Here is a 52,620-nt window from a genome sequence, read left to right on the forward strand (position 1 = left end):
GTGATGAAATGCGACCCCAACCAATTTCGCGCCGCACCGCCATCACTTGCCGTGAAACCTCGCCTGATTCGCCAACTGTTCCTGCCGCCGTTGATCATCGCCCTGATGATCGGCCTGGGTTATATCGGCTTCTGGGTCAGTGAGTACTATGGCATCCGTACCCTCAGCGACAACGGCGAACGCCAGCTGGAGCTGCATGCCCGCACCGTCGAAAGCGAGCTGAGCAAATACACCTACCTGCCCAGCCTGCTGGAGCTGGAATCCAGCGTCTCCAGGCTGCTGGCCGACCCGAGCCAGGAAACCCGGCAAACGGTCAACGATTACCTCGAAGGCCTGAACCGACGCAGTCGCAGTCGGGCCATCTACGTGATGGACACCACCGGCCGCGTGCTGGCCACCAGTAACTGGCGCGATGCCGACAGTTACCAGGGTGAAGACCTGTCCTTCCGTGCCTATTTCCAAAATGCCGTACGCGGCCAGCCCGGCCGTTTCTATGGCATTGGCAGCACCAACGGCGAACCCGGTTACTACCTGGCCCACGGCCTGGAAGAACACGGCAAGATCATCGGCGTGGCCGTGGTCAAAGTGCGCCTTGAAGCCCTCGAAGAACGCTGGCAGCGCGCGCGTCTCGAAGCCTTTGTGAGCGACGAGAACGGCATCATCATTCTCTCCAGTGACCCGGCCCGGCGCCTCAAGGCCGTGCGCCCGCTGAGCGATGACACCAAGGAACGCCTGGCCCACAGCCTGCAATATTACTGGGCGACATTGAACGAGTTGGAGCCACTGGCCCGCGAGCGTCTCAACGAAGGCACCGAGAAGCTCACCTTCCCGGCCAACAGCGAAGTAATCAACGACGAGCGCGAAGTCAGCTACCTGGCCCAGACCCGCCCGCTCAGCGACACGCCGTGGAACTTCACCCTGCTGACCCCACTTAACGACCTGCGCCGCGCCGCGATCAATCAGGGCATTCTGGTGGCGGTCGCGTTTGGCCTGGTCGCGTTCTTGCTGATCGCCTGGAACGAGCGGCGCAAAGTCATCGCCACCCGCCTCGCCGCGCGCGAAGCCTTGCAGGAAGCCAACAGCCAGCTGGAACGCCGGATTGCCGAACGCACCGCCGACCTGCGCGCCAGTAACGAACGGCTCAAGGGCCAGATCCGCGAACGCCGCCAGGCCGAAGAAACCCTGCGCCGCGCCCAGGATGAACTGGTGCAGGCCGGCAAACTGGCGGCCATCGGCCAAATGTCGACCAGCATTGCCCATGAACTCAACCAACCGCTGGCGGCATTGCGCACGCTGTCGGGTAACACCGTGCGCTTCCTCGAACGTGGCGCCCTCGACACCGCCAGCGCCAACCTCAAGACCATCAACGAGCTGATCGACCGCATGGGCCGCATCACCGCCAGCCTGCGCTCGTTTGCCCGGCGCGGTGACGACCAGGGCGAAGCCAACCTGGGCAAAGCCGTGGACGCCGCTTTCCAGGTGCTGGGCGCGCGCCTGGACGGCCTGCCGTTGACCGTGCACCGTGACTTCGCCCCCGCGCAGCTGCAGATCGACCAGACCCGCCTGGAGCAGATCCTGGTCAACCTGATCGGCAACGCGCTCGATGCGATGCAAGCCCAACCAGCGCCCGAGCTCTGGTTGGACGGCCAGAGCGCCGACGGTAGATACCGTCTGCACGTGCGCGACAATGGCCACGGCATCGACCCCGAAGCGCGCAAACATTTATTCGAACCGTTCTTCACCACCAAACCCGGCGAACAAGGCCTGGGCCTGGGCCTGACCCTTTCCGCCAGCCTGGCGGCGGCCACCGGCGGCAACCTCGCCGTGGAACACCCGGCCAGTGGTGGTACTGCCTTTGTCTTGTGCCTGCCGTTGGTGGGCACCCAAAAAAAAGCTGAGTCGACATGATGAGTACCGATCCTAAAGACCTCACCGTTCTGATCGTCGAAGACGACCCCCATGTGCTGCTTGGCTGCCAGCAAGCGCTGGCGCTGGAAGACATTCACAGCGTGGGCGTGGGCAGTGCCGAAGAAGCCCTCAAGCGCATCGGCGAGAACTTTGCCGGCATCGTCATCAGCGATATCCGCCTGCCAGGCATCGACGGCCTGGAGCTGCTGACCCGCCTCAAGGCCCTGGATAAAAGCCTGCCGGTGGTGCTGATTACCGGCCATGGTGATATCTCGATGGCAGTGGGCGCCATGCGCAATGGCGCCTACGACTTCATGGAAAAACCCTTCTCTCCCGAACGCCTGGTCGATGTGGCGCGCCGCGCTCTTGAGCAACGCGGGCTGGCGCGGGAAGTCTGGTCGCTGCGCCGCCAATTGGCCGAGCGCGACTCGCTGGAAGGCCGCATCATCGGCCGCTCGCCCGCCATGCAAAACCTGCGCGAACTGATCGCCAACGTGGCCGACACCTCGGCCAACGTGCTGATCGAAGGCGAAACCGGTACCGGCAAGGAACTGGTCGCGCGTTGCCTGCACGATTTCAGCCGACGCCACGACCATCAGTTCGTTGCCCTGAACTGCGGCGGCCTGCCGGAGAACCTGTTCGAAAGCGAAATATTCGGCCACGAAGCCAATGCGTTTACCGGCGCGGGCAAGCGGCGTATCGGCAAGATCGAACACGCCCATGAGGGCACGCTGTTCCTCGATGAAGTGGAAAGCATGCCGATCAACCTGCAGATCAAACTGCTGCGTGTGTTGCAGGAACGCACCTTGGAACGCCTGGGCTCGAACCAGAGTGTGTCGGTGGATTGCCGGGTGATTGCCGCGACCAAATCCGACCTCGACGAACTGAGCCGCGCCAGCCAATTCCGCAGCGACCTTTACTACCGCCTCAACGTCGTGACTCTGGAGTTGCCACCGCTGCGCGAGCGCCGTGAAGACATCCTGCAATTGTTCGAACACTTCCTGCAGCAGTCGTCACTGCGTTTTGACCGCAGCGTACCGGAGCTGGACAACCAGACCGTCTCGACCCTGATGAGCCACGACTGGCCAGGCAACGTGCGTGAACTGCGCAACGTTGCCGAGCGTTTTGCCCTGGGCTTGCCGGCCTTCAAGAAAAGCGGCGCCGGCACCAGCAATCACGGCCTGGCCTTTACCGAAGCGGTGGAAGCCTTCGAGCGCAACCTGCTCAACGACGCCCTGCAACGCAGCGGCGGCAACCTCACCCAGGCCAGCCTGGAACTGGGAATGGCCAAGACCACGCTGTTCGACAAGGTCAAGAAATACGGGTTGAGCCACTGATGGACTTATTCTTGAAAGCCGCCTTGGGCGCGGCGGTGGTGTTGATCCTGGCGGCGCTGGCCAAGACCAAAAACTACTACATCGCAGGGCTGGTGCCGCTGTTCCCGACCTTCGCGCTGATCGCGCATTACATCGTCGGCAAGGGCCGTTCGCTGGACGACTTGAAGACCACGATCCTATTTGGGATGTGGTCGATCATTCCGTATTTTGTGTATCTGGCGACGCTGTATGTGATGGTCGACCGCATGCGCCTTGAAGCGTCACTCGCCGTGGCGGCGGTGGCATGGCTGATGGCGGCGACGGTGTTGGTGAGCGTGTGGGTGCGCGTCCACGCCTGACACACCTCGGTTAAACCTGTGGGAGCTGGCTTGCCTGCGATGGCGGTGTATCAGCCAACTTATCTGGCACAGACATACCGCTATCGCAGGCAAGCCAGCTCCCACAGAAAAGCAGCTCTTCAGTGACTGATCGTTCCCACGCAGAGCGCGGGAACGATCGGCATCAAACACTTTCAGCGGATGATCTTCTCGACCTGAATCCCCAGCTTCTTCAGCCGATACCAGAAACTTCTCTCGGAAATCCCGATCTTCGCCGCCGCCGCAGCCTGTACGCCGTTGCTCTCGTTCAACGCCGCCAGAATGTAGGTTTTCTCGACCTCAGCCAGCGCCGCATCCAGGTCCGCAGGCACGCCGGGTGTGTCACCGAGCAGCGCCGTAACGCCGTCCTCGGCAGGTTTGGACGCAAACAGGTAAGCCGGCAGGTCAATGTCTTCGATCACCGGTGAAGCTGCCACGATGGTCGCCCGCTCCACGCAGTTTTGCAGCTCACGGATATTACCCGGCCAGTGGTAGGCCGCCATCGCCTGCAATGCCTCGGGGCTGAAGCCGGTGATGCGTTTGCCGGCGGTGGCGCTCAGGGTCTGGGCGAAGTGCCGGGCAAGGGGCACGATGTCTTCGGCGCGCTCGCGCAGGGCCGGCAGCGGGATCGGGAATACATTGAGGCGGTAATACAGGTCTTCGCGAAACTCTTTATTGGCCACCGCATCCAGCAGGTTCTTGTTGGTGGCGGCGATCACGCGCACGTCCACCTTGCGCTCGCGGGGGTCGCCCACCGGCTCGATCACGCGCTCCTGCAGGGCCCGCAATATCTTGGCCTGCAATGCCAACGGCATATCGCCCACCTCATCCAGAAACAAAGTGCCCTGGTCGGCCTGCATAAAGCGCCCGACCCGGTCGGCCACGGCGCCGGTAAACGCGCCTTTGCGATGGCCGAACATCTCGCTTTCCAGCAAGCCTTCGGGGATGGCCGCGCAGTTGACCGCCACAAACGGCTTGTCGGCGCGGCTGCCATGTTTGTGAATCGCTCGCGCGACCATTTCCTTGCCGGTGCCACTTTCGCCGGTCAGCAGGATAGTGGCGTTGCTGTCGCGTACCGAATCAACCGCGTGCAGCACCTGGCGAAACGCCGGGCTGTCGCCCACCAGGCTGTCGAACTGCGCATGGTGATCCAGCTCGGCGCGCAGGCGTGCGTTGTCGCGCATGATGTCGCGAAACTGCAGGGCCTTGGCCACAGTGATGTCCAGCTCGTCGATATCGAACGGCTTGGCAATATAGTCATAGGCGCCATTGCGCATCGACTGCACGGCGTTTTTTACCGTGCTGTAGGCGGTCATCACGATCACCGGCAACTCGGGGAAGCGCACTTTTATCTCGGCCAGCAGCGCCGGCCCGTCCATGCCCGGCATGCGCCAGTCGCTGATCACCAGGTCGATGTCTTCCTGCTCCAGCACCTTGAGCGCGTGCAGGCCATTGCCGGCGGTAAACACCTGAATGCCGTTCTGGCTCAAGGCCGATGACAGCAAGTCGCAGAGCTTGGGCTCGTCGTCGACTACCAATACGTTATGCGTCATGAACTTCCTCATCGTCGCCGTCGTCTTCGCCATGGGCCGGAATGTACAGGCTGAAGGTGGCGCCGGCATCTTTCTCACTGGCGCATTCAATGCTGCCGTCGTGACTTTCCATGATCGAATAGACTTTAGCCAGCCCCAAGCCCGTGCCGGAGGCCTTGGTGGTGACGAATGGTGTGAAGATGCGCTCGATCATATCGGCCGGAATGCCTTGGCCGGTGTCGGCGATGCTGATCACCGTGTTGCCGTCCACGCTGCGAATGCCCAAGGTCAGGCGCCCGCCTTCGGGCATCGCGTCGATGGCGTTGAGGATCAGGTTCAGGCACGCCTGCTTGAGTTGCTTGGCATCGGCATAGATTGTCGCTCCCGGCGCCTGGTCATCGATGTGCGCATCGATGTTATGGGTGGCCAGCTCCGGGCTGCAAAAGCCGAGGATTTCTTCCACCACCGGGCGCGCCGCCTGCGACACACGCAGCGGCGGGTTGGGCTTGGCGAAATCCAGAAACTCGGTGATCAGGTCGTTGATGCGGCTGACTTCGCTGATCACGTATTCGAGGTGGCGCTTGTCGGTGTCCGGCAGGTCGACACGGCGGTGCAGCAATTGGGTGGCGGTCTTGATGATGCCCAACGGGTTGCGAATCTCATGCGCCAGGCCCATGGCGACTTCGCCCAAAGCATGCAGCCGGTCGCGGCGGCGCAGTTGCGCTTCAAGGTGATGCAACTCGCCCAGGCGCTCGGTCATGTGGTTGAAGGTGCTGCTCAGTTGCGCCAGCTCATCACCGCCGGTGACCAATACACGGTGCTCGTAACTGCCTGAGATCACTGCATCCACGCCTTGGGACAAGTCCCGCAGCGGTTTGGTCAGGCGGCGTGACACCAGCACACCGGCGCCCAGGGACAACGCTGAACTCAGCAGGAATATCAGCACGAACAGATTGCTCTGATTCACCAGCCCCACCAGGCTGGTATGGCGCAACAGGCCGCTGAAGATCACGCCTTGCAGTTCGCCGGCGTCATTGAAGATCGGCCAGTACAACCCGCTGTAGTTATTGGTGAACTGCTCGCTCGGTTGCTTGGTGGCGCGCATGGCTGTTTCGACATTCTTCGGAATGCGCGAAGGGTGGTTTTCAAAACGCTGGGTCGAGAAAATCTCGGAAAAACCTTGAGGGTTGGCCAGGTACAGGCGCAGGTCGAGGGAATGCACATCGGCCACGCTGGTGAGGAAGCTGCTGTCCAGGTAGGTGGCCACCAACAGCAGGTAATCGACGCCCTCCTGGGTGGTTTCAAAGGTCGAGACCACCATGCCCGTGGTCACGCCGGCCACTTCCACGGTCTGCAACACGGCGTTGCTGGTCAGGTTGATCTGCTTGACCACATCGTCGGCTGCGGTGCTGAACACCACTTTGTGGTCACTCACGCGGATCAGCGCCACCACATCGATATCGGTGGCGTCGGCGATGTCGGCGGTCAGGCGGTCATGCTTGGCCGCTTGCTTGCTCGACGGCGGCGCGGTGTAGCGCAGGAACAGTTTGGCCATGCGCGCGTTGTCATGCAGGATGTCGCCGATTTCGTCCTTGACGATCTTGGTCGACTCCTGCAGCCAGATGCGCACGTTGCTGTCGAAAATCTGCGACAAGGTGGTCGCCGCCAGTTCGGCCGCGATCATGGTCGGGATTACGCTGACCAGCCAAAACGCCAGCACCAGCTTGCGCTGGACGCTCCAACGCGAAATGGCAAAGGGGCGGGCTTTTTGGCGGGTCTTGGTGATCATCAGGTTTCGCTTATCGCAGCAGCCATGGCAGGGTCGGAACGGTCCGGTCTTATGTACATTTTCACGAGTTTGAGCAGGCCGTTGAGCAGCCAGTTACGGTGACGGAAAAACATGCTGTTGCCCTCGAACTCGCACCCCAGGCGCAGCTTACTGGCATAGCCCTCCTGACCGCACTCATATACCGGGATCTTGTGTGCAATACAGTAGTCGACATTGGTCAGCCAGTAGCGAAAGTACAAACTGTACTCACGGCTGAACTCACGGTCATGCCCGAAAAACTTGTCGACCAGCCGGTGCTGGTCCAACAGCACCAGGTTGAACGCCACCAGGCGCTCATCCACCCAGTAAAGAGCACAGACCGCACGCCCTTGCAGCTGTTCAAGTATGCCGGTGAAATAACGCGCCGGCAGGCGTTCGAACTGCAAATCGGCGCGGCTGAGCGTGTCTTCGTACAGGCGCATCACCTCGGGCAACACGTCATCAATGGTGTGCCGCCACTCAACCCGTGGGCCTGGCGCGCGCAACTTGCGGCGCAAGTCTTTGCGGGTCGCCTTGCACAGCGAGCCCAAGTAGGCGTCCACCGAGCCGTAAGGCACCGTCAGCCAGCCGCTGGGTAAGCTTGGCATGCTCTGAAAGCCTGCCTGGCGGCAATTGTCTGCCCAGTCCAGGTCATTGGTCGGCACATCTTTGACTGCTACCAGGCCAATCCCGAAGGTATTGGCATCCTCGCGTGCCGCCTCGAGCAAATGCCTGATCAACAGTGGGCGCTGCCCTTGGGGCACGTGGCTGGCGAAACCCGCGTCGCAACGCTCGGCCACCGGCGAGCCGATGGCATACAACTGCAAGCGCAAAACACCCGGCCACAGTCGCTCCAGGCGCTCGGTAAAGCGCTTGCCGGCGCCCGACACCGTGGTGTCGAGGCGATAATAAGTGATGAACGCGGCGGCAACAGCCACCAGCGTTTCATCGTCGTAGACGGCCAGGTAACGCCACTTGAAATCATCGATCGCGGCGTTTTCCACGGCAACGTAAAAATCCCAATCCTCCAGGGCTGCGGGAAAGCAGTCATTCCAGGCGCAACGCGGGATGGCCCGGATAGTCGAGAAGGCTTGGGCGGTAATCACGTCTAGTCCTTAGGCTGATGCCCGCTGTCGATAATCCACGGGCGCCTGCACAGCCGGAGCGGCGTGTTGCTCGACAAACTCTGCGCTCAACTCGATCACCCGGCGGTATTGCAGGTCGACGGTGATCATGTGGTAGCAGTTATCCAGCAGAATCTTGGTCACCGGGCCGCCCAAGTGACGCTCGACGTAATCGGCGTTCCAGCGGCTGGTGATGTCGTCTTCGATGGAGTGCAACACCAGCGCCGGCACCTTGACCTCGGGCATGCGCTTTTTGACCACGGCGTTCATACGGTGCAATTCGCGCACCGTGATGCCTTCCATGGTCAGCAAACCGGCCTCGCTGCTTTCGCCTTCTTTCATCTGACGCTCGACGATGGCCCGCAGGCGCTCGTTCTTGATGCCGTAAGGCGGCTTCTCTTCGAAGCGGCAGATGTGCACGCCGAACGGGATCTTCATCAGCAACGGCGTCAAAAACGCCAGCTTGTGAATGCTCCAGCCGTCGTACTTCAAGGTGGTCGAATACATCAACAGCCCGGCCACTTGCCCTGGGTGCTCGGCGGCCACGTACATCGACATCACCGCGCCCATGGACAAGCCACCGACAAACACTTGCGCGTGGCGCTGCTTGATCTGCGCAAACGTCTTGCGCACGCCTTCGTACCAGTCCAGCCAGCCGGTGGCTTGCAGGTCGCTGTTATCGCCGCAGTGCCCCGCCAGCGTGGGCACGTACACCGTGCAGTTACCGGCTTTGGCCAGGCCCTTGGCGACCTGGCGCAATTCCGTCGGGGTGCCGGTCAGGCCGTGGATCAACAGGATCCCGACCGGACCTTCACCGAGAACGAAGCCGGCATCACCTTCACCGAGGTCGATCCCGATGGCGTTCACCGCTTGGTCGCTCGCACCAGCAACTGCTCGAGGAGTTTCAGGCCCAGGTCGATTTCCGGGTAGCTGATTTCCAGAGACGGTGCCAGGGTGATCACGTTTTTGTAGTAGCCGCCCACGTCGAGGATCAGGCCGAGTTTCTGGCCATCCACGATCATGTCGCCCTTCATGCCTTCTTCGACCATGTAGTCCAGGGTCGCCTTATCCGGCGTGAAGCCATCCGGGCCGCAGATCTCGCAGCGCAGGGCCAGGCCCAGGCCGTCGACGTCGCCGATGATCGGGAAACGTTTCTGCAGGTCTTGCAGGCCTTCCAGGAAGTATTTGCCTTTGGCCATGACCATCGCGCCGTAGTCGACTTCGCTGGTCATCTTGAACATTTCCAGGCCTACCGCCGTACCCAGTGGGTTGGAGGCGAAGGTGGAGTGGGTCGAACCTGGCGGGAAGATCTTCGGGTTGATCAGCTCTTCACGGGCCCAGATGCCGCCCAGCGGGTTGAGGCCGTTGGTCAGCGCCTTACCGAAGACGATCACGTCCGGCTGCACGTCGAAGTGTTCGATCGACCACAGTTTGCCGGTACGGTAGAAGCCCATCTGGATTTCGTCGGACACCATCAGGATGCCGTGCTGATCCAGCACTTGCTTCAATTCGCGGTAGAAGTTCATCGGCGGGATCACGTAGCCGCCGGTGCCCTGGATCGGCTCGACGTAGAACGCTGCGTATTCGCACTGGTTGGTTTTCGGGTCCCAGACGCCGTTGTATTCGGTCTCGAACAGACGCGCGAATTGCTGCACGCACTGGCTGCCGTACTCTTCTTTGGTCATGCCTTTAGGGCCGCGGAAGTGGTACGGGAACGGGATGAAGTTGGCGCGTTCGCCAAAGTGGCCGTAGCGGCGACGGTAGCGGAAGCTCGAAGTGATCGACGAAGCACCGAGGGTACGGCCGTGGTAGCCGCCTTCGAAGGCGAACATCAGGCTCTTGCCGTTGGAGGCGTTACGCACCACTTTCAGCGAGTCCTCGATCGACTGCGAACCGCCAACGTTGAAGTGCACACGGCCGTCGAGGCCGAACTTCTTCTTGGCGTCGACCGCGATCATTTCCGACAGCTCGATCTTGCCTTTGTGCAAGTACTGACTGGCGATTTGCGGCAGGGTGTCGATCTGCTGTTTCAGCGCGTTGTTCAGGCGCGGGTTGGCGTAGCCAAAGTTAACGGCCGAGTACCACATTTGCAGGTCGAGGTAGGCCTGGTCTTCGGTGTCCCACACGTAGGAGCCTTCGCAACGGCTGAAAATACGCGGCGGCTCGATGTAGTGGACGGTGTCGCCGTAAGAGCAGTATTTGGCTTCTTTATCCAGAAGAATCTGGTCTTCGGCGGTAGCAATACGAATATCAGACATGGTGGAAGAGTTCCTGATTTTCAACAGAGAGGTCGGCGGTAAAGGCGCCGGAGTTAGCGGCGATGCCTTGTGGCAACGCGGCAAGCAATGCGGGCAATTCGGCAAAGGTGTCGAAGCGCGCATGGGCAATGTTGTTGGCTTCGCAGTACTTGGCGAGGCTGCCTTTGGCGAAGACGAAGTCGGCGGTGGAAGCCACGCACATATCGGACTTGCCGTCGCCGATCACCAGCACGCGCTTGTTGCGCGGCGTGGATTTGCACTTGCAGTTGCCGGAGGCGGCGCGACAGGCGTCGCTGGAATAGGGGAAGTCGATGCGCCAGCTGTTCTGGTCGACCTGGCGCAAGCGGTTGGCGAGGATCGGTAGCAAGGTCACGTAGTTACGCGACAAAATGCGCGCGATGCCTTGCTCGATGCCGTCGCTCACCACTTCAATGGTCGCGCCCAGGCCCATGACGTGATCGACGAAGTCCGGAAAGTCCGGGTCGATTTCAACGCTGTCGAAGTACGCCAGCAGTTCAGCCGGGGTGGCCTTGATCAGCGCCAGTTGACGGCTCAGGCATTCGCGGGAACCGATATGACCATCCAGCCATTCCTGTTCGATGGTTTCCCACTCAGGGCCGGCGAAGCGCTGGAGGACGTTGTCGATGACGTCGGTGGGGGTGATGGTCCCGTCGAAGTCGCACACGATATGCCACTGGATCATTGCGTTTACCTTGAGGAGCAGCGCTCTGTGCGCTTGTGCCAAGGGGTATTGCAGAGACTGTGCCAACTGGACAAAGCCCAGCGGGGCTGGGGTTTTGGTCGATATGCAGGGGGATTTGTGTCGCAGGAGCTACAATTTTTGTAGCTTGCTACAAACAAGATGAGTGCTTGCGTCAGGGAGGCTCTTCGCGCGTGAATGCGCGCAAGTTCAGATAAGGAAACGCTCCATGTTCAAGGTTACTTCTGCTGTATTCGCCGGCTTGCTGGGGCTGTGGAGCTTTTCCAGCACGGTATGGGCCGAAGGCATTAGCGGCGAAGTTGGCGCTGGCGTCAGCTACCAGCCCCACGACCCGACAGGCAGCCGCTACGAAACCCGGCCGATTCCCTACTTCGATCTGGACTGGGGCAATGTGAGCCTGGGCACCGACGATGGCCTGACCTGGAGCGCACTCAATACCCACGGTTTCACCGCCGGCCCGTATATCAATTACCTGCCGGGGCGCACGGCCGATCGCTCGCTGCGTGGCTTGCGTGATGTGCCGGACATGGCCGAAGTCGGGGGTTTCATCCAGTACGCACCGGCCGAGTTCTGGCGCGTGTACGCCCAGGTCGGCCAGGCCGTCGGCGGTCCGCGTGATCAGAGTGGTGTGTTGGGCAAGGTCGGTGGCGAGCTGGGCTACCCGCTGGGCGGCGGCATTATCGGCAGCACCGGCCTGATGGCGCATTTTGCCGATGCGCGCCAGACCCAGGCGTTTTTTGGCGTTGACGATAAAGAGTCAGCGGCGTCCGGCATCCGCGCTTATAACGCCAGCGCGGGCTTTCAGAACCTGACGCTGACCCAGAGTTTCGAGTTCCCGCTGGCGAGCCATTGGTCACTGTTGACCAGCGCCAGTTGGACACACCTGGTGGGCTCGGCGGCCAACAGCACCATCGTCAAGGAAACCGGCAACGTGAACCAGGGCCAGGTACAGACGGCGATCAGCTACAAGTTTGACTGACGCATAGATCGTTCCCACGCTCTGCGTGGGAACGCATCCTGTGACGCTCTGCGTCACCACTTCAAGGGCAGGACGCGGAGCGTCCGGGGCGGCATTCCCACGCAGAGCGTGGGAACGATCATCAGGCCTTGGCTTCCTGGATGATCTGGCGAATCGCCCCCACAAAGGCATCCGCCGGTTGCCCGCCGCTGACCGCGTACTGTTGATCGTTCCCACGCTCTGCGTGGGAACGCATCCTGTGACGCTCTGCGTCACCACTTCAAGGGCAGGACGCGGAGCGTCCGGGGCGGCATTCCCACGCAGAGCGTGGGAACGATCATCAGGCTTTGGCTTCCTGGATGATCTGGCGAATCGCGCCCACAAAGGCATCCGCCGGCTGCCCACCGCTGACCGCGTACTGGTCGTTGAACACGATGGTGGGTACTGACGTCACACCGCGTGTAATCCACAACTCTTCCTGCTCGCGGACTTCAGCAGCGTATTCGTCAGACGCCAGAATTTCAGCCGCACGCTGGATATCCAGCCCGACACTCTCGGCGATGATCGCCAATGTCGCGTGGTCGGACGGGTCTTTCCCATCACTGAAATACGCCTTGAACAGCGCTTCCTTGAGGTTGTACTGCAACCCTTCAAGCCCCGCCCAATGCAGCAGCCGGTGTGCATCAAAAGTGTTGTAGATGCGGCTCTGCCCGTCCGTGCGAAAAGCAAAGCCCAGCGCCGCGCCCATGTCGCGGATACGCTCGCGGTTGGCCTGGGATTGCTCGGCGGTGGAGCCGTATTTCTCGGTGATGTGCTCTACGATGTTCTGCCCTTCGGCCGGCATCTTCGGGTTCAGCTCAAACGGCTGGAAATGAATCTCGGCCTGCACCTCGCTGCCCAGTTGGTCGAGGGCTTCGGTCAGGCCGCGCAGGCCGATGATGCACCAGGGGCAAGACACGTCGCTGACGAAATCGATTTTCAGGGGAGTACTCATGGCAGGCAACCTCGCTGGCAGTTATGTGCGCCGTAAAGGTTGCACCATACACCAACTTCACAGCAGCTTCGAAGGCTCGCCCAGGTCAATCTGCGCCCAATGCGCGGCATCTTCGCGATGGGCTTTGAGATACGGCAACACCGCCGTCAACAGCGGCGCCTTGAAGGCTTCCTGGAAACGGTGGGCCATGCCCGGTATGAGCTTCAGCTGGCTGCCCTGGATATGCGCGGCCAGGTGTACGCCGTGCATCACCGGCAACAGCGGGTCGGCAGTGCCGTGTACCACCAGGGCTGGCACGCGCAATTGGTTAAGCAAGGGCACGCGGCTCGGCTCGGCCAGAATCGCCATGATCTGGCGCTTCACGCCGTCCGGGTTGAAGGCACGGTCGTAGGACAGCGCCGCCTGGTGCAGCAGCGCCTGGCGATCATCTTTCACGCTGGGGCTGCCCAGGGCTGCGAGCAAATCGGCTTGTTGCTCCAGCGCCACTTCACGGTTCGGTGCGCTGCGCCGCGACAGCAACTGCACCAACGCCGCGTTGGGCGCCGGCAGGCCTTCGGCGCCGGAGCTGGTCATTACCAGCGTCAGGCTCTCGACCCGCTGCGGCGCCATGGCCGCCAGGTGCTGGGCGATCATGCCGCCCATGCTTGCGCCCAGCACGTGGAATTGCTGGACCTGCAGCGCGTCCATCAAGCCCAGTGCATCGTCGGCCATGTCGGTCAGCGTGTATGGCGCCGCCACCGGCAAGCCAAGCTTGTAGCGCAGCACTTCGAACGTCAGGTTGGCGCTGGCCGGCGCCTGGCGCCACGTCGACAAGCCAACGTCACGGTTGTCGTAGCGGATCACCCGAAAACCCTGTTCGCACAAGGCCACCACCACTTCATCCGGCCAGTGGATCAACTGCCCGCCCAGGCCCATGACCAGCAGCAACGCAGGGTCCGACGCACGGCCGATGCTCTGGTAGGCGATGCTGACTTTTTCCAGGTCGACCGTTTGGGTCGGGACATTGACATCACATCGAGAAGCCGCAAAGGACGGCAGGCCGAACAATAGAGCGGCCAGTAAAAACAACACGCGCATGAAAAACACCGAAACGCAGAACCCCAGTAGAGCGCGAGTCTGATGAAGTTTGTTCAAGCGCGCTGCCACAGTTGCGTGACAGTTTGATGAATGCCGCTCAATGGTCATCCGATATCTATATCTCGCCATGGGTCATGGCGATCGCTCTCTAATCATTTTTTAATGCAAGAGTCACGACCATGACCGACACCCCTGGCCTCAACTTGTACGATTTCGGGTTAGCACAGCTTTACCCGCAAACGTTGATGAAAACTTGCTGCTGGACGCCACACAGTGCTGGCGAGACTGCTGCAATGGCATGCGCGAGCTGATGGCTGGCACGCCAACAGTGCGCACCGTGGTCAACCAGATGCTCCAGGAACACCTGCAACTGGACGGCGAGCACGCCGGACTGAGATTCCCCGCCACTCAAACACGCGGATCCAGCATCCTATCCATAAACGAAGCTTGCATTTACATGCAGCAACACCCCGCCCTGGATACGACACAAGTGCCCCAAGGCGAACTCATCTATTTGCCAAACAACCACCGGCTTGCAGGGTATACGGTGCCGATGCTGCTGGATGAACTCAAAGGGCTGGATCTGGAACAGGCCATCAAGGACGCCTGGCACCGGCATTTTTTGAACACTCGGGCGCCCAACCAACCCGTGTCGTGTCGTACAAGGGCCGCCGAGTTTTACAAGATCCACTTCGAGGCCTCGGGCCAGGCAATGCTGAGCCAGGGTTCGATAAACGCTACGGCGCTCAACCCGATGTTTGCCATTATCGATCCGCTCCTGGCAGAGCCAGGGACCAAAAATATCTGCACCGAACAAATCGTGCTCAAGCGTACCGCTGGCGAGGCACTCGTCCTGCCTGGATCATGGGTGCTGACCCTCGATACCGATCAGCCGGTCAGCCAATTGGTGTACTTGCCCACTCATCAACCGGCGTGGCACACATTCGCAAAACGTACCGACATGGAACGCTGGGTGATCGATCAGCAACAGGTCTTGTTTTCGACCTCAGACTCCGACCCCCTGGCCACCGTTGACTACCGTCTCAAGACCCGCCTCCTGGAAACCGGTATCGGCGACTGGCTTACTCTATTAGCCGACGCCCAATACCGCGAGGCAATCAAGCCCGTCCCGGGTATCGAAATCGAAAATGCCCACCTGGCGCGACACCCCATCGAAGCGTTTGACAAACAGCGTCAGAGCCAATCGCTGTTTGCCCAAGCGCCTGAACCGCCGACGCCCCGCCCTCTTGAGGACGATACGCTCACGCAGTTCGGCCTGCTCTACTCCAGCCTTCCATTGAGCCAACGCCAGGCCCGGGTGCTGCAACAACGCACGGCTCTGGACGCCCTGCCATGTGAAGGTGCTCCAACTGCCAACCGGAACACGCACCTGTTGCAACTCAAGCAGAAACTCGATGATCTGCGGGTACAGCAGCAAGCTGCAGCTGTTGCGGCACGTCTTATGCTGGAAAGACGCACCGCCGACGTCGCGACACTCAATGCCCAATTTACCGCTCTTTACAATGCGCGCGTGGCGGGGCTAAGAATCGAAGCGCAGATTCAACAGGCGCTGAACCAGATCAGCGCCGATGAGCTGAAACTGCTGGAGGTCGTCCTTGATTCGCCCGGGGTCGAAGATCGCCTTGTTGAAGTGGCAGCTTATTCGATGAGTCTCTCGGTCACCGAAAAGACAAATTCCACTATAAAAATCACTGAGAGCGAGCTCAAAGGGCCGCTGGTGTTCACTGCCGCAGCAGCCTCGGAATCGCAGCCGCCATCCGCCGCCAGTTACCTGGTTTACTGGCCGGGCACCGGCGGAGCTTTGCAACGCTTTGCCTCCCGACAGGCCTTGCAAGAGGCCCTGTTTAACATTGCGCCGCAGGACGACCGGCTTGCCTTGGTGCTCAAGGAGCTGACCGGCAACCCCTTTGAGTACAGCCTCAGGCTTCAGCAGGCCGATTTCGAAGAACACGCGGCGCAATTGCGCTCAACCTACTCCACCCCGGAAGAAGCCGACACACTGGCCAAAAGCCTGAAAAAGCTACGCGAAGCGACCCTCGAAAAACTTCTGGTACCCGAACACAGCGCCCGCGAAGCGGCCTTTTTGGAGATCGTCGAACAGAACAACAGCAGCCACCTGGCGGAAAAACTGCCGACCTGGCTGGTCACGCAAACAGAGGAACACCGGGAGAGACTCAACGCTCGTCTCAAAGCTTATATTCCCGCGCTTGAGCGTGCCAACGCGCTGATCGCTCAATCCCTACCCTCACGTAATGAGTTCGTCAGGCTTAAAATAGATGCACGCTTGCGCAAAGACTTCTCCATCACCAAGGGTTATACCGTAAAACTGGATCTGCCTGATTCGACCAGATATGTCCAAGATCCCGTGCCCGGCGGCAGCGGAGTGGGCGGCACCCCAGTCAAGATAACCACCGTACCCAGCCTCAGACGCGGCAAGATGTCTCTTGAAGAGCTGGCATTGAAGAACATCGACAGCATCATAGGCAGTCGGCTGTACTACATGACCCTGGACGTGACGGCTGACGACAATGCTGAGCTCGACAGGCTCAAGGCAGGCATCAACGCTAAATACCTGGCCAAGATGGTCCACGACCTCAACGTAGCCAAAGATTATGAAACGCGCATATACCAAACATTCAGAGGCTCCTCCCAGGAGTCGGCGTTCCAACTGGACTACCGCCGCGAATGCCTGACCGAACCGCTGCGCTTGATGCTCCAGATTCAGGGCCAGTTGGCGTTCATGCAAAACCATATCAACGCCGACGAGCTGCAAGTGTGGGATACCGCGATCAACGCCGATACTCGTGAAGCGTGGGAAGTCGGCACCAAGCGTATTGCCCTGCTGCCAGCAACATTGGTCGACAACAGCCGCAAGAATCGCTACGACACGGTCACTCTCTCAGGCATCAACTTCATTCAGGAAAAAAACTCCGGGATGACGTTACTTTATCTGCCCGATGCGCCGGACGAACGATGCTTGCGGCGCTTCGACAGCCTGGAACTGGCACGCAAAAAACTGTTTGACCTATGCCAGACCGACCCCATGGTCAAGTACGTGGCAGGCCGTGCGTTGACAGGAGAGGTCCAGTCTCACATCAACCGCATCGACACGGCCACGAGCGAATACGATAACGCAATCATCGGTGTCGGCTTCCCCTGGCCGGTCACCACCTCACTGTCGGCCCATCAGTTGGATACCTGCATGGGCCGCCTGATTGAGAGCAACCGAAATGACGCCCGTTCCAACGAAGACTTGGCGGATGAAAAATACGCGCTCCAAACGACCATGTTGCTCAACGGCATCAAAATCGCGCTGGGTTTTATTCCTCTGATCGGCACCGCAGTCTCTCTGGTCGATGCCGTGACCAGTTTGTATGGGGCCGTGGATGCTTTCAGAAAAGGCGACGTGCACCACGGTATTGAGCAACTGGCCTCAGTGTTCGACAGCCTGGTGTATGCAGGCATGGATGCCGCGACATTTGCCGCGCTGCCAGCAGCGCGCCCCGCCACCGCAAGCGCACTCACCCGAAAGCACCAACTCAAGCACACGTGGCGCCCCGCCTTCTGGCGCAACCTGAAGCCACAGCGTGCGACAACCACAGAACACCGTTTCGCCGGCTACGAATTTGATCAACCCCTCGAGAACGGCAGCCTCCAACCGGTGTACACCGGTCCTTATCGCCACACGCTAAAGCATACTTCCGGCGAGCATTTCATCGCAGATGGCGGACATTACTTCAAGGTGAAGTTTGAACCGACGGCCCATGAAATGCGTCTGGTCGCCAAGGCAAAACTCTACTCGCCGGTCATTGCTTTTGACGAAACGCAGCAGTGGAACACTTACTCGGCGCTGCATGGCGGCCACCTTACCGCTTATGGCGGCGGCAGCGGGCGAGGCCGAGGGCAGGGAACATCGCGTGCGGGTACGAGCAGACCAGCCGCCGTGGAGCAGCAGACACCGCCACTGGTAGCCGGCGCCCTGACGGAACGCCAGACAATCATCTACAACATTGGTCAGCGCGCCAAAAAACTCTCCGAACAAGCACAAGCGAACAACCTGAAAGCACAGGAGCTGGACGTTCAATTTAAGAACTCCACCACAACAGGCACAACGTCGAAGCACCGAGCGACCAAGAACCTGGATAGCCTCCTGATCAACGACGTCGAAAGCGGCAAGCAGCTATACACGTTATATGACACAGCCGCTGGTCTCCAGGGCGGTACCTTGAACCAAATGCTCGCCAAAACCAAGGACTGGACCGCCCTGGTAGTGGGTACTCGTTACGCGCAGTTGGGCGTGAATATTCAGCGAAGGTTGATTGGCTTGCGGGATGACTTTACTGCGCTGATCGACCTCATGAACGCAAAGCGGCCTCTCGATGCTGAATACCTGAACGCTGAGAAAGCGCTCAGAGAGTGTCAAATCAACATGCACAATGAGTTGAAACAGATGGAAATCGCGCTTACCAGCATGGAAACCTGGCGCAAACGCATAACCTTTTCAGACCATAAGTCGGTCTATAACGAGACTGCATCGTCGTTACAAGAAACCTTCACCCTGCACCGCGTGCAGGCAACCCAGGCCGAATTGTTGTTGACACTGCTGCACGGTGAGCCCGACCCCTTGAACATTAGCTGGATCTATCAAGAAAGGTTGCTGAAACCGGCACTTAGCAAGCTGCATCGCGCCATCACCGCCCACCGGGACCTTCCCGAGGCCAACATCAGCAGGGCCCAGCGCAACCAAGTGCTAAGCAATACCCTGGAGGTCTATAAGCAGCTTCACCTCGACCTGACATCCTGGAACGCCGTTTCCCCGAGCCACTTTGACGCAAGCTATGTGTCACAACTACTGGACACCTTGACCCAATTGATGGAGCGAGCCCGCAAAGGTATAAAAGGGGCGCACACAAAGGGCCAGCCACAGCACACCAAAACCCTCTTTGAAACCGAGGACGGGCAGATTCTGGTTGGCACTGAAAAACCAGCGCAACAGCAATCACCGAGGCGCTACATCGTTAATGACAGCGAGGGCAAACCTGTCGAGGTGTGGGATCAAATCTCCGATAGCTCGAAATACCGCTTGAATACCGAACTGAGCCAACCCAAGGCTCCGCCCCCGGCGCTGCCGAGTGACCTTCCCAGCATACTGATCGAAGCCAAATCCCGCTTAGCCGCAGTGAATGCCTTCGAAAAAACAGTCCGCTCTTACAAAAAAATGGAGCCGGTCAACCTTGAGCACATGCTGGTCAGTGAAGCCAAAGCACTGGAGTTTCGAGCCAACCAGATCCAGGACCTGTCCCCCAATAACCCGCTGATTGAACAACTACGCACCCGGGCAACGCCCCTCAGACCCGCCGGACAAGCCCTGCGTATCGAGCGCACACTGGCCAGCAAGGCACCGACTGAAGGCTATCTGGACTACCTGAAGGAAATGAAACGCGTGGAGATCCGCAAAGTTGGCATCCGCCGCAAGCTGAAACAAAAACGCCCCGACGGAGAAACCGACTACTTGCAGGAATATGCCATTCACGACACAACCAAGCCGAAAGACAAACCCATCTGGTTCGCCCACTTTCACTATGTGAAGGCCGACTCGGCGTTCGACACCTTTGCCAAGGCGCATCTGAAAATCCCTGAGCAGCAGTATCAAGGCCTGCACTGGCAAATGAAGATGGATGGGCGAGGTTTAAAATTCGCTGACTTGAAAATCTGGCGCGGCAATATCGATAAACTCCTTGCAAAGAAACATTTCGAGACCCTGAACTGACTTAAATGACGCAACGGCCAACATGAATGGTTTTCAATGTCTTATCATTAAGCACAAAATTCATTCATGGAGGCCTCCGTGCTGGAAATCCGCCACCTCAAGACCCTGCACGCCCTGCGCGAAGCCGACAGCCTGGTCGAAGCCGCCGAGCGCCTGCACCTGACGCAATCGGCGCTGTCCCACCAGTTCAAGGAACTGGAAGAACGCCTGGGCATGCCGCTGTTTGTGCGCAAGACCAAGCCGCTGCGCTTCACCAGCGCCGGCTTGCGCCTGTTGCAACTGGCCGATGCCACCCTGCCCTTGCTGCGCGGCGCCGAGCGCGACATCGCGCGGCTGGCCGGTGGCACCGCCGGGCGTTTGCACATGGCTATCGAGTGCCACAGTTGCTTCCAGTGGCTGATGCCGACCATCGACCAGTTCCGCGACGCCTGGCCGGAAGTCGAGCTGGACCTGGCCTCAGGCTTTGCTTTCGCGCCGCTGCCGGCCCTGGCACGTGGCGACCTGGACCTGGTGGTGACCTCCGACCCGTTGGAACTGCCGGGCATCACTTATGTGCCGCTGTTTACCTACGAAGCCATGCTGGCCGTGGCCAACCAGCATGCGTTGGCGAACAAGTCGTACATCGTGCCGCAGGACTTGCTCAGCGAAACCCTGATCACCTATCCGGTGGAGCGCGACCGCCTGGACATCTTCACGCGGTTCCTGGAGCCCGCCGACGTGGAACCTGCCCAGGTGCGCACCTCGGAGCTGACAGTGATGATGATGCAACTGGTTGCCAGCGGCCGCGGCGTGTGCGGCATGCCGCATTGGGCGCTGCATGAATACAGCTCGCGCGGTTATGTGAAAGCCAAGCGTTTGGGCGAGAAGGGTTTGTTTGCGACGTTGTATGCGGGGATCCGTGCGGACATGCTCGATGCGCCATACATGCGCGACTTCTTGCTGACGGCCAAAGACACGTCGTTTTCGACCCTGGATGGCGTCAGCGCCGTGCGTTAATTGTGGGAGCTGGCTTGCCTGCGATGCAGACACCTGGGTGTGTCAGGTACACAGAGTTGATGCCATCGCAGCGGTGCGACGATTCGACAAGCCAGCTCCCACACAGAACTGTGGTTCCCCTATGGAATTTCAGTCGGCTCTGAGTTCACGCCACAGGTGGATCTTGTCGAAATACTCGATCCCCACCCGCACCGCCAACGGCTCCAGGCCGTACTGAATAAAACCGCAGCGCTGGTACAACGCAAAGGCTGCGGCGTTGCCGGCGGTGACAGTCAGTTGGATCACTTTGGCCCCCGGCTGGCGTCGCGCGGCATCGAGCGCTGCCTCCACCAACTGATGGCCCAGGCCGTTGCGCTGATAAGCCTCGGTCACGTACATGCCGAACAGCGTCACTTTGTGCCGGGCCTTTTCCCGAGGTTCAAAGGCCAGGCCGACAATGCCGGCCAAGACGCCCCCTTCAAAGGCGCCAACCACATGATCCAGCGGGCTCTCAATGCGCTTTTCCCACCAGCTCAACGGCATTCGCGCGCGCTCCGCCACGCTGGAGGTAAACGCCTGGGGATAAGTGCCGTAAGCCTCCAGCATCACCGCCCGATAAGCCTCGGCGTCATTCGCCTCCAGCCTGCGAATCAGCATGCGGTGAGCGACTTTCGATAAAACGGCAGGATCAAATCGCGGGTCAACGGCGCCAGGTGCAAACCACCCTCACCGGCCGGGTCGATCCAGCGCACTTCTTCAATCTCGGCCGCAGGCGTCACCGGCACGTCGATGTGTACTCGGAACAGCTCGGCTTGCACGGTAAAACCCGGCTCGTTGGCGGCAGGCGCCGAGAAGTTGCCCAAGTACACGGCGTCACTCGGGGCGATACGCAGGTTCAGTTCCTCGTACAGCTCACGGGCCAGCGCCTCGACAGGTTGCTCACCGGCATCGATCTTGCCGCCGGGCTGCATGAACGCCTGGGTGCCACGTTTGCGTACCAGCAGGGTTTGGCCGTCGCTGCCGATCAAGAGGGCGGCGGCGATGCGGATGGTGGAGGTCATGCAAAAGTCTTCCTTGAAGGTAAAGACGCAAGGATCACACGGTCACAAGCACGCCGCAATCCACTGTGGGAGCGGGCTTGCTCGCGAAAGCGGTGTGTCAGTTACAGATGTAATGACTGACACACCGTATTCGCGAGCAAGCCCGCTCCCACATTTTTGATTGTGTTTAGCCTGGGATGATCGCGTCTTCTTTGATAAATACGCTATAGCGCGCGCCTTCCATGGTCTCGAACGCAATCAACTTGTCCACCAACGGCAGGTTCAGCACCTTGCCGGCATTGAGCAGCAACATGCCGTTGTCGGCATTGAGGTTGCGCGCCAGTACCATGCCTTCGGCCAGCTCGCGGGTACCCAGCACTTTCACGCTGGGGTCGCCCAGCGTCACGTCATTGAGGTAGGTGGCGCACACCAGCACGAAGTCTTCGACCATAAGCGGGTCATACAGCCTGCCGGCGTACTTGCGGATATACAGCAGCGCTTCGTCGCTGTTCATCTGGCGCTCCAGGATCAGGCCTTTTTGCAGCTCGATAAAGTCCACCGCGAGTTTGAGCAGGCGTGAACCGGCGGGAATCGCTGCGCCCTTGAGATGGTCGGGAAACCCGCTGCCATCCCAGCGCTCCTGGTGATGGCGGATTAGCCGCGCGGCATCTTTCATCGGCTCCAGGGTCATCAACAGTGATTCACTTTGGGTGGCATAGGCGCGATAGCGTTCACGGTCGCTGCTGTGCAGCAGGTCCGAAGGCGAGGCCATCATGCTGTCGCTCCAGCTCAGCTTGCCGATGTTGTAAAGCGCGGCGGCCATGGTCAGGTCGCGGTTGCTCGCTTCATCGACGCCGTGGGCCACACACCAGGTGCGCACCAGTTCGATGATCTGCCGGTTGGTTTGTTTGGCGCGCGGCAGACGCAGGTTAGCCAGCAACGAGAACACTTCAGTGCCGGTGGCGTAGCTGTGCTTGAGCTCCTCGTAGGCAAGGTCAAGCATGTCGGCGGTTTGCTGCAGCTCGCTGGTGCGCGAGGCCACGCGCTTTTCCAGGCTGGCGTTGAGTTGCTTGAGTTCATCGTTCTGCTGCTGGATCAGTTGTTCCAGGCGCCCGCGTTCACGCTCGGAATGCTGGTGAGCCAAGGACTGGCGCAGGGCCAACAGCAATTCCTCATCGTTCCAGGGTTTGCTCAGGTAACGGTAGATCTGGCCTTCGTTGATGGCTTTGATGATCAGCGTCAGGTCGGTCTCGCCGGTCAGCAGGAGGCGCACGGTGTGTGGGTAGTGTTGGTGGATATGCGCCAGCAGCGAGGCGCCGTCCATGTCCGGCAGGCGTGCGGCGCTCATCACCAGGTCGATCGGTTGGCTGGCGAGAAGCGCCAGGGCATCGGCGGCGCAGGTGGCGCTGTGCAGTTCGAAGGGTTCCAGGCGCAGCAACTGCATGAGGCTGTGCAATACGTCCGTATGGGCGTCAATCAACAGCACTACGGGGCGGGCGGCATCGGTGAAAGTAACGGACTCTCCCATGGGACACCTCGGATCGTCGGTGTGCGGTCCTTATGGTCTGGGTCTGCCTTCCTGGCGTTTACCGAGTAGTTTAGTCGGTTTCTCGGAAAAGTGATGGCGTTACGATATCAATGCAAAAAAAGCCGCTCCAGAAACGGCAGCGGCCTTCGAGGTGAAACACAAACGCCTCACGCCTCGGCTTTTTTCGGGCTCGACCCAAACGAAGCGAAACGCTTGTTGAACCCGGCAATCCGGCCTTCGACCTGGGTCTTGCGCTGCTGGCCGGTGTAGATCGGGTGCGAGGCGCTGGAGACGTCCAGCGGGATATACGGGTAAGTGTTGCCGTCGCTGTGTGTGTGGGTGCGATCGCTGTCAGCGGTGGAGCCGATCAGGAAGAACACGTCGGCGGCGGTGTCGTGGAACAGCACGGTGCGATAGTCGGGATGGATACCAGCTTTCATAAGGCCTCCGGGGCGTCTGGGTGCAATTTAAGTGTTATACAGTAACACGAATCATGCACCCAAACGAGAACCGATTGCAATAAGAATAGGCCGGCTGCTTCTATGCCGCTTCCTGGAAGTCCATTTCCGGTGGTTGTTTCGAGAAACCGCGCGTGAGAAAGCCCAAATACACCAGGCCAATCGCCAACCACACCGCGCCCAGGTAAATCGCCAAGTGATCAAGGCTGACCATCAGCCACACGTCCGCCAACAGGCCGATGGTCGGGAAGACCAGGAACAGGATCAGCTCACGCACACCGCGCTCTTTGGCGCCGATCCAGTAATGAAAGATCACCGACAGGTTCACCAGGCTGAACGCCAGGAACGCACCGAAGTTGATGAATGAAGTAGAGGTGGTCACGTCGAGTTTCAACGCCAGCAAGGCCACCACCGCACACAACAGGATGCTGTTGACCGGCGTGCCGAAGCGCGCATGCAAGGTGCCGAAGAATGACTTGGGCAACACGCCGTCGCGGCCCATCGCAAACAACAGCCGCGAACCGCTGGCCTGGGCCGACAACCCTGAGGCGAACTGGCCGACGATCAGGCCGATCAGGAAGATCGACACAAACAGGTCACCGCCCACATTGCGGGCAATCTCGTAGGCCGCCGAATCCACATCGGCGAATTCGAACGACGGGTGGGCGATCTGCACAAAGTACGAGACACCGACGAAGATCAGGCCGCCGATCAAGGTGATCAACATGATCGCCCGTGGGATGGTGCGGCGTGGGTCGCGGGTTTCCTCGGTGAGGGTGCTGACCGCGTCAAAGCCCAGGAACGAATAGCAGGCGATGGCCGCGCCGCTCATGATCAGCGGCATATGCATCTGGCCGTTGAAGAATGGGGCAAGTGTCCACAATGGCTTGCTCGCGTCACCGCCGATGTAGTGGATGCACAACGCGACAAACGCGATCAGCACCAGAAATTGCACCAGCATCAGCAGCGCGTTGATACCGTTGGCGAGCTTCAGGCCGATGATGTTGATTGCTGTGGTGACACCAATAAAGGCCAGCACCCAAACCCACTGCGGCACTGCCGGGAATGCCGAATGCAGGTACGCAGCACCGATCAGCCAGATGGCCATGGGCAGGAACAGGTAGTCGAGCAACACCGCCCAACCGGCGATAAAACCCAGCTTGGGGCTGATGGCTTTGCGCACATAGCTGTAGGCGGAACCGGCCACGGGGAAAGCCTGGGCCATACGCCCATAACTCATGGCGGTAAAGAACATCGCCACCAGCGCTGCCAGGTAAGCGGCCGGGACCATACCGCCGGTGGATTGCGCGAGGATGCCGAAGGTGCCGAGCACAATGATCGGCGTCATATAGGCGATGCCAAACAGCACCACCGACCCTAACGACAGGGTGCGTTGCAAACGAGCCATGAGCGATTCTCCGCTGATTTATTAGATTTATGGCAGAACTGAAGTCGGTGAAGCAGGAGTCATTGTTCTTATTGATCGTTCCCACGCTCCGCGTGGGAATGCAGCCCAGGACGCTCTGCGTCGGCTCTTGAACGTCGTGACGCAGAGCGTCACCGCAGGCATTCCCACGCAGAGCGTGGGAACGATCATCAGTGCCGGGGGATCAGGAGTTCGCGCGTCCCATCGCTGCGCTCAATCACCTCGCCGGGCAATTTCAAGCGCTGGTCATCCAGGTAGCGGTAGTCCTTGCGAGCCGCCACCAATTGGTCGAGATCCAGCTCGACGGTGAATTGCCCTTCCTCACGCCCTGCCTCAAACAGCAAGGTGCCGATCGGGTCCACCAGGGCGCTGCCACCGGCGAACAACAGGTCGCCGTCGCCTTCTTCGACCCGGTTGACCATCAGCGCAAACGCCTGGTTTTCCTGGGCGCGGGCCATGATCGCGGTGCGGTGCGTGGGGCCGTAAGGGTCCATGTTGCCGTTGGTGACGATCAGCAGTTCGGCGCCCAACTGCGCCAGGGCGCGGGCGGTTTCCGGGAACTCGATGTCGTAGCAAATCAGCAGGCCGACGCGCACGCCGTTCCACAGGCACGTGGCGTAACGATCACCGGCGGTGAACACGCCGCGATCCGAAGCCCACAGGTGAGTCTTGCGATAACGCAGGGCGATGCCATCGGGCGTGATCAGCAAGGTGGTGTTATAGAATTGGCCACCGTCGTGCTCGGCCATGCCGATGACCACGGCGATATTGCGCGCACTGGCGGCCTGGATAACCGCTTGTACGGTGGGGCCGTCTACCGGCTCGGCAATAGCGGCGACGGTCTCGGCCGACGGGAAACCCATCAGGTGAGTTTCCGGGAAGACGATCAGTTGCGTGTCGGCAGCGCACGCAGCAATGGCCGCCAAGGCGCGCTCAAGGTTGTAAGCTGTACCGTTATCGCGGCCTGCCAATTGGGCAAATTCGACCTTCATGGGTATTCCTTGTTCTTTATCTGTGCCGCAGTATGCGCAGCCAACACCGGCCAGGGAATTACGCGGCCGAGGTAACCCGATAGGGGTAGATTGATGAGCATGACGCTGCAAGACATCGCCTGGCACCGTTCGGTGGGGCAAATGATAGACGCCCTGGACCAGCCGAATTTCTGGACCCAGCTTGTGCGGCTGTTGGACCAATACGTGCCGTCCGACAGTTGGGTCGCCTTGTTGTTCAGCAGTGAGCACCGCCCGCTGGTGTTCGCCGAATGCCCAGGCGCCGACGGCACGCCGGACCATCTGTTCCAGGACTACCTCAACGGCCTGTACCTGCTCGACCCGTTCTACATCGCCAGCCGCGAACACGCGCACACCGGCCTGTTGCGCCTGGCGGAAGTGGCGCCGGAGCATTTCGAGCTGACCGAGTACTACCAGCGCTACTTTCGCCTGAACGTGGTGGCCGATGAAATCCAGTTCAATTGCCACCTGCCGGACCGGCGCACCCTGTGCCTGTCGCTGGGTTCGAAACAGCGTTTTGACCCACAGCAAATTGCCCTGCTGTCACTGATCCAGCCGTGGGTGTTGAGCCTGCTGCGCCAGCGTCTGCCCCATGAACTGAACCAGGTGAGCGCGCCGCAACCGCCGATTCAAAAGGATGACTGGGGCGCACAACTCACCGCCCGCGAGCTGGATGTAGGCCGTTTGATGCTCAGCGGTTGCTCCAGCAAGGAAATCGCCCGTAAGCTGGAAATCTCTGTTGAAACCGTGAAAGTCCATAAGAAACACATGTACAGCAAGCTAGGGATCAAATCCCAGTCGGAGCTGTTCTCGATCTTTCTTCAGGCGCAAAACGCCTAGCCGATGAGTCCGAACCCAAGGAAACCCGTATGAGCCTGTCGTTATTAAGCCGTTACGCCTTCTTTGCCGTGTGCGTTATTTTCACCCTCGCCAGCCTGCCTTTTATCGAACATGAGTGGCTGTGGCCCATCACCCTGGTCACCGGCGTCCTCAGCCTGATCGGCCTTTTCGACCTGCTGCAAAGCCCTCATGCGGTGCGCCGCAACTACCCGATCCTGGGCAATATCCGTTACCTGGTGGAAGCCATCCGCCCGGAGATTCGCCAATACCTGCTCGAATCCGACAGCGACGCCCTGCCCTTCTCCCGGGCTCAGCGCTCGTTGGTCTACTCGCGCGCCAAGAACGAAACCGCCGACAAACCCTTCGGCACCCTGATCGACGTGTACCAGTCGGGCTTCGAGTTCATCGGCCATTCCATGCGCCCCGCGCCGCTCAGCGATCCCAGCGCCTTTCGCGTGATGGTCGGCGGCCCGCAGTGCACACAGCCCTACTCGGCCTCGGTATTCAACATCTCGGCCATGAGCTTCGGTTCGTTGAGCGCCAATGCGATTCGTGCCCTCAACCAAGGCGCCAAGCTCGGCAATTTTGCCCATGACACCGGCGAAGGCAGCATCAGTCCTTACCACCGCGAAAACGGCGGCGACCTCACCTGGGAACTGGGCAGCGGTTACTTCGGCTGCCGCACCAGCGACGGCCGCTTCGACCCGGAACGTTTTGCCGTGCAGGCGCAGAACCCGCAAGTGCGCATGATCGAAATCAAGATGAGCCAGGGTGCCAAACCCGGCCATGGCGGCATCCTGCCCAAACACAAAGTCACCCAGGAAATTGCTGAGACGCGCGGCATCATGATGGGCGAGGACTGCATCTCGCCGTCGCGCCACAGCGCGTTTTCCACGCCCATCGAGATGATGCAGTTCATCGCGCAACTGCGTGAACTGTCCGGCGGCAAACCGGTGGGTTTCAAGTTCTGCCTGGGCCACCCGTGGGAGTTCATGGGCATCGCCAAGGCCATGCTCGAAACCGGCATCCTCCCGGACTTTATCGTGGTCGACGGCAAGGAAGGCGGCACCGGCGCCGCGCCGGTGGAGTTCACCGACCATATCGGCGTGCCGTTGCGTGAAGGCCTGCTGTTTGTGCACAACACCCTGGTGGGCCTGAACCTGCGCGACAAGATCAAGCTGGGCGCCAGCGGCAAAATCGTCAGCGCTTTCGATATCGCCAGCGTGCTGGCTATCGGCGCCGACTGGGCCAACTCGGCACGCGGCTTTATGTTTGCCATCGGCTGCATCCAATCGCAAAGCTGCCACACCAACAAATGCCCAACGGGCGTAGCCACCCAAGACCCGCTGCGCCAGCGTGCGCTGGTGGTGCCCGACAAAGCCCAGCGCGTGTTCAACTTCCACCGCAACACGCTGCACGCCTTGGCGGAAATGCTCGCCGCCGCCGGCCTGGATCATCCGTCGCAACTGTCGGCCAAGCATTTGGTGCGGCGCATGTCGGCGACCGAAATCAAACTGTTCTCGCAGCTGCATGTGTTCCTCAAGCCTGGCGAGTTGCTCACCGGCGAGGTGAACGGCGAGTTCTATTCGCGCATGTGGCAGATGGCGCGGGCGGACAGTTTTGAGCCGCATGAAGTGGCCGCTGCGTAAGGGATGCCGGCCATGTTGAAAGTCATCGCTGAAGATTTTATCCAACCTGAACACTTGGACACCGTGCGCCCTTGGTACACCGAACTGGTGGAGAAAAACCGCCTGGAACCGCTGTGCATCGCCTACGATCTGTTTATCGATCAAAAAGACCCAGGGCACTTCATCTTTATCGAGCTGTGGCCCGACCAGGCGGCGCTGGACGCGCATTGCCAGACCGAACACTTCACCCGGCTGGTGCCGAAAATCAACGAGTACCAGGCCAAACCCTGCCGTGTCTTGTTGATGGATGCATTCTGAAAACACTTACTCCCTGCTGAACCGGACCACCGACGGCATCGTTGAAACAAGGAGCTTCACATGCCGTTACTCGACTTCAGCACCATTGCCGCGCAACTGCCCGACAGCTGGAAATCCACGCGACTGGGCCAGGTCGGCCCGGCGCGGATCAAGGTGTTGCGTATGGATGAGCAGGCTTATGAAGAGGAAACCCATGACTACAATGAGGGGTTGTTGGTAATCGACGGTCAATTGCGCCTGAGCGTCGGTGATCAGGCGGTCTGGGTGAATGCCGGACAGATGTACCTTGTGGAAGCAGGGGTTGCACATGCCGTAGCTGCTGGGAGCCATGGCACGTTGGTGATAGTCGATACGTAGGTAAACCGGCATCGCTAAAGCGCTTGGTAAAGACGCAGCTCAAGGTCCCCCGCCGGCAAATAGTCGATCGCCAGCCTCTTGCCACGGTAAGGGTGATGTACGTCCAGGCTTGGATTGCCGGTCACCCACCACACTCTGCGAGCGCTGTTAGGCGCACCGTCAGGGTCGACCAGGAAGTGCTCATCCCAAGTATCTAACATAAGAGTGGATGCTCCATACCCATTTGGCCGACTCAGCTTTTCTCTGCCAAACGATTCATCCAACAGATACAAGCCTTTATCGGAACCATTATAAAAAGCTGCGCTAAAATAAAAAAAACCTCCTCCCACCACAACCATATCGGTCTTTTGCCGATGATCACGAATGTAATTAAACACCTGTTCCATACGTACTGCTTGACCGCTTTTTACATAGCCCACTTCACTGTCTTGGTTGTAAATAGCATTTAACCCAATCAGTTCCAAACCTATAACGCAAAAAAACAATAGTGCGGAAACTGCCGCATGCGTGCGTCCGAGACCCACTATCGCACCCGTCAGTAGCAAAGGCAGCCCAGCAGCGGAAAAAGCCACATACCGCTCCAGATAAGCTGGCATCAACAATGAAAGGCAAAACAGCACGAGCATAGGCACAAAAGAAAAAAACGTCAGCAGAATGGAGAGCCGATACTTGGTCCTGTCCTGAAAGACTACCCATCCAGTCGCCACCATCATTGCTATGGGCACCAACCAGTATCCTACCCGCAAAGCCCCTTGTGGGGATAGCAACGTAAAAAACCGCCACACAGTGTCCGGTAAAGTATAAAAGTTGCCTACTGCCAACCACGCCACGCTGCCGACCTCTTCTATTTTCGCGTAGTGCCTTATTAAATCAAACAGACTAAATAGCCAAGGTACATAAGCAATAGCTACCAGCGCATTACACATCCACCACACAGTGCTTGTAACGTGTGGTGCCTTCACTGAGGGATGCACGCGTAGCACAATCAAGTACAGCCAATGTACCAAAGCAGCAAGCACCGCGTAATAGTGTGTGTAAAGTGCGGCCGTCATACATAAGGCATACAAAAGGCAATAACGATATTGCGCTGACTTTCTCATCCAATAGATCAATGCAAGTGTCGCGCCCATCAGAAACATAGCTTCCACTGCATACATTCGGGCTTCCTGGCTCAATCGAACCGACATCGGTAACAGCGCCAGAAACAGCCCGAACACCAATGATGCTCGAGAACCGAAGACGCTGCGCGCCATCAGCACTCCCAAGGGGACCGTCAACGTACCGGCGATGGCACTCAGACTCCGGATCGATAAGGGTGTTTTTCCAAACACCTCCATCCAATAGTGAAGCAGCAGGTAATAGAGAGGTGGGTGAACATCTCTTCCGGTGTGAAACCAGATAGCTTCAGGTGACAACGCGCTTATCCAGACACTAAAGGCTTCGTCGTACCAGACATAAGCATCCGTGATTGCGTAAAACCGAATACCGGCCGCGAGCACAGTGATCAACAGAAATATCGCAAAATGCCTTGTACCCTCTGGCTTAAGCTGAGTCATCGTCCGCTCCCTGACGCGCGCGCCGGGCGGTCATACTGGATAACATCCTTCACCACATACCTGGGCCGATGCTTAGCCTCCATGTATATCCGCCCCACATACTCCCCCAATATCCCAATCCCAATCAGCTGCACCCCACCCAAAAACAAAATCGCCGTCATCAGCGACGGATACCCCGGCACGTCATTGCCAAACAACACTTTGTCGACGATCAAAAAACCCGCATACACCAACGCCACCAGCGAAATACACCCGCCGATATAACTCCACAGCCGCAGCGGCAAGGTGCTGAACGAGGTGATGCCGTCCAGTGCCAGGTTCCAGAGTTTCCAGGCGTTGAACTTGCTCTGGCCCGTGGCGCGTGGGGCGCGGTCGTATTCGACGATGACCACGGTAAAGCCGGCCCAGGACAACACGCCTTTCATGAACAGTTGCTGCTCGGGCAGGGCCTTGATCACGTCGACTACCTTGCGGTCCATCAGCCGGAAGTCACCGACGTTTTCCTCGATGTGGGTGTAGGCGATGCGGTTGAGCAGGTGGTAGAACAGTGATGCGCTGTGGCGCTTGAGATAACCGTCACTGGCGCGGTTACGACGTTTGGCCAACACCACATCGGCGCCGTTTTGCCATTGGTCGAGCAGTTGCGGGATAACCTCAATCGGGTCTTGCAGGTCCACGTCCATGGGGATCACCGCGTCACCCGTGGCGTACTCCAACCCGGCGAACAAGGCAGCTTCCTTGCCGAAGTTGCGCGAGAAGTTGATCAACATCACGTCGCTGTCGATCATGGCGAGCGCGTGGACCTGTTCGGCAGTGCCGTCGGTGCTGCCGTCGTTGATAAACACAATCTCGACCGTATGGTTGCGCAACAAAGGCTCCTGCCGAGCCGCGCGGTAAAACCCATCCACGGCCTGCTCCTCGTTGTACAGCGGCACCACCAGCGAGATCCTCATTGCTCTCGCTCGCGAAACACCACCCAGCGCGACAGTAAAAACCCGCACACCAGGCTGACCAGCGAAAACACCAGCACGGTGACAATGCCCGGCATGCTCCAGCGATCAGCCAGCCCGCCCACCAGCAGGCTCAAGCCGCCCATGCACAGCATGAACAGCCCATAACGCGGCAGCGAGGGTGGTATGGAAAAGGTGTAAAGCGCATTCATGTAAAAGGACAGCGATGCCGCCGCTGCGAAGGCGAGAAAATTACTCGCCGCCTGGCTCATCTCAAATGCAACCCTGAACACAAAAAACAGCTGCCAATGGATCACCGTATTGGCGATACCAATGACCGTGTAGCTGGAGAATCCCTTCCATACTCGGCGCATAAAGTTGTCCTGTGGCGGCTGGCCCAGCAAGCCATGGCGCGCCTATTGCGTCTACTGTCAAAGTTGACAGGTAGCCCGCCCACCGCGTGGAGACATTCAGTAATACCCAGCCTTTGCAATTGCTTACAAATACCGCCAACCTGCGCCCGCCCGACGTGCGGCGTGTGACAACACGCGCATTCGCCTGTCATGACTTAAACCCCCTGTTCAAGAGCCCGCTGCCATGCTGAACGGACGCGACCCGCGCATCGATTTTTTTCGGGGCCTGGCGTTGATCTTTATCTTCTGGGATCACGTCCCCCACAACCCACTCGGCCAGATCACCCTGCGTAATTTCGGTTTCAGCGACGCCGCTGAAGTGTTTGTATTCCTTGCCGGGTATGCCTCAGTGCTGGCCTACAGCAAGGTCTTGCAACGCGAAGGCTACTGGATGGCCTGCCTGAAGATCCTGCGGCGCACCTGGGTGCTTTACGTGGTGCATATCTTCTTGCTGGCGATGCTGATGGGCATCGTGTTCTTCGCCAACAGCCATGTGGAAACCCGCGACCTGGTGCAGGAAATGGGCCTGACGCACTTTGTCACACAACCACAGCAAGCCTTGGTGGATGAACTGCTGCTGCGCTTCAAGCCTAACCTGATGGACCCGTTGCCCTTGTACATCGTGCTGCTGGCCGGCCTACCACTGGTGTTGCCGTTGCTCTTGCGCAAAACCTGGTGGGTGGTCGCGGTATCGATGGCGGTGTACCTGCTGGCGCCACACCTGGGTTGGAACCTGGCAGCGATTGCCGACGGGGTGTGGTACTTCAACCCGGTGACCTGGCAGTTCCTGTTCGTGCTGGGCGGCGCGACGGCGATTCATGGGCAACAACCCCGCGCGCAGGACAATCGGCCACTGCTGCGGCAGCCGTTGTTCATGATGGCGGCGACCTACGCATTGATGGCCGGCGTGATCACGATCGGCTGGCGCTGGCCCGACGTGCATGACGCATGGATGCCGTCCGCGCTCAGTGAACTGTTGTACCCCATCAGCAAGACCGACCTGTCACCGGTGCGTCTGCTGCATTTTTTGGCCTTGGCCTATGTCACCGCCAAACTGTTGCCGGGGCGTGCCTGGACGCAAAACTGGCTGGCACAGCAGACCTGCCGAATGGGCCGCTTTTCGCTGGAAGTATTCTGCCTTGGCGTGTTGTTGGCGCCATTGGCGGACATGGTCAACGCCATGGCCGGTGATGCCTTTGCCATGCAGATTTTTACCGCGCTCGTGGGCGTTGGCTTGATGGCGATGTTGGGCGCCTGGCTGGAGTTCAACAAACGACTGGACCAATCGACACGCATGGCCGCCGTCTGAAAACAAAAAGCCCCGATCAAGGGGCTTTTTGTTGTGCGCCAGGCCGTCAGGCTACGGAGCGTGCCGCAGCATTGGTCGGCTGCAACTTGAACACGTAATACAACACCGTCAGCAGTACCAGGAACACCGGCCCTACATACAATGCCACGCGCGTATCCGGGAAGTACGCCATCAGGCCCACCACCAGCACCAGGAACGCCAGCGCCAGGTAGGAACTGACCGGGTACAGCCACATGCGGTACTTGAGGCCCGCCGCTTCGGCCGGGCTCAGGCCTTTGCGGAACTTGAGCTGGGCCAGCAGGATCATCAGCCAGGTCCAGATCGCGCCGAAAGTGGCGATGGAGGTCACCCACACAAACACTTGGTCTGGCACCAGGTAGTTGAGCAGCACGCCCAACAGCAAGGCAAAGATCGACAACAGCAGCGCCTTGCGCGGTACACCATTGCTGGAGGTGGTGCCGAAAGTCGCCGGCGCCTGGCCGTTCTGCGCCAGGCTGTAGAGCATGCGCCCGGTGCTGAAGATACCGCCGTTGCAGGACGACAGCGCGGCGGTGATCACCACGAAATTGATGATGCCGGCGGCGGTCTTGATGCCCAGGCGTTCAAAGGTCATCACGAACGGGCTGCCTTGAGTGCCGATCTCGTTCCATGGGTAGATCGACAGGATCACGAACAGTGCGCCGACGTAGAACAGCAGGATGCGCCAGAATACCGAGCCAATGGCGCTCGGAATGGTCTTCTGCGGGTTCTTCGCTTCACCGGCGGTCAGGCCGATCATCTCCACGCCCAGGTAGGCGAACATCACCATCTGCAAGGACATCAACACGCCTTGCACGCCGTTGGGCATGAAGCCGCCGTGGGCCCACAGGTTGGAAATACCCAAGGCCACACCGTCGTTACCGAAGCCAAACGCAATGATGCCGACCCCGCCGATCACCATGGCAATAATCGTGACGATCTTGATCAGCGCAAACCAGAATTCGAACTCACCAAAGGCCTTGACGGCGATCAGGTTGATCGTGCCCATGCTGATCAGCGCCGCCAGGGCCCAGATCCAGCGCGGCGTGTCGGGAAACCAGACGCCCATGTACACCGCCACGGCAGTGATTTCCGCCACGCAGGTCACCAGCCACAGGAACCAATAATTCCACCCCGTGAGAAAGCCCGCCAACGGGCCGAGGTAATCCTGGGCATAACGGCTGAACGAGCCGGCCACCGGGTTATGCACGGCCATCTCACCGAGGGCGCGCATGATCACCAGAATAGCCAGGCCACCGATGATGTACGAGAGCATGATTGCCGGGCCGGCCATTTCGATGGCCTTGGCCGAGCCAAGAAACAGGCCGACACCGATGCAGGCGCCGAGCGCCATCAAGCGGATATGCCGTTCACCGAGTTCGCGTTTGAGCGGGCCGCCTTGAGCGGTCTCGCCATGGGGCAGTGGGTTGCCGACTGGCATAAGGGTACAACCTCATCTTGTTATTGGATTGCCCGTCGAGATTCCAGGGTGCAGGCCGGTAAGCCTGCGCCCTTGTCGAAACCGGACCGCCTCATGGGCGGGCCCTTCTTGCCGGGCAAGATCAGCGGGGCGTGCAGTATAAAAACCTCGACACAGGGCCTTTCACTATAAAACACACCAATTTCAGCGGTATTTCGCGGGAAAAAGCCGGTTTATGGAGGGGCATTACCTGATCCCGCGTGAAAGGCCACGGGGCGAAACGGCGGCGAGTATTGCACAGCCAAGGTGCGTCGTCATGCCCCTACCATCGCCCAATGGTCACTGTGAGGGGCTCTATCTCAAGGCTTTCACGCCATAGCGATACAAACCATGGAAAAAGGCGAAAGGTCCCGGTGAAGACTGCGCCCACAACCGGCACGCTCTGTCATCACCTTCAACGAGACTTCATGGATGACTGAATTGACCACCGCGCATGAGCAGCCGACTCCATCCCAGCGCCAGAACGGCGATCGGCAAATGCTGAGCACCTTAATCGCACACCTCAAGACCCAACCCTACGCCCCCGCAGACCCACTCCCGGTGCCGGCCCACTGCGCCCTCGGCTGCTGGCTCGGGCTCTATCGCCAAGCGCTCGGCCACCCCTCTTTCGTGGCCTGGGCCGGGCAGCGGCGTTTCAACCCGATGGAAGTGAACGTGCGCAACGGCACTCTGTATGCCAACGATGCCACCTTCACCTGTGAGGATGCCAGCGGCTGGCAGCAGCTCGCGCGGCCCATCCGGGCCATCGCCCAGATCATCGACCCTGAGGCCATCGGCCTGGCCTATCCTGCCGCGAACCTGTCACTGAGCGCCCGCCAGGTGCTGCGGTTCCACGGCTACCCCCAACCGACTACGCTTGCCGAGCGCGGCGTGCTGATTGACGCACTGAGCAGGACCGAACCTGCGCTCGCGGACGCGTTCGAGCGACTGAATCAGGATCTGCACGCGGTAGCCAATGCACTGCGCGCACAGATCTTCGAAGACGACCTGGACGAACGCACATTCAACCTGTTGAGTGTGTATCGCTGCCGTTTCCCGCTGACTGGCGGCTCGTTCTGGGCCGAGACCATGAAGATCGCCGCAACATTACTCGGAGAGATCACTGAGCATCCGCAGTTTCTGGCCTTGACTCGCCCCCATGCACTGACCCCCGGTCTGTACGAATTTGACCACCAGCAACACTCGATCACAGGCGCCGGCCCCTGGGGTCAACGGGTAGTCATCAGCCATGAGCAGCTGTCGCAGCTGCCCCTGGGCGATCGCCTTGAACGCTTGCAAGCCTGCGCTGCGGCCATGAACCTGTTCGTCCATCAGGACGGCCAGTTCAGCCTCGCACAGTTGCTCAGCTTGCACGACCTGCCGTTGCCGGATAATCGCGAGGCGGCCTGGGAACTGATGGAACAACTGCGGCACAGCGAACCGGTGCCGGTGCCGCCCGTGAGTGATCTGGCGCATTCCGACGTCGCCTTGCGGCAGCATCGACAACGCCTCGAAACCACCCGGCTTGCTAACCCTCAGTTGGGCAATTACTGGGAAGCCCTGGGTATGCCACTACCGGGGGCACTGACCCTTTCAACCGAACAACGCGCCAAGGTGATCCAACTCAGCGCTGCGTTCGTCCCACAACCCAGCCTCGGTTTGTTCAACCTGCTGGCTGCCGATCTGCCGCCAGGGCCACCGGATGAACAACTGCAACAACTGCTTGCCGCTCCCCGTGCGCAGAAGCTGGCCGACTCATTGCTCGGCGCCGTAGGCTGGTTTGGCCACGCCCCCGGTGAAGCGACCAGCAACGCCAGTCGAGACGCATTGGTCCTTGCCGCGCTGATCCTCAATCTCGACCCACAGGCCGCACAAGCGCGATACACCCTCGCCGGCCTGAACCTGAACCACAGCGATTACCATGGGCATCGTTATGCAGAGCTGCGCCGCTCACTTGAGCTGCACCTGATTGATGCCGCTGTTGCTACGTCTCAAACCACAGCGTTAGCCGCACACCTGTTGCTGGCCGGTGTCGCACCGGAGTTTTTGGTGCAAGGCATCCCTGACTCGCTGTACTTCATGACGTCCCACGCCTGGATGCTGTTCAAACAAGGCGTGATGCTGGCAGAAGCGCTCGCCTGTGGCTCAACACGACAGTTGGCGTTCAACGACATCATCGCCCTTGCCACCCAGGAGCCGGCGACGGACCAGGAACGTTTGTGGCGCGAGCATTACGCCACCGCCACGCTGATCGACTGGGCAACCGTCCACGGCGAACTGCAACCTGCGCAGACCTATCGAGCCGATGAAATCGACGCCGTCAAAGAACGCCTGAAAGCCCGTATTAAGACCTTGCACGAAGCGGCCGAATCCATGCGCAGCAAGCTCATCACACGCCGCAGCCTGGCGTTGATGGACCTTAAGCGCGTCTTCCCCACCCACCGCGGGCTGAAGAAAAAATGCCTGCAAGAAGGGCAAGGCCCCTCTCGGCTCCCCTCCTACAGACCGACCACGGGCGTAAAGCTTCAGTCATTGGTGGATCTGCATATGGGTGGCCACCTGCAACCCATTGACGATATATGGCGCTCAACCGAGCCCGAACTCGACCTCACCCTGCTGAAAAAAAACTTTGGCCAGTTGCGCGATGTCAACGCGCTGTTCAGCGACGCCGCAGGTGCTTACACCCAACGACTCAAAGAGGCCTATATCCGAGCGATCAGTTACCTGCTGTCGCAGCTACCCCTGGCCGACCGCAAGCGCTTACACGAGGGGGCGGTACAACTGCTTGTGGTGAGGCAAGCCGCCAGCAAGCCACAGATCGATGAAGGTCCCGGAGAGAAAATGGCCCGTACCGGCCGGTTCGGCTTCATCCTGCGTTGTACGGCAGGCAACAGCTTCCATGACTACGAACTGTTTCCCCTGCTCAATCAAGTGCGACAAAACACCCGCCTTCCCGCCACCCTGGAACTGGGAGGCCGCCCACTCAAAGTCACCACCGGCCCCCCCCACAGCGCACGACCGATTGCGTATTTGCATGAGGGCAGTCGCCTGGCCATTGATGAGGACGCCTACTTCAAAGGCCACCCACCCACACCTGGCAGGTATTGCACCGTTATCGTGGATCGACTCTGGCATTTCGCGGGGCTCCCGGCCACGGCCCGTCCGCTGGTGTTCGACTCGCCAAGAAACCTCACGTTGGCGAGCACAATCGTCAAGCACCACTTTTTCATCGATATCGATATTTGGGTGGCCCAGGCCAAAGGCTTGACTACCCTTGAGGAGCGAAAAAAAAACAGCGAGCAGTTGTTAGAGGCGCTGCTGGGCCTCATACCCTTCTGGACCTGCGGCCACGACCTCGCGTCAGGGGAAATCAAGCGTGTGCTCGATGGCACCCTCGCCTGTTTCTTCGACATGCTTGGCTTGATCATGCCGACCAAAGGTTTTATTACCAGCGGCTGGAGCCGCCTGATCAAACCCGCACCAACCTATTTGAAACTGCTGCAATTGACCAAACTCAGTGCCACCTTTTTCAATGAGTTGCTCAACCCACTGGAGGCGGTGCCATCGTTGGTGCGCCTGACGGCCCATGGCCTGGCCAGGTTAAACCACTCAGGCCAGCGGGCACTGGCGGGCGCACTGCGTCAGGCCCAGCAACGTCTGGCCCATGGGACGACGATGGATTACGCCCGGCTGATCAATCGCGCCGATGTCAGGCCTGGCATTCTGATGCACCCTGAGGGGCTGACGCCTCTGTTGGCGATCAGGCGCGCCAACGCCTGGCATGCCTTTGACCCCTTCAGTGCAAGGCCGTACGGTCCTGCGCTGGAAGGCTTGCAACTGGACACCACGATGGCCGTTACCCCGGTCAGCTTCGCCGACGGCTACAAGGCGCTCGTTGTCGAACCCTTTTTCAACACAACGCCCTTGCTTATCCAACGCGCCGACGCGACCGACGTGTTGGACCAAGACCGCGTCTGGCGTTTGTCCCATAAACAACCCAGCCACCTGGACGAACTCATCTCTGCGGCCCCTACCAAGCTCACCGACCACTTCGACACAGTCTGCCCCGTCGACAGAGCAAAGCGCAGCCCGGGGGTGCCCCTCATCTGTTTCAGCAAAAGGCTGTACGCCTTTAAGGATTCGATTCATAAACGCCGAGTCCAGGCGCTCGACCATATTCGCATCCAGCCGGCGCCGATGATCGATGGCAACAAACGCCAGTTGGTCTATTACCGAAGCGTGCATGATGTCACCCCGCACTACGACAGCTTCGAGCTGACCCCTCACCCGCAACGCTCAGCATTGATCTACCAACCGCAGGTCAGCGGCAGGCGCATAGACAACGAGCCGCAGTTCGGCTTGCCCGAAGACGACCTGGACAACCTGCTCACCCGTAAAACCCAAGTGGTGGAAATCGACGGGCTGGTGAACCTCATCAATGACCGCAGAACCCTCCGGGCGCTGGAGATCACCCTTCCCAACACGACAACGCCTTACTGGGTGGCCGAGCCCGATGTGGGTGCTTTTTACCGGGCAAACGCAACGCCCAGCGGCGCCGACACCTTGCAATTTCACCATTTGAATTTCAGCCAGGGCGGGGACGATACAGCCCTGATCAGGGCCTATTGCGACAGCAAAATGCAGTTTTTACGCGCTGGCGGGATGATTCCCGATCAACCACTGGTGACACTGCCAACCCTGGAGGTCCTGTACCAACAGTTGAGCAAGCGCGGTTTTTTGCCTGCCGAAATCGAGAAAATCCGCCAGAAGGCCAGCACCCTGAGTGTCATGAAACAGCGCGAGTTGCTGCTCAATGCCTCGGATCAGGGGCGGCGCCTGGACATCAGTGTCGCCTCGCGCCCGGTCCAATTGGATATCTGGCCGCCAAACCCCGGCCTGGGCACCCAGCACAATCAGTACCTCGCCGAGCAAGCCAACGCCAGTACCCAGGCGATGCTGAAGAGAACCGGCCTGAGATCCAATAACGTCGTCGGAGCGACCCCGGATGAAATCCTGCGACTGCAAGAAGCCGAACCCGTTGTGATATGGGAGTACAGCAAGGTCGGTCACCCGAACTACACCGAGGTCATTCTCAAGACCGGTGCCGGCAATTGTGACCAGATGGCCCATGTGGCGTGTGAAATGATCCGAACCAATGGCGGTGTCGCTCATGTGTGGAACTGCCGAGGCCATACCTTTGTGGTGGTGGGTACGGTCCCTGCGGGCTTGACCCAGACCCTGGATTTCCAGGGCGCCGACTGGGCGAACCTGCATATCTGCGACCCCTGGGCGTCCATTACGTGTGCGGCGCAGGACTATATGCGGCAACTGAAGATAAAAATGACCGTCTGGTACCTGGAGGACAAGATAGTGTTTTTCCATGATGGCGTGGTCCGTCGCTGGGCACCGGCCAATGACCCGATCTGGCTGAACATACTGGAGAGCAGCATGAAATATCCGCTGCCATAAACACATTTTTCCCCGACCGACCCGAGGCCAACCCCGCTGTAGACTGGCCGCGTTTTGCCAATGCCGCGCGGTCACCAGTGGCCAAGGTGCTGCACCTGCCGGGCCGGAGTGCCGGCGGCAGCACCCTGGCCACGCAACTCGAAAAATACCGCCACTCTCCCGATGGCCTGACCGTGTCGGGCACGGGCGTAATTAATTACCGGAGTCAGCAGAGACAGAAGTCGTTTAATTGCCTTGTCATTCAACAACCGAACTGAATAGGCAACATCATGGACATTACCCAATCCGTTATCTCTGAAATAGTCACTGCCGTCGTGGCAGCGCTTGACACCACGCCCTCCGTCGAGAACCCCATAACCCCATGCGTTAATCCACCTCGGACACCTGATCGACCTGAAAATGCGTGGGTTCCCCCCACCTATCGAAAACATATTTTCTGGCTGGATAAACGCGACGACGAAGATCGTCTCGTCGTTGTTATCCATGGGGGGATACTCATGGACAATGACTGTGCCGTCTACATGGTAATGCCCGGAGTGGGCGGAGAGCTTCATAGGACCGACGCAGGCTACTACCAGATCGAGCGCCTCCATTCACACTCCGATCTAATGAGTCCGACCCTGACCTGCAGTTCCCTTCCCCGCAGAAGGCATCCACTGTACCTGAGCAATAACGTTCTGAACTACTCCAGTGGCAATCCGATAGTCATCCACGCACACGAAGACATTGATGTCTCATACGAGGTAGAGGAGAAAAGGGCCGAAGCAACCACCGGATGAGCCCTCACAATACACATCCGCTGAATAAGAAGGGGCGCATGGGCCTCACCTGAGCCTGGGCGGGCCACAGCGCCATGATGTTACGCAGGCGTTACTGGCACGGGGCCTGGCTTGCAACAAACCTCATGGCACCGGCAATCAGCGTCTACGCTTCAGACAAGTCCGATCAATCTGCAAGCAGGGATCAATCGACTATGGGCGCTCTGTGGCAAACCAGTCCCGTCAAGGCTGAACTCGACAACGACAGCCCGCCCCCAGCACCTTTGCCCAAAAAAACCAGGCCCTGGCGGCGCCTGTTTTGGCTGATCCTGTTAATGGCCTTGATCGCGCTGGGCTTTGCCGCCAACCGGGAGATCCACACTGCCCGCTGGCAGGCTCGCGAGTTCAGCCAGTGGGCCGCCAAATTGACCTACAGCCTGGCTCCAGGCGCCAGCGATGCGATGGTGTATCCCGGCGCCGGGCCGTTCGACCAGCGCCTGGGCTACAGCGCCCTCGGCGAATTCCTGCCTCGCCTGCTCAAGCGCAACTACCTGATCCAGTCCCAGGTGCGCTTTTCCGAGGCACTGATGGATTACAGCCGACATGGCCTGTTCATTCCCTACGCCGAGAAAATCCAGGCCGGGCTGACCATCACCGATTGCCGCGCTGCACCGCTGTATCAGTTCAACTACCCTACCCAGTTGTATGCGCGCTTCGATGACATCCCGTCGCTGATGGTCAACAGCCTGCTATTCATTGAAAACCGCGAGTTGCTCGCCGCTGACCCCGCACAGGCCAACCCGGCGGTGGATTGGCCGCGCTTTGCCAAGGCCGCGTGGTCACAGCTCGCCCGTCAATTGCACTTACCGGGGCAAACGGCGGGCGGCAGCACCCTGGCGACCCAACTGGAAAAGTACCGCCATTCGCCCGACGGCCTGACCCTGTCGGGCAGCGAAAAAATCCGCCAGATGCTCTCGGCCAGCGTGCGGGCTTACCAAAATGGCCCGGACACCCTTCCCGCCCGACAAAACGTGGTGCGCGATTACCTCAACAGCGTGCCTTTGTCCGCCGTGCCTGGGCACGGCGAAGTCCATGGCATGGCCGAAGGTTTGCGGGTGTGGTACGGCGCCGACTTCGCCCAGGTCAATCGAGCCCTGCTCGACACCGCATCGACGCCAGCCAGCCTCGCCGCGCGTGGCCTCGCGTTGCGCCAGGTATTGTCGCTGATGATCGCCCAGCGCCGCCCTTCCCATTACCTGGCCAAGGGACGCGACGAACTGGCACGACTCACCGACAGCCACCTGCGCCTGCTCGCGCAGAACGCCGTCATCGACCCAAAACTGCTCCATGCCGCGCTGGCGGCGCCAGTCACCTACCGCGACTGGCAGCAACAGCCGACCGTCCAGCCCATCGACACCAACAAAGGTATCAGCGTCGCCCGCAGCCGCCTCGCCGCGCTGCTCAACCGACCGCTGTACGACCTTGACCGCCTGGATCTTTCCGCCACCAGCACCTTGCACGGCGAGCTGCAAACCCAGGTCACCGATTACCTCAAGCAACTGGCCGACCCGACCTTCGCCGGTAAAACGGGCCTGCTCGGCGAACGCCTGCTGACGCCCGCCAGCACATCCCAGGTGCGTTACAGTTTCACCCTGTTCGAGCTGACACCGGACGGCTCACGTGTACGTGTACAAACCGACAACACCGACCAACCCTTCGATATCAACGAAGGCAGCAAACTCGAGCTAGGTTCCACGGCCAAGCTGCGAGTGCTCACCACCTATCTGCAAATCGTCACCGAGCTGCACGACAAGTACGCCGCACAAGCGCCCGCCGCACTGAAGAAAGTCGACATCGCCGAACAGGATCGTATCAGCCGCTGGGCCGTCGACTACCTGCTCCAGACACCGGATAAATCCTTGGCCAACATGCTCGACGCCGCCCTCAACCGCACTTATTCGGCCAGCCCCAACGAAGGTTTTTTCACCGGTGGCGGCCTGCATCACTTCCACAATTTCCGTAACGAAGACAACGGTCGCAACCCGACCTTGCGCGATGCATTGCGTGAGTCGATCAACCTGCCGTTCATTCGCCTGATGCGTGACCTCGTACGTTTCAGCACCTATTCGGGCGCCAGCAACAGCGCCGAATTGCTCAAGGACGACAGTGACCCGCGCCGCCAGGAATACCTGGCCGACTTCGCCGACCGCGAGGGTACGACGTTCCTGCGCAAGTTCTGGAAGAAGTACCAGAAGAAAGACACCCAGGCCCGCCTCGACACCTTTCTCGACGGCCTGCGCCCCACGCCGATCCGCCTGGCCGCCGTGCACCGTTACTTGTTACCCAACGCCAGCCAGGACAGCTTCGACCTGTTCGTGCGCGCCCACCTGAACGGCATCAAAACCGGTGAGAAACTCACCGACGAGCGCCTGCAAAATCTCTACAAAGCTTACGGCCCCGGTACCTATGACCTGCCCGACCAGGGCTATATCGCCAAGGTGCACCCACTGGACCTATGGCTGGTGGGATACCTGCTTAACCATCCCGAGGCAACCTTCAGTGAGGTGGTCAAGGCCAGCCAGTTCGAGCGCCAGGAAGTCTACAGCTGGCTGTTCAAGAGCCGCCATCAGAGCGCCCGTGACAGTCGCATCCGCACCATGCTCGAGGTCCAAGCCTTCCTCGATATTCATCAGCGCTGGCAAGCGGTGGGCTATCCATTCGACCATCTGGTGCCCTCCCTGGCCACGGCCATCGGCAGCTCCGGCGATCGCCCGGCGGCGCTCGCGGAATTGATGGGGATCATCCTCAACGATGGCGTGCGTGCGCGGGTGGTGCGCATCGACAGCCTGCACTTTGCCGCTGATACACCCTATGAAACCCAAGTGATCAACGACCCCGCCGAAGGCAAACGGGTGATGCCGCTCGAAGTGGCGCGAGCACTGCGCGGGGCCTTGTCCCAAGTAGTGGATGCCGGTACGGCAAAACGTGTGGCCGGCAGTTTCAAACTGGACGACGGCACGCCGCTGGCCATGGGCGGCAAGACCGGCACAGGTGACAACCGTATCGAAGCCATCGGCGCCGGCGGCCGGGTGCTCAGTTCCAAGGCGATCAACCGCACCGCCACCTTTGTGTTCTATATCGGCGATCGACACTTCGGCACGCTCACCGCCTTCGTCCCGGGCAGCTCGGCACAAAATTTCAAGTTCACCTCGGCGCTGCCCGTGCAGGTGCTCAAAGGCATGGCGCCCATTCTGCTGCCGTACCTGAAGCCAGGCAGCCACACGCTGTGCCTGCCCGTGGCTAATCAGCACTAAAGGGCAAAAGGCCGCGTAATAATGCAATGGTTATGTATGGCCGCCCCTTTAGCCTGGGGAAGTAGTGTAGGTCGAGTCAATTGTTCGATTCACATGGGGTGCCGTCACCCTATATCTACAGGAAACCCAGGTTATGTCGTCACTTACCCTTCCACCAGCCGAAGACCTGCTGCAACGGTTACCGGCCTGTCTCACCGCCATTGAACATCTGCTCGATGCCCAACCGGACTTCGCCACGCTGATGGCTGGCCATTTGCGCCAGGCACTGGCCAACCTTGTGCCCGGTACGCCGCTTGATCCCGATGCGGTTTTCCTCAACGAGTATGTGTACGACACCCCGGCAACGGACATTCCAGACCGCCTCGAACCCAAGCCCCGTGTGACCCGAACGCGTAACCTGACCCAGGTTCTGCAAGAGGCTATTGCCACCGGCAAAATACCGACCGAACACGCCAAGGAACCGCAAACTGGCGTAGTCAAGCAGGCAGTGGGCTTCTACACACGCGCTCACGACGCGGGTCGCGACGGCGAAATATCGGCGCTTGAGGTCACGGCCTTCAATCAACTGATCAGCAACTTGCACCATGACAGCCTGGGACTGTACGCGCGCAGGCTCGACGTATTCTGGACGTCTACCCAGGCAACCACCGGTGCGCTGAGCGTGCTGGAGGCTATCAGTCAAAAACAACGCGTAGTGTTTGTGCTTGAGTCGGACCTGAAAACCCACGACGCCCTGCAAGAGGTCACAAAGGCCGAGCAGGCGTTGCAGAAAAAACCCACGGACACTCAAGCCCTGGCGGACGTTGCCGCAGCCAAGGCCCACCTGAAGATGCACACCGAAGGCCAGCAGTTGATCGACAACCTGGTGCGCCATGAGACCTCGGGCACGGCCACACGGCCACAGGTGGTGGCGATCACCCTGTACTCAACGGGCCAACCCGAATGGTCGGCGGCGCTGAACGGCTGCTTCGTACTCACCGAACAATTGCACGGGGCGCGTCCGGCGGTGCTCTACACCCCGCAATTTGGGGTTGAGGTATTCGAGCATTTCTCCACCTTGGAGAACACCCTGCGCAGACGCCTGGTGACGGGTGCCGATAAAAGCCGGCTGCTTGTCAACATTGCGCTCAGCCAGCGCCACCTTGCCGACGAAGAATTACGCAGTGGGCAGAACTTGCGCTACACGCCGATTACCGGCCCTGTATTCAGCACGTGCCTGCAAGCTCAGCGTGACCAGCAAAATGCCGATATCGACCAAGCCTTCAGCGCCACCCCTACCACGTTTGACACCTTGGCGAGCGCACTGAACGAGACCCTGGCACTGCCGCTTAAAGGTAGCCCGAGCTTGCGCGCCCGCCTGCCTGCGCCGGTAGACCCAATGACCTTGCCCGCCCTTGCCCACACCCCACCAGACCCTGAACAACAGGCGCAGTTGATACAGCTTTGGAACTCACTCAACCAGCAGATCGAATACGTACTGGCCCCAGACAAACACCCTTCGCTGGAGGGCGTGTTGTCAGCCCTGCTCAAGGAGACCTTCCCGCAACTGGCCCACGAAACCAAACCGGTCGATTTGTATGTCAACCGCTACCGCACCGACAGCGACGGCCAGCGCCATTTTGAATCCTCGCAAACCTTGTTGGAGGCGCTTTGCACCTTATTGTGCTGGGAAGATGAACCCCAGGAACAAACGAGCCACACCGAAGGCGTCTTCAGCAGCGCCACGGCTTTCAGCGCTGCCGACCAGATCCCCTACACCGGCACACTGACGGCCCTGGCGGAAGCCCTGCTGGCCAAGTTGACCGCAGACATCACCACTTACTGGCAGACGCCCATAGCGCCTGAATTGGACTGCCCACAAGCCAGGTTGATAGAGGTACACCGTCAAGCCCTGGAGGTGCAGGCGCGCCTGGGTATGGCCGACAATACCTTGAGCCCGCAGGCCAAACGGCTGATTGATCAGGTGCTGCAATGCCCGACCCAGGCCCGGCGTGAAGCCCGCTTCAGCCACGCAAACCGGCCAGGGGTGTATCAATTAACACTGAACACCGGTGACGCAGAGGGTGTACGCCTGCCAGGCAGCTTCGTCCTGACCTCCAGCGACGACTCCCGCCCGGTACTTCCCCATTGGCCCTACGGGCACAAAAACCTCAGTACCCATAAAGCTGGAGCGGGTACGGTAGTGCTGTACACCCCGAGCCAGGGCTTTGAAGAATTTGCCACCCTGCAAACACTGCACGACACCCTGAAAGCACGCATCGATAGCGGTGACGACACGGGCAGGTTATTGATCGCCAGCTTGCCGCTGTTGGTACTGCGTGGCAAAACCGGGTTATGGGGCAGTGACCTGCGCAACACCTTCGCACCGATAGCCAGTGATTTTGTCGCCGACAGCATTCAAGCATTACTGGACAAGCAGCAGTCTGACATCGAAGCCATCCTGGGCCTGACCGAGGGTGAACCGGATCCCCAGAGCAATGGCCGTGTAGACCTGGTCGAACTGTTGGACATGGCAGAGGCCTTTGTGGCACGCAACCGGCGGCTGCTGGAGCATTGGCGGCCAGACTGGGAAAAACGCCTGAGCCCAGCGGACCAGAAGGCGCTGCAAGACCAACTGCGCGCCGCAGACGAGAAACAGAACGAACTGAGCAAACACTGGAACGCGCTGATTCCCACACTGGCCGAGTATGCCAGGCAACAGGTGCTAGTGAAGATACGCGCGTTCCTGCCAGACTATCCCACACAGGACATTGACCCGGACCAGACGATGGTCATGCGTACCACGCGAACCCGCATCAGTGGCGGTGGCGGTTTTGGCTCAGTGCATGAAGCTGTGAGGTCGAGCCCCATAAGCCTGACCAACCTGCTGTTGAAAAACAACAAACCATGGGCCAAGAGCTTATCGTGGACAGAAGACGACACGTTGGAAGCCAACCTGACTACCTCGCAAGGCAACTGGCTACGTGACGCCCAAGGTAAAGCCATCACCGTGGACAAGGAACGCCTCGAACTGTGGGTCAAAGAGCTGAATATCGGCCACGAGTACACCGAGAACATCCTCAAAAAACACCTCGCTCCGCAGACCTCCACGGCCGTGAAAAAAGCCTGGATGGCAAGCCAGGCGGCGGCCTTGGACTATGCAACCTTGTTGGCCCGCTTGAGTCCGGATGCCTATAGCACACTATTGGCCAGTGACCCCGCTCAAAAGAAAGGTGCCGCCTGGATGGCGGCAGTGCTCGCCGCTCCAGACCCCAAGGCCCGCCAACCGGTCGACGGGCAGGCAATCATCGCCAATACCCTGATGTTCAATCCCGCCAACGATGCTCCCGAGGGGCGCGGCGGGCAGACCGTGAACGGGGTTTTGATACTCTCCACCGCCGTCGATGAAATGCGGGTGCTCTATACCCCGCGTGCGCCCGACAGCGTGGAGCTCAGGGAAATCGCCAGCGAAGCTGAACTGATCAAGCTGATGCGCACTTCGACCTGGCAGGCTTACCTGAAGGCACGGTTACCGGCGAACACCCGCTTGCTCAACCATTGCCTGGCCGCGTATCCAGGCGATGTGCTGGAGGGGCTGTACCGGCAAAACTACCTGTATTTGCTGGACAAAACCGATAATGAAAGCGTGACCAACGAGGAATTGGCCTACCAGTCCACGTTTAACAAAGTGATGTTCGGCGTTGAAGTCGTGATGACGGTGCTAGGCGGGTTTCCTTGGGGCGGGCACCTGACCTCCTCAGCCTTCCAGTGGGTGGGCCGGATGGGCAGAACCACGGTCCAGGCCCTGCGCAAAGTGGGGCAAAGCGTTGCTGGGTTGATTGTACGTCGCACAGGGAAGGGGCAGCAGGTCCTGTTCGAGTTCGCAACGGCCACCACCACGGTCACCGGAGCTGCACGCACCGCCGGTATTGGTATCAAGCCATTGCAGATGCTGCTCAGACCCGCGAGAAACACGCGCAAGCCCGACCTGACGGCCTATGAGAGAGCCTTCCAACAGGAGTCCCCCAACCTGGTGGTCCAGGGTGGCATTCCGGCCGGCTCTTCCTTGTCCGACGGCACAGGCATCTATCGCACGACTAGCAATCCCCCTATCTTGTTGGTCCGCGCCGCCGATGGGCAAGGTAAAGAGCAGGTGTTTCGGATTCAGGACGCGTTCAACCTCTACGACCGCCATGGGCTGGTCATCCCCGTACTCACTCCGAACGGTGGGTTCACGCGTTTCAAGCTGCGCAAACTGGCCAACCAATCCTGGGCATTGGACACGTTGACCCGTGTGCCCGGCGGAGGGCCAAAAGTCGACAGCCATTTCACCGCTGCGCTCAGGGATTGGAACACGTACGTCGTTGCCAATGCCCAATCAGACAACCCACTGAACCCGGCAGTTTTTTTTAAAAACCGAAATGTCGCACACGCGACGTGGAGGATATATGTAAATCAGCTCGGGACGATAAACGCGGCAGGGATAGCCAAACTCGCCCCCCCGCCCGCGCAAGGGTACGCAAAGTTTACGGACGCGCTTTTCACCACATGGATAAACCTCAATCATAAAAGCAGGGCAGCTGCAAACGCCTTTGTAGAGACACATCGTATCAGCCCAACAGTGTGGGCAAGGCACATTGCAAAGAGCGGTGAATTGACCCCGGTCGGCATATGCCGACAAATCAGGCTGCTCAAGCGTCCATCGGGCGGGTATGGCAAGATCACGGACCAACATCTTCTGGACTGGGACAGGTTGCATCTTCGACCGGAAATCCCGAGAACGACGCCCATCACAAGCGCGGAGGTTACGGCGTATGCATTTAATAATGACATTCACATAGAATCCTGGCTGACATACGTATCCTCCAGAAACGGCGCCTTCTACACGAGCACCCGCCATATGACAAGGCGCCTTGAGCGCCTGGGCATTGGAACGCCCTCTACGCCAGCGCCAACAGTCCCTATCGAAACCCCACAGGCAGGTCCCTCCACCCAGCCTCCCGTCTGAACGCCCCCTGGAGCGATAGCTGCCTTGCCAGCCTGATGACCCGCACCTTGAATAGTTACCGCCGACACAACCTGCCCAAACCTCATGCTGATGGTCCACTCCATCAGCATGAGGACAATGCCCATGAGCACGTCGAACACACCAGCAGCATCACCGACGCTTCAAGAAACGCGTACCCACCTGCTTGAAATCGACCCAGAACTGCGTACTCAAACCCAACAGCCCGCCGTAGTACCGGCTGAACTGCTTGCGCTGGAAAAACTCAACACCACCCTGATCAGCGCCAACACCGTCCTGCTGGCGAGGTCACGCAGCTTGTTTGAGGCACTGACGCGGGCAGACCTCACCCAAGAAGCCGGCAAAACCTTGCTCGCCCAGCTCAAAACCGACTTGAACACCCACCTGCAAGGCCTTGACGAAGTCAGCACAGTGGACAATCAAGGCCGTAAGAGCTACCTCACCCAAACGGCTGGCCTTGGCGCGTTGGAGCAGCAGGCCAAGCTTGATATGCGCGATTACCTGCTGAGCCCCGCCGAACAGCGCATGGTTGAAGACTGCTCCCGAGGCCCGAACTATCGACCGGGGATGTATTCGCTCAACTTCGGCTACCAGGATAAAACCGTGGAGTTCGCCGGGGCCTTTGTGCTTACGCGTAAATCCAGCCCGGTCGTAGAGAGCCTGACGTCGGGAGAAAACCTCGGCCAGATCCTGTTGTTCACCCCAAACCGAGGCCTGGAGGCCTTCGACTCGCTGGCGCAACTCGACCAGCAACTCAAGGCGACGCTGGCGTTGCCGGCAGGTCGCGAGGAGTTCTGCCGACACCTGCCGGTGCGTTATCAGGCGTTGGATGTCGACGATATCTGGCCCTTGCAATTGCTGCCCATTGACGGCGAGCCACTGTTCGAACATACCTACAACGCGATCATCGACAAGCGCAGCCAGGACATCGATTGGGCATTGAGCTTGGTTGAAAACCCGCTGCACGAGGCAACGCTGCTCAAGTCAGCCCTGGACAACGCGGTGACCGCAGCGCTGCCAGACTTATCGTCACGCTTGGCGTTCAGGCGCCAACAGCTACTGGAGCGCAGCGTCTATAACAGCCTGCCGGATTGGCATCGCAACGCGGCAGCGACGGACCAGCAAACCCTGAGCCGTTGCATACAGGACTACAATCAGGCTCGGGCGACCTATATCGAGCTGCTGGGGCCTGTCGCTTCGCCTCAAGCCCTGACGGCTTTCCAGTTGACCGAGTATCTGGACGAAGCACTGGAAATCCACGACCTGAACCCGTACCACCTGAACATCACCACCCGCCGCAACGTCGCCAATGTCGGCACCTATGAGCAGACCCGCAATCTGGTGCAGTTGAGCTATGACGGGCTGCACACCGGCGACGAGTTGCCCGACTCTGACTTCTTGGCCAATACCACCCTCACTTATGCGAACGCGGCACTGCAAGGCGAGCATGCCGATCTGAATGCGCAGGGTCTGCTCGATATGCTTCGCGAACCAGGCCTGCAACCGCGCCTGGACTTTGCTGCGCTACAAAAAGAAATGCAGGCCGAGACTGAATTCAAACAGGCTGCTCGTGACGTGTTTGATCATCGCCTGGTGTTGCTGGCCTTTGTCGCCCGGTTGCGCGGCGACCTGAGCCAGGCAGACCATACCTTGTTCGAAACGTTGCGGGCCGGCACGAACCCGCGCCTGTGCGCACGCACCGTGCTGCTGCATGGCGCGCAACTCAAAGACCTGTGGTTATTGCGCGAGGAAGATGCCAACGGCCAGATCCTGCGCTTGCTGTTGTGCACCCCGGATTCGCCGCGCGAGCGACAGTTCCTGGCATTCACCACCGAACGCGAATGCCAGACGCATATCCTCGGTTGGGCCGATGACAAAACCCGGTTAAAGGGTCGCACCATGAGCGACTACCTGTTGGAGCAATGCCCGCTGCGTTTTCGCCCGAAGATGCGCACGTTCCTCGCCGGGTTGGGCTTCAAGCCCGACGCAAAGGAACACGAAGAGGTGACATTTGGCCCTGTGTGCTCGCACACGGTCTGCCTGGACGCCATGGTCGTGCATGCGCAAAGCGCTGCGCTGGACGACTACGAATACAGCACCCCGCTGTGGTACCGCTCGGCCCAGGCGGCAGACCGAACCCGTTTGACCAGCCTTGCCGAAGATGCCGCAGGTGCCTTGCGCACCTATAACGCCCTGCCCGATTCTGAAGCCAACTTCATTACCTTCGATGCCTACCTGCACGACAAGGCCAAACTCAGCCTGAATACGCTGCTGGGCCGCCCTCAGAATGATGTCGACCCGGACACCGTATACGTTTCGGCGCCGTGGCCGCTGTTGGGTGGCCTGCCCAAGCCCATCACCTATACCCGGCTGTACAGAGACGGTTACACGGATAACATCGGGTTCATCGACGCGAAATTTTCCACCTCGGCCACGTTCAGCGGGCCGGCGGGCGTCGACCTGAAGCGCCTGACCCCACAGAACGTATCAAGGTCGGTGACCGGTGTATGGATCGGTCAACGCTACACCGACGAAGTTCGTACAAAGTTGCAAAGCGCGAGCAGCCCCGGTTACGCCAAACGGCGCGACGCCACCTTGGCGATTACACAACTGCAGATGAAATACGCGGCGCTCGATTGCTGCCTGCGTGGCCTTATCGCCCGGATCGACCTGGCCTGGCTGGAGCGTGCCATCGACAGCCTTGGCAGTACGGAGGCTGCGACCCGCAACACGTATCAGGTACATCGCCTGACGATTGACGGCGATTGGGTGATGGGCAACTACCTGTTCAGCCATGCAAGCAACCCGGTTTTGCTCTACACCCCCAACGCCCCCGATGGCATCAGCTTTCGTGAGGCGAAGCTGTTCAACTACTGGCTGAAAAAAGTCGACGGCGTGTCGGATTACCTGCAGGGGCGGGTGCCGG

General features: G+C 59.7%; 35 protein-coding genes and 1 pseudogene. 16 read left to right on the forward strand and 20 right to left on the reverse strand.

Annotation, left to right across the window (positions count from 1 at the left end; all coding sequences use genetic code 11):
• Window positions 1-3: 3 nt before the first annotated feature.
• The 3 genes from K0H48_RS30200 to K0H48_RS30210 are packed head-to-tail and all read left to right on the forward strand — an operon-like array spanning window position 4 to window position 3,583.
• Entirely contained in the window at window positions 4-1,908 is a 1,905-nt protein-coding gene (locus K0H48_RS30200) for a sensor histidine kinase (RefSeq protein ID WP_219337869.1), read from the forward strand.
• The gene (locus K0H48_RS30205) at window positions 1,908-3,245 is read left to right on the forward strand and encodes a sigma-54 dependent transcriptional regulator (protein WP_219337818.1); all 1,338 of its coding nucleotides are present in this window, start codon (window positions 1,908-1,910) and stop codon (window positions 3,243-3,245) included. Before K0H48_RS30200 ends, K0H48_RS30205 begins: the two co-directional genes overlap by 1 nt.
• Complete coding sequence (locus K0H48_RS30210) at window positions 3,245-3,583, forward strand: GlpM family protein (RefSeq protein ID WP_219337819.1); 339 nt, start codon at window positions 3,245-3,247, stop codon at window positions 3,581-3,583. The genes K0H48_RS30205 and K0H48_RS30210 overlap by 1 nt, the downstream gene beginning before the upstream one ends.
• A gap of 173 nt (window positions 3,584-3,756) precedes the next feature.
• Here K0H48_RS30210 and K0H48_RS30215 read toward each other — a convergent pair whose 3' ends face one another.
• The 6 genes from K0H48_RS30215 to K0H48_RS30240 are packed head-to-tail and all read right to left on the reverse strand — an operon-like array spanning window position 3,757 to window position 11,025.
• Window positions 3,757-5,154, reverse strand: a complete 1,398-nt coding sequence (locus tag K0H48_RS30215; RefSeq protein ID WP_219337820.1) for a sigma-54 dependent transcriptional regulator — start codon at window positions 5,152-5,154, stop codon at window positions 3,757-3,759.
• On the reverse strand, window positions 5,144-6,922 hold the full coding sequence (locus K0H48_RS30220) for a HAMP domain-containing sensor histidine kinase (RefSeq protein WP_219337821.1): 1,779 nt from the start codon (window positions 6,920-6,922) through the stop codon (window positions 5,144-5,146). Before K0H48_RS30220 ends, K0H48_RS30215 begins: the two co-directional genes overlap by 11 nt.
• Entirely contained in the window at window positions 6,922-8,046 is a 1,125-nt protein-coding gene (locus K0H48_RS30225) for a GNAT family N-acetyltransferase (protein WP_219337822.1), read from the reverse strand. Before K0H48_RS30225 ends, K0H48_RS30220 begins: the two co-directional genes overlap by 1 nt.
• Before the next feature lie 9 nt (window positions 8,047-8,055).
• Window positions 8,056-8,931, reverse strand: coding sequence for an alpha/beta fold hydrolase (locus K0H48_RS30230; RefSeq protein ID WP_219337823.1), 876 nt, complete (start codon window positions 8,929-8,931; stop codon window positions 8,056-8,058).
• Window positions 8,928-10,322, reverse strand: a complete 1,395-nt coding sequence (locus K0H48_RS30235) for an aspartate aminotransferase family protein (protein WP_219337824.1) — start codon at window positions 10,320-10,322, stop codon at window positions 8,928-8,930. Before K0H48_RS30235 ends, K0H48_RS30230 begins: the two co-directional genes overlap by 4 nt.
• Window positions 10,315-11,025 carry an MtnX-like HAD-IB family phosphatase gene (locus tag K0H48_RS30240; protein WP_138816626.1) on the reverse strand — a complete coding sequence of 237 codons (711 nt, stop codon included), beginning with the start codon at window positions 11,023-11,025 and terminating at the stop codon, window positions 10,315-10,317. The genes K0H48_RS30235 and K0H48_RS30240 overlap by 8 nt, the downstream gene beginning before the upstream one ends.
• A gap of 226 nt (window positions 11,026-11,251) precedes the next feature.
• Between K0H48_RS30240 and K0H48_RS30245 the strand changes: the two genes are divergently transcribed.
• Window positions 11,252-12,022, forward strand: a complete 771-nt coding sequence (locus K0H48_RS30245) for a MipA/OmpV family protein (protein WP_219337825.1) — start codon at window positions 11,252-11,254, stop codon at window positions 12,020-12,022.
• Window positions 12,023-12,143: 121 nt separating this feature from the next.
• On the opposite strand, the pseudogene K0H48_RS30250 reads toward K0H48_RS30245, so the two are convergent.
• The 3 genes and pseudogenes from K0H48_RS30250 to K0H48_RS30260 all read right to left on the reverse strand — a co-directional run.
• Window positions 12,144-12,233: pseudogene (locus K0H48_RS30250) on the reverse strand (disulfide bond formation protein DsbA); the annotation flags it as partial.
• 108 nt (window positions 12,234-12,341) lie between these two features.
• Complete coding sequence (locus K0H48_RS30255; RefSeq protein ID WP_219337826.1) at window positions 12,342-12,995, reverse strand: DsbA family oxidoreductase; 654 nt, start codon at window positions 12,993-12,995, stop codon at window positions 12,342-12,344.
• A gap of 57 nt (window positions 12,996-13,052) precedes the next feature.
• A complete protein-coding gene (locus tag K0H48_RS30260) occupies window positions 13,053-14,072 on the reverse strand; it encodes an alpha/beta fold hydrolase (RefSeq protein WP_219337827.1) in 1,020 nt (339 codons plus the stop codon).
• A 298-nt stretch (window positions 14,073-14,370) separates the two neighbouring features.
• Here K0H48_RS30260 and K0H48_RS30265 point away from each other — a divergent pair, with 298 nt between their 5' ends.
• Window positions 14,371-19,863: a DUF6543 domain-containing protein gene (locus K0H48_RS30265; RefSeq protein WP_219337828.1), complete on the forward strand. Its 5,493-nt coding sequence runs from the start codon at window positions 14,371-14,373 to the stop codon at window positions 19,861-19,863.
• 78 nt (window positions 19,864-19,941) lie between these two features.
• On the forward strand, window positions 19,942-20,859 hold the full coding sequence (gene metR, locus K0H48_RS30270; protein ID WP_056858838.1) for a transcriptional regulator MetR: 918 nt from the start codon (window positions 19,942-19,944) through the stop codon (window positions 20,857-20,859).
• Window positions 20,860-20,988: 129 nt separating this feature from the next.
• Here metR and K0H48_RS30275 read toward each other — a convergent pair whose 3' ends face one another.
• The 6 genes from K0H48_RS30275 to K0H48_RS30300 all read right to left on the reverse strand — a co-directional run bounded on the left by K0H48_RS30275 (window position 20,989) and on the right by K0H48_RS30300 (window position 26,282).
• The gene (locus K0H48_RS30275) at window positions 20,989-21,495 is read right to left on the reverse strand and encodes a GNAT family N-acetyltransferase (RefSeq protein ID WP_219337829.1); all 507 of its coding nucleotides are present in this window, start codon (window positions 21,493-21,495) and stop codon (window positions 20,989-20,991) included.
• The gene (locus K0H48_RS30280; RefSeq protein WP_219337830.1) at window positions 21,489-21,899 is read right to left on the reverse strand and encodes an NUDIX domain-containing protein; all 411 of its coding nucleotides are present in this window, start codon (window positions 21,897-21,899) and stop codon (window positions 21,489-21,491) included. The genes K0H48_RS30275 and K0H48_RS30280 overlap by 7 nt, the downstream gene beginning before the upstream one ends.
• Window positions 21,900-22,065: 166 nt before the next feature.
• Window positions 22,066-23,406, reverse strand: coding sequence for an HD domain-containing phosphohydrolase (locus K0H48_RS30285; protein WP_219337831.1), 1,341 nt, complete (start codon window positions 23,404-23,406; stop codon window positions 22,066-22,068).
• A gap of 167 nt (window positions 23,407-23,573) precedes the next feature.
• Entirely contained in the window at window positions 23,574-23,846 is a 273-nt protein-coding gene (locus tag K0H48_RS30290) for a type B 50S ribosomal protein L31 (protein WP_058421518.1), read from the reverse strand.
• A 100-nt stretch (window positions 23,847-23,946) separates the two neighbouring features.
• Window positions 23,947-25,272: an APC family permease gene (locus tag K0H48_RS30295; RefSeq protein ID WP_219337832.1), complete on the reverse strand. Its 1,326-nt coding sequence runs from the start codon at window positions 25,270-25,272 to the stop codon at window positions 23,947-23,949.
• 188 nt (window positions 25,273-25,460) lie between these two features.
• Window positions 25,461-26,282 (reverse strand): carbon-nitrogen hydrolase family protein, encoded by an 822-nt coding sequence (locus tag K0H48_RS30300; RefSeq protein WP_219337833.1) that lies wholly within the window; start codon window positions 26,280-26,282, stop codon window positions 25,461-25,463.
• A gap of 93 nt (window positions 26,283-26,375) precedes the next feature.
• On the opposite strand from K0H48_RS30300, the gene K0H48_RS30305 reads away from it, so the two are divergent.
• From K0H48_RS30305 to K0H48_RS30320, 4 genes are read left to right on the forward strand one after another with little or no spacing between them, the layout of a single operon-like run.
• Complete coding sequence (locus K0H48_RS30305) at window positions 26,376-27,140, forward strand: LuxR C-terminal-related transcriptional regulator (RefSeq protein ID WP_219337834.1); 765 nt, start codon at window positions 26,376-26,378, stop codon at window positions 27,138-27,140.
• A 29-nt stretch (window positions 27,141-27,169) separates the two neighbouring features.
• A complete protein-coding gene (locus tag K0H48_RS30310) occupies window positions 27,170-28,789 on the forward strand; it encodes an FMN-binding glutamate synthase family protein (protein WP_138816652.1) in 1,620 nt (539 codons plus the stop codon).
• 12 nt (window positions 28,790-28,801) lie between these two features.
• Window positions 28,802-29,086, forward strand: coding sequence for a putative quinol monooxygenase (locus tag K0H48_RS30315; protein WP_219337835.1), 285 nt, complete (start codon window positions 28,802-28,804; stop codon window positions 29,084-29,086).
• Between the two features lie 60 nt (window positions 29,087-29,146).
• A complete protein-coding gene (locus K0H48_RS30320; protein WP_219337836.1) occupies window positions 29,147-29,443 on the forward strand; it encodes a cupin domain-containing protein in 297 nt (98 codons plus the stop codon).
• 14 nt (window positions 29,444-29,457) lie between these two features.
• On the opposite strand, the gene K0H48_RS30325 is transcribed toward K0H48_RS30320, so the two are convergent.
• Genes K0H48_RS30325 through K0H48_RS30335 form a run of 3 tightly spaced genes read right to left on the reverse strand, consistent with a single transcriptional unit; the run spans window position 29,458 to window position 32,323 of the window.
• Window positions 29,458-30,999: a glycosyltransferase family 39 protein gene (locus tag K0H48_RS30325; protein WP_219337837.1), complete on the reverse strand. Its 1,542-nt coding sequence runs from the start codon at window positions 30,997-30,999 to the stop codon at window positions 29,458-29,460.
• Window positions 30,996-31,952, reverse strand: coding sequence for a glycosyltransferase family 2 protein (locus K0H48_RS30330; RefSeq protein WP_219337838.1), 957 nt, complete (start codon window positions 31,950-31,952; stop codon window positions 30,996-30,998). Before K0H48_RS30330 ends, K0H48_RS30325 begins: the two co-directional genes overlap by 4 nt.
• On the reverse strand, window positions 31,949-32,323 hold the full coding sequence (locus tag K0H48_RS30335) for a GtrA family protein (protein ID WP_219337839.1): 375 nt from the start codon (window positions 32,321-32,323) through the stop codon (window positions 31,949-31,951). The genes K0H48_RS30330 and K0H48_RS30335 overlap by 4 nt, the downstream gene beginning before the upstream one ends.
• Before the next feature lie 223 nt (window positions 32,324-32,546).
• Between K0H48_RS30335 and K0H48_RS30340 the strand changes: the two genes are divergently transcribed.
• On the forward strand, window positions 32,547-33,671 hold the full coding sequence (locus K0H48_RS30340; RefSeq protein WP_219337840.1) for an OpgC family protein: 1,125 nt from the start codon (window positions 32,547-32,549) through the stop codon (window positions 33,669-33,671).
• 46 nt (window positions 33,672-33,717) lie between these two features.
• Here the strand turns inward: K0H48_RS30340 and K0H48_RS30345 are convergent, their stop codons facing one another.
• Window positions 33,718-35,130: an amino acid permease gene (locus K0H48_RS30345; RefSeq protein WP_138816665.1), complete on the reverse strand. Its 1,413-nt coding sequence runs from the start codon at window positions 35,128-35,130 to the stop codon at window positions 33,718-33,720.
• 450 nt (window positions 35,131-35,580) lie between these two features.
• Here K0H48_RS30345 and K0H48_RS30350 point away from each other — a divergent pair, with 450 nt between their 5' ends.
• The gene (locus K0H48_RS30350; RefSeq protein ID WP_219337841.1) at window positions 35,581-40,617 is read left to right on the forward strand and encodes a hypothetical protein; all 5,037 of its coding nucleotides are present in this window, start codon (window positions 35,581-35,583) and stop codon (window positions 40,615-40,617) included.
• Window positions 40,618-40,688: 71 nt separating this feature from the next.
• Here the strand turns inward: K0H48_RS30350 and K0H48_RS31005 are convergent, their stop codons facing one another.
• Window positions 40,689-41,102 carry a hypothetical protein gene (locus K0H48_RS31005; protein ID WP_307877387.1) on the reverse strand — a complete coding sequence of 138 codons (414 nt, stop codon included), beginning with the start codon at window positions 41,100-41,102 and terminating at the stop codon, window positions 40,689-40,691.
• On the opposite strand from K0H48_RS31005, the gene K0H48_RS31195 reads away from it, so the two are divergent.
• From K0H48_RS31195 to K0H48_RS30375, 4 genes are all read left to right on the forward strand, one after another.
• Complete coding sequence (locus K0H48_RS31195) at window positions 41,058-41,396, forward strand: hypothetical protein (protein WP_368862226.1); 339 nt, start codon at window positions 41,058-41,060, stop codon at window positions 41,394-41,396. The genes K0H48_RS31005 and K0H48_RS31195 overlap by 45 nt on opposite strands.
• Window positions 41,397-41,590: 194 nt before the next feature.
• Complete coding sequence (locus K0H48_RS30365; protein ID WP_219337843.1) at window positions 41,591-44,689, forward strand: transglycosylase domain-containing protein; 3,099 nt, start codon at window positions 41,591-41,593, stop codon at window positions 44,687-44,689.
• A 133-nt stretch (window positions 44,690-44,822) separates the two neighbouring features.
• The gene (locus K0H48_RS30370; protein WP_368862222.1) at window positions 44,823-49,676 is read left to right on the forward strand and encodes a DUF6543 domain-containing protein; all 4,854 of its coding nucleotides are present in this window, start codon (window positions 44,823-44,825) and stop codon (window positions 49,674-49,676) included.
• A gap of 123 nt (window positions 49,677-49,799) precedes the next feature.
• On the forward strand, window positions 49,800-52,620 hold a 2,821-nt coding region (locus K0H48_RS30375), incomplete at its 3' end, for a DUF6543 domain-containing protein (protein WP_368862223.1).

The sequence above is a fragment of the Pseudomonas sp. Xaverov 259 genome, assembly GCF_019352915.1.
GTDB lineage: Bacteria > Pseudomonadota > Gammaproteobacteria > Pseudomonadales > Pseudomonadaceae > Aquipseudomonas.

Excerpts from the sequence above, each read along its gene's own strand:
- K0H48_RS30240 (WP_138816626.1), bottom strand. The coding sequence starts at position 11,025 with ATGATCCAGTGGCATATCGTGTGCGACTTCGACGGGACCATCACCCCC.
- K0H48_RS30300 (WP_219337833.1), bottom strand. The coding sequence starts at position 26,282 with ATGAAGGTCGAATTTGCCCAATTGGCAGGCCGCGATAACGGTACAGCT.
- K0H48_RS30200 (WP_219337869.1), top strand. The coding sequence starts at position 4 with ATGAAATGCGACCCCAACCAATTTCGCGCCGCACCGCCATCACTTGCC.
- K0H48_RS30265 (WP_219337828.1), top strand. The coding sequence starts at position 14,371 with ATGCGCGAGCTGATGGCTGGCACGCCAACAGTGCGCACCGTGGTCAAC.
- K0H48_RS30340 (WP_219337840.1), top strand. The coding sequence starts at position 32,547 with ATGCTGAACGGACGCGACCCGCGCATCGATTTTTTTCGGGGCCTGGCG.
- K0H48_RS30320 (WP_219337836.1), top strand. The coding sequence starts at position 29,147 with ATGCCGTTACTCGACTTCAGCACCATTGCCGCGCAACTGCCCGACAGC.
- K0H48_RS30345 (WP_138816665.1), bottom strand. The coding sequence starts at position 35,130 with ATGCCAGTCGGCAACCCACTGCCCCATGGCGAGACCGCTCAAGGCGGC.
- K0H48_RS30280 (WP_219337830.1), bottom strand. The coding sequence starts at position 21,899 with ATGACCTCCACCATCCGCATCGCCGCCGCCCTCTTGATCGGCAGCGAC.
- K0H48_RS30210 (WP_219337819.1), top strand. The coding sequence starts at position 3,245 with ATGGACTTATTCTTGAAAGCCGCCTTGGGCGCGGCGGTGGTGTTGATC.
- K0H48_RS30220 (WP_219337821.1), bottom strand. The coding sequence starts at position 6,922 with ATGATCACCAAGACCCGCCAAAAAGCCCGCCCCTTTGCCATTTCGCGT.
- K0H48_RS30310 (WP_138816652.1), top strand. The coding sequence starts at position 27,170 with ATGAGCCTGTCGTTATTAAGCCGTTACGCCTTCTTTGCCGTGTGCGTT.
- K0H48_RS30370 (WP_368862222.1), top strand. The coding sequence starts at position 44,823 with ATGTCGTCACTTACCCTTCCACCAGCCGAAGACCTGCTGCAACGGTTA.
- K0H48_RS30305 (WP_219337834.1), top strand. The coding sequence starts at position 26,376 with ATGAGCATGACGCTGCAAGACATCGCCTGGCACCGTTCGGTGGGGCAA.
- K0H48_RS31005 (WP_307877387.1), bottom strand. The coding sequence starts at position 41,102 with ATGGATAACAACGACGAGACGATCTTCGTCGTCGCGTTTATCCAGCCA.
- K0H48_RS30295 (WP_219337832.1), bottom strand. The coding sequence starts at position 25,272 with ATGGCTCGTTTGCAACGCACCCTGTCGTTAGGGTCGGTGGTGCTGTTT.
- K0H48_RS30260 (WP_219337827.1), bottom strand. The coding sequence starts at position 14,072 with ATGCGCGTGTTGTTTTTACTGGCCGCTCTATTGTTCGGCCTGCCGTCC.
- K0H48_RS30365 (WP_219337843.1), top strand. The coding sequence starts at position 41,591 with ATGGGCGCTCTGTGGCAAACCAGTCCCGTCAAGGCTGAACTCGACAAC.
- K0H48_RS30205 (WP_219337818.1), top strand. The coding sequence starts at position 1,908 with ATGAGTACCGATCCTAAAGACCTCACCGTTCTGATCGTCGAAGACGAC.
- K0H48_RS30255 (WP_219337826.1), bottom strand. The coding sequence starts at position 12,995 with ATGAGTACTCCCCTGAAAATCGATTTCGTCAGCGACGTGTCTTGCCCC.
- K0H48_RS30325 (WP_219337837.1), bottom strand. The coding sequence starts at position 30,999 with ATGACTCAGCTTAAGCCAGAGGGTACAAGGCATTTTGCGATATTTCTG.
- K0H48_RS30315 (WP_219337835.1), top strand. The coding sequence starts at position 28,802 with ATGTTGAAAGTCATCGCTGAAGATTTTATCCAACCTGAACACTTGGAC.
- K0H48_RS30335 (WP_219337839.1), bottom strand. The coding sequence starts at position 32,323 with ATGCGCCGAGTATGGAAGGGATTCTCCAGCTACACGGTCATTGGTATC.
- K0H48_RS30290 (WP_058421518.1), bottom strand. The coding sequence starts at position 23,846 with ATGAAAGCTGGTATCCATCCCGACTATCGCACCGTGCTGTTCCACGAC.
- K0H48_RS30285 (WP_219337831.1), bottom strand. The coding sequence starts at position 23,406 with ATGGGAGAGTCCGTTACTTTCACCGATGCCGCCCGCCCCGTAGTGCTG.
- K0H48_RS30215 (WP_219337820.1), bottom strand. The coding sequence starts at position 5,154 with ATGACGCATAACGTATTGGTAGTCGACGACGAGCCCAAGCTCTGCGAC.
- K0H48_RS30235 (WP_219337824.1), bottom strand. The coding sequence starts at position 10,322 with ATGTCTGATATTCGTATTGCTACCGCCGAAGACCAGATTCTTCTGGAT.
- K0H48_RS30330 (WP_219337838.1), bottom strand. The coding sequence starts at position 31,952 with ATGAGGATCTCGCTGGTGGTGCCGCTGTACAACGAGGAGCAGGCCGTG.
- K0H48_RS30275 (WP_219337829.1), bottom strand. The coding sequence starts at position 21,495 with ATGCTGATTCGCAGGCTGGAGGCGAATGACGCCGAGGCTTATCGGGCG.
- K0H48_RS30245 (WP_219337825.1), top strand. The coding sequence starts at position 11,252 with ATGTTCAAGGTTACTTCTGCTGTATTCGCCGGCTTGCTGGGGCTGTGG.
- K0H48_RS30350 (WP_219337841.1), top strand. The coding sequence starts at position 35,581 with ATGACTGAATTGACCACCGCGCATGAGCAGCCGACTCCATCCCAGCGC.